The sequence below is a fragment of the Paraburkholderia suaedae genome (assembly GCF_040812055.1).
Classification (GTDB): Bacteria; Pseudomonadota; Gammaproteobacteria; order Burkholderiales; family Burkholderiaceae; genus Paraburkholderia.
Map to the genome: position 1 here is coordinate 457,800 of NZ_JBFOAH010000001.1, position 57,671 is coordinate 515,470.

The 57,671-nt window shown below is 65.6% G+C and carries 46 protein-coding genes and 1 pseudogene (2 of these 47 cut by a window edge); 14 read left to right on the forward strand and 33 right to left on the reverse strand.

Annotated features, from left to right (window positions below):
- On the reverse strand, positions 1 to 710 hold the 5' portion of the coding sequence (locus tag ABQJ48_RS02015; protein WP_367835612.1) for a LysR substrate-binding domain-containing protein. Its footprint begins 172 nt before the window's first position; only the first 710 of its 882 coding nucleotides appear in the window; its start codon is at positions 708 to 710; the stop codon falls past the left edge of the window.
- A gap of 117 nt (positions 711 to 827) precedes the next feature.
- Between ABQJ48_RS02015 and ABQJ48_RS02020 the strand changes: the two genes are divergently transcribed.
- Entirely contained in the window at positions 828 to 2,048 is a 1,221-nt protein-coding gene (locus ABQJ48_RS02020; RefSeq protein WP_367835613.1) for a 2-aminoethylphosphonate--pyruvate transaminase, read from the forward strand.
- Between the two features lie 163 nt (positions 2,049 to 2,211).
- Here ABQJ48_RS02020 and ABQJ48_RS02025 read toward each other — a convergent pair whose 3' ends face one another.
- A complete protein-coding gene (locus ABQJ48_RS02025; RefSeq protein WP_367835614.1) occupies positions 2,212 to 3,108 on the reverse strand; it encodes a LysR family transcriptional regulator in 897 nt (298 codons plus the stop codon).
- 64 nt (positions 3,109 to 3,172) lie between these two features.
- Complete coding sequence (locus ABQJ48_RS02030) at positions 3,173 to 4,405, reverse strand: amidohydrolase family protein (protein ID WP_367835615.1); 1,233 nt, start codon at positions 4,403 to 4,405, stop codon at positions 3,173 to 3,175.
- A 283-nt stretch (positions 4,406 to 4,688) separates the two neighbouring features.
- On the opposite strand from ABQJ48_RS02030, the gene ABQJ48_RS02035 reads away from it, so the two are divergent.
- Together ABQJ48_RS02035 and ABQJ48_RS02040 are read left to right on the forward strand one after the other, a co-directional pair.
- Positions 4,689 to 5,720 (forward strand): diguanylate cyclase, encoded by a 1,032-nt coding sequence (locus ABQJ48_RS02035; RefSeq protein ID WP_367835616.1) that lies wholly within the window; start codon positions 4,689 to 4,691, stop codon positions 5,718 to 5,720.
- A gap of 208 nt (positions 5,721 to 5,928) precedes the next feature.
- Positions 5,929 to 6,258, forward strand: a complete 330-nt coding sequence (locus ABQJ48_RS02040; RefSeq protein ID WP_367835617.1) for a hypothetical protein — start codon at positions 5,929 to 5,931, stop codon at positions 6,256 to 6,258.
- 76 nt (positions 6,259 to 6,334) lie between these two features.
- Here the strand turns inward: ABQJ48_RS02040 and ABQJ48_RS02045 are convergent, their stop codons facing one another.
- The 4 genes from ABQJ48_RS02045 to ABQJ48_RS02060 all read right to left on the reverse strand — a co-directional run bounded on the left by ABQJ48_RS02045 (position 6,335) and on the right by ABQJ48_RS02060 (position 13,298).
- Entirely contained in the window at positions 6,335 to 9,280 is a 2,946-nt protein-coding gene (locus ABQJ48_RS02045; protein WP_367835618.1) for an Hsp70 family protein, read from the reverse strand.
- Complete coding sequence (locus tag ABQJ48_RS02050; protein WP_367835620.1) at positions 9,277 to 11,148, reverse strand: Hsp70 family protein; 1,872 nt, start codon at positions 11,146 to 11,148, stop codon at positions 9,277 to 9,279. Before ABQJ48_RS02050 ends, ABQJ48_RS02045 begins: the two co-directional genes overlap by 4 nt.
- On the reverse strand, positions 11,145 to 11,750 hold the full coding sequence (locus ABQJ48_RS02055) for a DUF2760 domain-containing protein (protein WP_367835621.1): 606 nt from the start codon (positions 11,748 to 11,750) through the stop codon (positions 11,145 to 11,147). The genes ABQJ48_RS02050 and ABQJ48_RS02055 overlap by 4 nt, the downstream gene beginning before the upstream one ends.
- A 279-nt stretch (positions 11,751 to 12,029) precedes the next feature.
- A complete protein-coding gene (locus ABQJ48_RS02060; RefSeq protein WP_367835622.1) occupies positions 12,030 to 13,298 on the reverse strand; it encodes a tyrosine-type recombinase/integrase in 1,269 nt (422 codons plus the stop codon).
- Between the two features lie 99 nt (positions 13,299 to 13,397).
- On the opposite strand from ABQJ48_RS02060, the gene ABQJ48_RS02065 reads away from it, so the two are divergent.
- On the forward strand, positions 13,398 to 14,459 hold the full coding sequence (locus ABQJ48_RS02065) for a DNA-binding protein (RefSeq protein ID WP_367835624.1): 1,062 nt from the start codon (positions 13,398 to 13,400) through the stop codon (positions 14,457 to 14,459).
- Positions 14,460 to 14,661: 202 nt separating this feature from the next.
- On the opposite strand, the pseudogene ABQJ48_RS02070 reads toward ABQJ48_RS02065, so the two are convergent.
- Both ABQJ48_RS02070 and ABQJ48_RS02075 read right to left on the reverse strand, forming a co-directional pair.
- Positions 14,662 to 14,945 (reverse strand): annotated as a pseudogene (locus ABQJ48_RS02070) (DHA2 family efflux MFS transporter permease subunit); the annotation flags it as partial.
- A 269-nt stretch (positions 14,946 to 15,214) separates the two neighbouring features.
- Positions 15,215 to 15,502 carry a hypothetical protein gene (locus ABQJ48_RS02075; protein WP_367835977.1) on the reverse strand — a complete coding sequence of 96 codons (288 nt, stop codon included), beginning with the start codon at positions 15,500 to 15,502 and terminating at the stop codon, positions 15,215 to 15,217.
- Between the two features lie 418 nt (positions 15,503 to 15,920).
- Here ABQJ48_RS02075 and ABQJ48_RS02080 point away from each other — a divergent pair, with 418 nt between their 5' ends.
- A complete protein-coding gene (locus tag ABQJ48_RS02080) occupies positions 15,921 to 17,273 on the forward strand; it encodes an MFS transporter (RefSeq protein WP_367835626.1) in 1,353 nt (450 codons plus the stop codon).
- A gap of 274 nt (positions 17,274 to 17,547) precedes the next feature.
- Here ABQJ48_RS02080 and ABQJ48_RS02085 read toward each other — a convergent pair whose 3' ends face one another.
- Positions 17,548 to 20,079 carry a penicillin-binding protein 1A gene (locus tag ABQJ48_RS02085; protein ID WP_367835627.1) on the reverse strand — a complete coding sequence of 844 codons (2,532 nt, stop codon included), beginning with the start codon at positions 20,077 to 20,079 and terminating at the stop codon, positions 17,548 to 17,550.
- A 198-nt stretch (positions 20,080 to 20,277) separates the two neighbouring features.
- Between ABQJ48_RS02085 and fabV the strand changes: the two genes are divergently transcribed.
- Positions 20,278 to 21,474, forward strand: a complete 1,197-nt coding sequence (fabV, locus tag ABQJ48_RS02090; protein WP_367835628.1) for an enoyl-ACP reductase FabV — start codon at positions 20,278 to 20,280, stop codon at positions 21,472 to 21,474.
- Positions 21,475 to 21,573: 99 nt separating this feature from the next.
- Here the strand turns inward: fabV and ABQJ48_RS02095 are convergent, their stop codons facing one another.
- From ABQJ48_RS02095 to ABQJ48_RS02105, 3 genes are all read right to left on the reverse strand, one after another.
- Positions 21,574 to 21,918, reverse strand: a complete 345-nt coding sequence (locus ABQJ48_RS02095) for a hypothetical protein (protein ID WP_367835629.1) — start codon at positions 21,916 to 21,918, stop codon at positions 21,574 to 21,576.
- A gap of 197 nt (positions 21,919 to 22,115) precedes the next feature.
- Complete coding sequence (locus ABQJ48_RS02100; protein ID WP_367835630.1) at positions 22,116 to 22,739, reverse strand: glutathione S-transferase family protein; 624 nt, start codon at positions 22,737 to 22,739, stop codon at positions 22,116 to 22,118.
- Positions 22,740 to 22,853: 114 nt separating this feature from the next.
- A complete protein-coding gene (locus ABQJ48_RS02105; RefSeq protein ID WP_367835632.1) occupies positions 22,854 to 23,759 on the reverse strand; it encodes a LysR family transcriptional regulator in 906 nt (301 codons plus the stop codon).
- Positions 23,760 to 23,904: 145 nt separating this feature from the next.
- Here ABQJ48_RS02105 and tam point away from each other — a divergent pair, with 145 nt between their 5' ends.
- Together tam and ABQJ48_RS02115 are read left to right on the forward strand one after the other, a co-directional pair.
- Positions 23,905 to 24,681: a trans-aconitate 2-methyltransferase gene (gene tam, locus ABQJ48_RS02110; protein ID WP_367835633.1), complete on the forward strand. Its 777-nt coding sequence runs from the start codon at positions 23,905 to 23,907 to the stop codon at positions 24,679 to 24,681.
- A gap of 172 nt (positions 24,682 to 24,853) precedes the next feature.
- Positions 24,854 to 25,219 (forward strand): hypothetical protein, encoded by a 366-nt coding sequence (locus tag ABQJ48_RS02115; RefSeq protein WP_367835634.1) that lies wholly within the window; start codon positions 24,854 to 24,856, stop codon positions 25,217 to 25,219.
- Between the two features lie 288 nt (positions 25,220 to 25,507).
- On the opposite strand, the gene ABQJ48_RS02120 is transcribed toward ABQJ48_RS02115, so the two are convergent.
- From ABQJ48_RS02120 to ABQJ48_RS02155, 7 genes are all read right to left on the reverse strand, one after another.
- Positions 25,508 to 25,873, reverse strand: coding sequence for an ArsR/SmtB family transcription factor (locus ABQJ48_RS02120; protein WP_367835635.1), 366 nt, complete (start codon positions 25,871 to 25,873; stop codon positions 25,508 to 25,510).
- Entirely contained in the window at positions 25,857 to 26,318 is a 462-nt protein-coding gene (locus tag ABQJ48_RS02125) for an SRPBCC family protein (RefSeq protein ID WP_367835636.1), read from the reverse strand. Before ABQJ48_RS02125 ends, ABQJ48_RS02120 begins: the two co-directional genes overlap by 17 nt.
- Positions 26,319 to 26,614: 296 nt before the next feature.
- Entirely contained in the window at positions 26,615 to 27,982 is a 1,368-nt protein-coding gene (locus ABQJ48_RS02130; protein WP_367835637.1) for an MFS transporter, read from the reverse strand.
- A 192-nt stretch (positions 27,983 to 28,174) separates the two neighbouring features.
- On the reverse strand, positions 28,175 to 32,344 hold the full coding sequence (locus ABQJ48_RS02135) for a bifunctional nitrate reductase/sulfite reductase flavoprotein subunit alpha (RefSeq protein WP_367835638.1): 4,170 nt from the start codon (positions 32,342 to 32,344) through the stop codon (positions 28,175 to 28,177).
- A gap of 44 nt (positions 32,345 to 32,388) precedes the next feature.
- Positions 32,389 to 32,739 carry a nitrite reductase small subunit NirD gene (gene nirD, locus ABQJ48_RS02140; protein WP_367835639.1) on the reverse strand — a complete coding sequence of 117 codons (351 nt, stop codon included), beginning with the start codon at positions 32,737 to 32,739 and terminating at the stop codon, positions 32,389 to 32,391.
- Between the two features lie 65 nt (positions 32,740 to 32,804).
- Entirely contained in the window at positions 32,805 to 35,381 is a 2,577-nt protein-coding gene (nirB, locus tag ABQJ48_RS02145; protein WP_367835640.1) for a nitrite reductase large subunit NirB, read from the reverse strand.
- A 778-nt stretch (positions 35,382 to 36,159) separates the two neighbouring features.
- Positions 36,160 to 37,041, reverse strand: a complete 882-nt coding sequence (locus ABQJ48_RS02155; protein ID WP_367835641.1) for an MOSC domain-containing protein — start codon at positions 37,039 to 37,041, stop codon at positions 36,160 to 36,162.
- 708 nt (positions 37,042 to 37,749) lie between these two features.
- Between ABQJ48_RS02155 and ABQJ48_RS02160 the strand changes: the two genes are divergently transcribed.
- Both ABQJ48_RS02160 and ABQJ48_RS02165 read left to right on the forward strand, forming a co-directional pair.
- Positions 37,750 to 38,154 (forward strand): heme-binding protein, encoded by a 405-nt coding sequence (locus ABQJ48_RS02160; protein WP_367835642.1) that lies wholly within the window; start codon positions 37,750 to 37,752, stop codon positions 38,152 to 38,154.
- Between the two features lie 109 nt (positions 38,155 to 38,263).
- A complete protein-coding gene (locus tag ABQJ48_RS02165; protein ID WP_367835644.1) occupies positions 38,264 to 40,438 on the forward strand; it encodes a malate synthase G in 2,175 nt (724 codons plus the stop codon).
- A gap of 288 nt (positions 40,439 to 40,726) precedes the next feature.
- Here ABQJ48_RS02165 and ABQJ48_RS02170 read toward each other — a convergent pair whose 3' ends face one another.
- On the reverse strand, positions 40,727 to 41,023 hold the full coding sequence (locus tag ABQJ48_RS02170; protein ID WP_367835645.1) for a YciI-like protein: 297 nt from the start codon (positions 41,021 to 41,023) through the stop codon (positions 40,727 to 40,729).
- A 447-nt stretch (positions 41,024 to 41,470) separates the two neighbouring features.
- Between ABQJ48_RS02170 and ABQJ48_RS02175 the strand changes: the two genes are divergently transcribed.
- The 3 genes from ABQJ48_RS02175 to ABQJ48_RS02185 all read left to right on the forward strand — a co-directional run bounded on the left by ABQJ48_RS02175 (position 41,471) and on the right by ABQJ48_RS02185 (position 43,537).
- Positions 41,471 to 41,764 carry a PsiF family protein gene (locus ABQJ48_RS02175; RefSeq protein WP_367835646.1) on the forward strand — a complete coding sequence of 98 codons (294 nt, stop codon included), beginning with the start codon at positions 41,471 to 41,473 and terminating at the stop codon, positions 41,762 to 41,764.
- Between the two features lie 266 nt (positions 41,765 to 42,030).
- On the forward strand, positions 42,031 to 42,483 hold the full coding sequence (locus tag ABQJ48_RS02180) for a hypothetical protein (RefSeq protein WP_367835647.1): 453 nt from the start codon (positions 42,031 to 42,033) through the stop codon (positions 42,481 to 42,483).
- Positions 42,484 to 42,943: 460 nt separating this feature from the next.
- Entirely contained in the window at positions 42,944 to 43,537 is a 594-nt protein-coding gene (locus ABQJ48_RS02185) for a BPSL1445 family SYLF domain-containing lipoprotein (protein WP_367835649.1), read from the forward strand.
- A 382-nt stretch (positions 43,538 to 43,919) separates the two neighbouring features.
- On the opposite strand, the gene ABQJ48_RS02190 is transcribed toward ABQJ48_RS02185, so the two are convergent.
- The 12 genes from ABQJ48_RS02190 to ABQJ48_RS02245 all read right to left on the reverse strand — a co-directional run bounded on the left by ABQJ48_RS02190 (position 43,920) and on the right by ABQJ48_RS02245 (position 56,772).
- Positions 43,920 to 44,990, reverse strand: a complete 1,071-nt coding sequence (locus ABQJ48_RS02190; protein WP_367835650.1) for a glycosyltransferase family 4 protein — start codon at positions 44,988 to 44,990, stop codon at positions 43,920 to 43,922.
- 236 nt (positions 44,991 to 45,226) lie between these two features.
- Positions 45,227 to 46,390 carry an AAA family ATPase gene (locus ABQJ48_RS02195; protein ID WP_367835651.1) on the reverse strand — a complete coding sequence of 388 codons (1,164 nt, stop codon included), beginning with the start codon at positions 46,388 to 46,390 and terminating at the stop codon, positions 45,227 to 45,229.
- Between the two features lie 67 nt (positions 46,391 to 46,457).
- Positions 46,458 to 47,870, reverse strand: coding sequence for an alpha,alpha-trehalose-phosphate synthase (UDP-forming) (gene otsA, locus ABQJ48_RS02200; RefSeq protein ID WP_367835653.1), 1,413 nt, complete (start codon positions 47,868 to 47,870; stop codon positions 46,458 to 46,460).
- Positions 47,871 to 48,170: 300 nt separating this feature from the next.
- The gene (locus ABQJ48_RS02205; protein WP_367835655.1) at positions 48,171 to 49,394 is read right to left on the reverse strand and encodes a mechanosensitive ion channel family protein; all 1,224 of its coding nucleotides are present in this window, start codon (positions 49,392 to 49,394) and stop codon (positions 48,171 to 48,173) included.
- A 388-nt stretch (positions 49,395 to 49,782) separates the two neighbouring features.
- Complete coding sequence (locus ABQJ48_RS02210; protein ID WP_367835657.1) at positions 49,783 to 50,139, reverse strand: Rap1a/Tai family immunity protein; 357 nt, start codon at positions 50,137 to 50,139, stop codon at positions 49,783 to 49,785.
- A gap of 253 nt (positions 50,140 to 50,392) precedes the next feature.
- A complete protein-coding gene (locus ABQJ48_RS02215; RefSeq protein ID WP_367835659.1) occupies positions 50,393 to 51,133 on the reverse strand; it encodes an ankyrin repeat domain-containing protein in 741 nt (246 codons plus the stop codon).
- Between the two features lie 52 nt (positions 51,134 to 51,185).
- Positions 51,186 to 51,977, reverse strand: a complete 792-nt coding sequence (locus tag ABQJ48_RS02220; protein WP_367835661.1) for a TatD family hydrolase — start codon at positions 51,975 to 51,977, stop codon at positions 51,186 to 51,188.
- A gap of 52 nt (positions 51,978 to 52,029) precedes the next feature.
- Complete coding sequence (locus ABQJ48_RS02225; RefSeq protein WP_367835662.1) at positions 52,030 to 52,554, reverse strand: GNAT family N-acetyltransferase; 525 nt, start codon at positions 52,552 to 52,554, stop codon at positions 52,030 to 52,032.
- Between the two features lie 112 nt (positions 52,555 to 52,666).
- Positions 52,667 to 53,701 carry a DNA polymerase III subunit delta' gene (locus ABQJ48_RS02230; RefSeq protein WP_367835663.1) on the reverse strand — a complete coding sequence of 345 codons (1,035 nt, stop codon included), beginning with the start codon at positions 53,699 to 53,701 and terminating at the stop codon, positions 52,667 to 52,669.
- 111 nt (positions 53,702 to 53,812) lie between these two features.
- The gene (tmk, locus tag ABQJ48_RS02235; protein ID WP_367835665.1) at positions 53,813 to 54,433 is read right to left on the reverse strand and encodes a dTMP kinase; all 621 of its coding nucleotides are present in this window, start codon (positions 54,431 to 54,433) and stop codon (positions 53,813 to 53,815) included.
- The gene (gene mltG, locus ABQJ48_RS02240; protein ID WP_367835666.1) at positions 54,433 to 55,443 is read right to left on the reverse strand and encodes an endolytic transglycosylase MltG; all 1,011 of its coding nucleotides are present in this window, start codon (positions 55,441 to 55,443) and stop codon (positions 54,433 to 54,435) included. Before mltG ends, tmk begins: the two co-directional genes overlap by 1 nt.
- Before the next feature lie 468 nt (positions 55,444 to 55,911).
- On the reverse strand, positions 55,912 to 56,772 hold the full coding sequence (locus ABQJ48_RS02245) for a 2OG-Fe(II) oxygenase (RefSeq protein WP_367835667.1): 861 nt from the start codon (positions 56,770 to 56,772) through the stop codon (positions 55,912 to 55,914).
- 387 nt (positions 56,773 to 57,159) lie between these two features.
- Between ABQJ48_RS02245 and ygfZ the strand changes: the two genes are divergently transcribed.
- Positions 57,160 to 57,671: the 5' portion of a CAF17-like 4Fe-4S cluster assembly/insertion protein YgfZ gene (gene ygfZ, locus ABQJ48_RS02250; protein ID WP_367835668.1), read on the forward strand. The gene runs 556 nt beyond the window's last position; 512 of the gene's 1,068 nt are visible here — the first part of the coding sequence; the start codon lies at positions 57,160 to 57,162; its stop codon lies off the right edge, out of view.

Below are 57,671 nucleotides of genomic sequence, written 5' to 3' on the forward strand. Positions count from 1 at the left end.
ATCACGCCCAGCCCCATGCCTTGCGCGACCGCTTCTTCCAGCGCCTCGCGGCCGTCCACGTACATCACCGGCGCCACCCGCAAAGACTCGCGCACCAGTTCGGTTTCGAGCAACTGCTGCGTGACCGATTGCGACTCGCGGAAAATCATCGGCTGCCTGACCAGCTCCGCGTAGCTCAGCTTGCGCTTCTTCGCGACCGGATGGCTGGCGGGCACCATCGCCACTAGCGGGTCGCGCCGCAACACGCGCGACGTCAGGCGGCTGTGCACTTGCGGCGCGGCGGTGATGGCCACGTCGACCGCGCTGGACAGCACGCGCTGCATGCAGTCCGCGGCGTTGGCGATCGACAGCGTCACGACGATGCCCGGATGCAGCTGGCGAAAGGCGCCGATCAGCGCGACCGCCAGATCGGGCGCGTCCGCCGCGAGCGACAGCGAGCCGGTCTGCAAACCGCCCGCCGACTCAAGCAGTTGCCGCGCGTCGCGCTCGCAGCGCAGCATGTGACGCGTCACGCTAAAGAGACGCAAGCCGAGTTCGGTGGCGGTGACGCCGCGCGGCCCCCGTTCGAACAGCTTGACGCCGTAGTCCTGCTCGAGCCGCCGCACATGATCCGACACGGCTGGCTGTGTCAGCGACAGCGCGTGAGCCGCTTTGGAAAAGCCGCCATGTTCCGCGACCGCATGAAACGCCCGCAATTGCGCGTATTGCATCCGTGCCTCGTCGTCGATAAGTTTTAACGATGTCGCCATCGATTATATTGATTTCACCGATGACCGTGCATTCGGTAGTGTGTTACGCATCCACCTAGCGAAACCGGAGCTTCGAACATGGAAAGCGCGCTCGGCAATGCACCGGCAGCGACTTCAATGGCGACCTGCGCCGCGCCGGCCGGCAGGGAGCCGTATCTGCTGACACCGGGGCCGCTCACCACCGCGCTCTCGACCCGGCAGGCGATGCTGCGCGACTGGGGCTCGTGGGATGCCGACTTCCGCGCGATGACCGCGCAATTGCGCGCGCACCTGCTGGAGATCGCCGGCAACACCGCCGGCGACTACGACTGCGTGCCGCTCCAGGGCAGCGGCACGTACTGCGTCGAAGCGATGCTCGGCAGCCTGCTGCCGCGCGACGGCCATGCGCTCGTACTCGCCAACGGTGCGTACGGCAAGCGCATCGCGAGCACGCTCGGCTACCTGGACCGCGCCTGCACGGTGCTCGACAAGGGCGACTATCTGCCGCCGCGCGGCGCCGAAGTCGAACGCATGCTGGACGCCGATCCGGGCATTACGCACGTGGTCGCGGTGCACTGCGAAACCAGCTCGGGAATTCTGAATCCGCTCGAAGAGATCGCCGCCGCCACCGCGAAGCGGGGCCGCAAGCTGCTGATCGATTCGATGAGCGCATTCGGCGCGTTGCCGCTCGATGTGCGCGAGATCGCCTGCGAGGCGTTCGTGTCGTCGGCGAACAAGTGCATCGAGGGCGTGCCCGGCTTCGGCTTCGTGATCGCCCACAAGCGCGCATTGCAGGAAGCGAAGGGCCGCAGCCACTCGCTCGCGCTCGATGTCTACGATCAATGGGATGTAATGAACCGCACCGGGCAGTGGCGCTTCACGCCGCCCACCCACACCGTCGCCGCGTTTCTCGAAGCGCTCCGGTTGCATCGGCTCGAGGGCGGCCAGCCCGCGCGTCTTGCCCGCTACGCGAACAATCGCGACGTGCTGGTGGCGGGCATGCACGAACTCGGCTTCGAGCCGCTGCTCAATGCGCGCTGGCGCTCGCCGATCATCGTGACGTTTTTCGCGCCGGCGCATCCGTCGTTCGAATTCGCGCGCTTCTACGATCTGATGAAGCAGCAGGGCTTCATCATCTATCCGGGCAAGCTGACGGTGGTGGACAGCTTTCGCATCGGCTGCATCGGTCAGGTGGACGAGCACGTGATGCGCCGCGTGGTAGAGGCGTGCGCCAGATCGTTGCAGGCGATGGGCGTCGCGCACGCGGCGCCGCCGGCGGCCGCGCTCGAGGCGCGCAAGGCGTTGGCGCAAGCGGCGTGAGGGAAAAGGAGCGAGGAGTCAGTGCGCGGTTCACGCGCGCACAGTTGCGCATCGGCATTGGATGGAAACAGGCGGCCGTGCAATGCGCGCCGCCAGGAATCGAGACCCGCGGCCGCCCGCCACAGCGCTAGCAACGACGACCACCAACCCGGCAACCGCATGCTCACTTGAAGTACCCGATCGCGAGGTCGATAAATTCCCGCACCTTGCGCGGCACGAATTCGCGGCTCGGATAAACCAGCGAGACCGCGACATCGCCGTTGACCACCGTGCAGTCCTCAAGAATGCGCACCAGCGTGCCGGCCCGCAATTCGTCGGCGACCATCTCGAGCGGCAGCAATGCAATGCCCATCGCTCCGAGCGCCGCCTGTTTCTGCATGATCATGCTGTTCACCGTGAACGACGCATCGAGCGCGACGCTCTCGTTGCCGCCGTCGCGCCGGCTGAAGATCCAGTTTTGCGGACTGGTGTCGAGCGGCGCGGCGATGACGCGGTGCCGGGCGAGATCGGCGGGCGCGCGTGGATGACCGGCCCGCGCCAGATACGCGGCCGCCGCCACCGGTACCGCGTGCGAGTTCAGCAGACGCCGCACCACCAGCGACTCGGAGCGGATCATGTGCTCGGTCACGATGCCGACGTCGAAACCGCCTTCGAGCAGATCGACGCGTTTTTCGGTGAGCGTGACGCGCAGATCGACATGCGGGAACCTGGACTGATAGTCCGCGAAAAGTGGCGTCAGGCGAAACAGCGAGAAACTGCCGAGCGCGACGATGCGCAGATCGCCTGCGACTTCCTTCGAGGTCGTGGCGGCACGCGATTCCACTTCTTCGAGTTCTGACAGCAGGACGCGGCAGCCATCGGCGTAACCGGCGCCGGCTTCGGTCAGCACGACTTTGCGGGTCGTGCGCTGGAACAGCCGAATCCCCAGATGCTGTTCGAGGCTGGCCACATGGCGCGTGACGACCGAAGTCGAGACGCCGAGATGCGCGGCGGCCTGCGCGAAGCTGCCTGCGTCGGCAACTTTGACGAAAGCCTGCATGGCCTGAAAGAGATTGATCATGTGAGTGGGGAAGACGGATTCATTGTGGCGGCGGGGACGAGGTGATTGCGAAAGCGCATGCGCTTCACGAGCCGCATCCATGCAGCGCGAGCGCACCGTCGCGCGCGACGATGCGGCCGTTGGCCATCACCAGTTTGCGCGGCGGCCGCGCGACGATCGCATGCGCCAGGGTATCGGCCTGGACCAGCACCAACTCCGCGCGCGCGCCGGCTTGCAGGCCATATTGCGTGAAGCCGCAACCGCGCGCGGCGATGCGGCTCACGCAGTCGAACGCCAGCGCGAGCTCGTCGTCGCGGCGCAGGCCGTAGCGCATGGCGATCAGCATCGCGCGTTCAAGCATGTCGGGCGAGCCGAAGGGCGTCCACGTATCGCGAATGCCGTCGTTGCCGCCAAACAGCGTGACGCCCCGCTCGACGCAAGTCTTCAGCGGCGGCACGGGCATCGACGGCGGGGCGGTGGTCAGCAGCGCGACGCGCAGATCGGCGAGGCGCGCGAGCAAGGCATCGCGCTCGCGTTCTGCCAGCGCGCCCAGACAGAACGCGTGGCTCACCACCACCTGGCCCTGCATGCCCAGCGCGGCGACGCGCTCGAGCACCAGCCCGAGCGTGAACGCGCCGATTTCGCCGGGCTCGTGCAGATGGATATCGATCGGCTTCTGATGACGCTGCGCAAGACTGAACGTCAGGTTCAGCGACGCGACCGGATCGCCGTCGATCAGCGCAGGGTCGAGCGCCCCGAGCACGTCGGCGCCCGCGTCCAGCGCGCGCTCGAGCAATGCGTCGGTGCCTGGCCGGCCGAGCACCCCCGATTGGGGGAATGCGACGATCTGCATGTCGAGCGCATCGCGCAGCGTGGCGCGTGTGGCCAGCACGCCTTCGAGGTGCCGCAAGCCCGCTTCGGTGTCGATGTCGACGTGAGTCCGCACGCGCGTCGTGCCGGCCGCGAGGAATGCGCGCGCGAGCGCGAGCGACTGCGCGCCCGCATCGTGGCCACTCTGCGCGCGCCAGCGCCGTTCGTTTTCGATCCGGTCGGTCAGCTTCGGTCCGACCTCGTTGCAATACCAGCTCATGCCCCAGAGGGTCTTGTCGAGATGCGTATGACCTTCGACGAAAGCGGGCAGCAGCAGGGCGCCCGCGCCGTCCTCGATCGCGACGCCCGGCTCGCGCGGCAAGTCCGGGCCGATCGCGGCGATCAGGCCACCGGCGACCGATACGTCGACGCGAGCGCCGTCGATGCGGCGGACGTTCGTGATGAGCGTGGCGTTCGTCAGCGGATAAGCGGCGGCGGTCGTGTTCATGGCTCGATGAGGACGCAGGCGTTGGCGCCGCCGCTTGGCGGCGCCGCGAAGTGCGCGTGCAATGGTCGGCTGGATGGCCCGCGCCAGCTGGTTCGACACGAGCCTCCACTGGCACGAGCCAGGCGGCGCGCGGCTGGCGTGTGATTGTACTTCGCGCTGCCGCATGCCGAGCCGCGCGGCCAGGCCCGGCGCGGCGATCCATTCGCGCGAGGAAGCGCTGCCACGCTCAAGTTTCGTGCGTGCGTGCCGTTGACACAAGCTAATCACCTTCTGGAACCGTGCCGTGCAACTCGCTTACAGTAACGATCGTCTGTCCAGCAGCATGGCTGTCGATGCGTGCGCCACGGGCGAAGCCGAGGTCGAATCGTCGGTCATCGAGTGGCTGCTGCATGACGATCAGGTGATGCGCGAGTGCTTCACGCACGCGGCGGAAATCCTCAAGAGCGTGACCGGCGCCGCGATCACCGCGATCGCGCTGCTCGACGAGGAGTACCAGTATTACCGCGCCGAGGTCGGCATGGCGATGCCGCTGGTTACGCGTGCGCGCTCGCTCGCCGACTATGCGGTGCGCGACGCGGAGCTGTTCGTGATCGAGGACGCGCACGACGACAGCCGCTTCGGTGAATGCATGCTGGTGCAACGCTACCCGTTCGTGCGCTTTTATGCGGCGATCGCACTGCGCGCGCCGAACGGCGAGATCGTCGGCGCGTTGTGCGCGATGGACCCGTCGCCCGGCCGGCTCGACGCGGGGCAGCGGGGCGTGTTCCACCATCTGCGCGCGATGATCGAAAACGATCTGAAGATGCGCACGGCCACTGCCATCGATCCGCTCACGCAGTTGTACAACCGCCGCTTCCTGCTCGAAAGCATTGCGCGCCGCTGGAAGGAAGCGCGGGACGGCGACGTGATCGGCTCCGTCGTGGTCGACGTGGACTGGTTCAAGCAGTACAACGATACCTACGGTCATCCGGCGGGCGATAGTTGCCTGCGCCAGGTGGCCGCGGTGATGCAGGCCGCGGCCGATGGCGAGGACATCGTGGTCGGGCGCATGGGCGGCGAGGAATTCGGCTTGCTGGTGTTGCAGTCCGAATACGCTGCGCTCGGGGACACGCTCGAAATGCTGCGGCAGGGCGTCGAGCAACTGGCCATCGAGCATCGTGCTTCACCGCTCGGCGTGGTGACAGTCAGCGTGGGCGCCTCGTTGACACACGTCACCGACCGCTCGCGGCTTGCTCATCGGGATGGCTTTGCGACTGCCGACCATGCGTTGTATCGCTCGAAGCATGGCGGCAGGAATCAGGTGACGATTGCATAGTGGGAGTGACGTGCGTTGCCGCGCATGGCCGCGTTACGGTCGCCGCCACTGGCAGATGTCTGAGAGGTAGACGGTCAGGTATCCTGACGATCGTTCGAGACTCCGATTCAATCCATTCGACCGCACGTCGTCGACATCCGAAGACAAGCGAGTCGACGAGGCGCGTGCTCTCGCATCAACACTGCGCGAACGCCTGGCGGAGCAGGGCATGGCTCGCGGCACGACGCGCACAACAGGACGGCTGAGAACAGCACAAATGCCCAGAGGACCCAAACGCACCCAGCAGGCCGACAAAAATCTCTACAAATCGGTCTATCTTGTCGAACTGGCCAGAGGCAGTTCGCACATTGCCAGCACGCTGAGTCCGCAGACGCAACGCATCGCGATCACGGAGGTAATGGACGAGTTTCGCGCGCGATACGGCGCGGACAAGCTCGTCGTCTTCCGGGAACTGCTGGCGGAGAGCCTGGAGAAACGCAATGAGCCGAGTGCGGCGCAAGCCGTATTGAACTTCGAGCCAGACTGCTTGCGAGCCTGAAACTTGACAGCGCGATACCAGCCGCGGCTTTGAGACGCCCCGCATTGACGCGACACGAAGCGACGCCGCGCAGGCCTCAAGCCGCGATCAGCTTCAGCCCCACGGGCAAGGACTCGCCGAACACGCGGCCCTCGTCCGCGTTGTCGAGCTCCACGCGCTCGCTCACCATCGTGATCCAGGCGCGCGGCGCATTCGCCGCTTCCAGTCGGCGCACGACCGTCTGGCGCAACGCGTCGGGCAGGTCCCGCGAACGGTCGCCGGTCATGCGGGCGATCTGCACGGCGGCAAACGCGGCAGGGTCGACCTTGCGCCAGTCGAGCGCGAGTATCGCGTCGAGCCACTGGGCGGCAATCTCCGGCGGCACGACGCTATGTGCGCTGCCGTAGAACGGCTGCCGCGCGCCGATGCGCCCGATCGCCCACCAGCTTTGATGGTTTTCGGCGGGCTTTTTCAGCCGCGCCAGCACCGACTCGCCCAGTTCGACCTTGCGTTCAACGGGAATCCGTTCGAGCGACGCGCTTAGCCGCACCCTATCGGCGACGCCCGTTCTGGCGATGTCGAACGGCAGCTTGTGACGCGATTGCGCGGCCGTTTGCAGGTACGCCATCGCGTCGAGCACACGCAATTGCGCGCTTTCGTCGAGGCCGCCCGCCGCGCGGCGCCAGAGCGTCCACCATTCGGACCATACCTGGCTTTCGTGGACGTATTGGATGCCGTCGTCGAACAGCGACCATAGCTGTTCGACGCGCCATGCGTCGAGCGGAAAGCCGAAACCGGGCCGCACGCAGTAGCCGGCCAGATTCAGCCAGAGCCGCTCGTGATCCGCCGAGCGCCGGCGCCGGCGCGCACGCTCCCACAGCGCGCCGAACAGTTCGCGCAGCAGCGCGCTGTTCCAGCTCTCGCGCGGCCCGAGCAGGTGTTCGAGTTGCGAGCGCAGCCGTTTGATGTCTTTGGGGCCGACGTTTTGCGAGCGTGAGCCGAAACAGCGGTCGATCTGCTCGATCGCGCCATCGAGCGCCGGGTGTCGCGACGGCGCGGAATCGGTCGGCAGATTCACTTGTGCGCTGTCGCGACGCAGCTGGAATTCGAGCAGCCAGCGTTGCGCCGGATCATCCAGCTGGATGCAATGCACGTCCAGCGTGCCGACTTCGGTCAGCGAACTCGCGATCCGTACGGCGGTTTGCGTTGTGCCGCGTTCGCCGCGCGGCTGCACGACGGTCGCGAGCGGTGGCAGCCGGACGAAGTCGCCGCCCGCCAGATCGGTCAGCTCGCCGGCGCGATACACCGTGTCCGCACTCGAGGAGACCAGATGAAAGCGCACCGGATGTCCGAGCCGCAGCGCAAACGTGCGGTCCGCGATCAGGATCTCGCGGCCTTCCTCGGTGCCGCGCGGCAGCACACAGATGCCGCGCGGTGCGGATTGGGTATCGGGCTTGTTGTCGGCGGCGGTGGTGTCGTCGTCGAGCACGAGGAAATAGCTGCGCGCCGAGCCGCCGCCGATTTTCGGCGCGTTGCCCGCGCGCGCGAGCGAATAGGCCACCGCGCCGCGAGCGACGGCCACATCGGGGTTCTCGTTGTGCAGCACGTTCAGCGGCGCGCCGCGCCACGCGCCGAGCGTGTCCGCGAGACGCCGCGTGAGCGCTTCGGCGCGGAATACGCCGCCGTTGAGCAGCAGGGTGTCGGGCACGGCCAGCAGGTCGTCGTTGCTCACGCTGCTTGCGTCGTGCTCGCCCGACGCTAGAGCGTGGCCAGCAGCAGCACCGCTCGAGGCGCAGGCCTCGCTCTGATCGGCAGCACTTGCCCCTAGCGCCTTGCGCGACTGCGCCGCGAAGCGGCTCAGAAACGCCGCGATATGCCGCGTGACCGCCGCGTCGGGCGCGTAGGGCAGCCCGAATTCGACGATTGCGCCGCGCGCCCGGCCAGGCCGTTCATGCGAGCCTACCGCCGGAAAAAAACCATCGACGATCACCCGCTCGACTTCCTCGCGCGCGAGCTGCACCGTGCGGGCACCGCCGACCAGTTTCGACCCCGCGCCCAGCAAGGTGATCGACGCCGAATCAGGCGCCTGCGCGCCGAGCAGTTGCTCTTTGGCGCTGCGGCAGCGCTCCACCAGTTGCGACAAACTCGCCGCCGACAAACGCGAGCGGCCGTCACCGCCCGGCAGCCGCGCCTCGACCCGATGCGCGAGCGCGAGATCCATGTTGTCGCCGCCGAGCATCAGATGATTGCCCACGCCGATGCGCGTGAGCTGCGGCTCGCCGTCGCGCAGGCTCACTTCGATCAGCGTGAGGTCGGTGGTGCCGCCGCCGACGTCGCAGATCAGCACGAGACGCGTGTGCGCAAGCTCGCTCGCGAGCCGTTCGCGATGATGAAACAGCCAGTCGTAGAACGCGGCCTGCGGCTCTTCGAGCAGCCGCAACGCGGGCAGACCGGCCAGACGCGCCGCTTGCACGGTGAGGGCCCGTGCGCCTTCGTCGAACGACGCGGGCACCGTGAGCACGACGTCCTGCTGTTCCAGTAGCGCGTCGGGAAAGCGCTGATTCCACGCAGCGCGCACGTGGGCCAGGTAGCTCGCGCTCGCTTCGACGGGCGAGACTTTGCGGACCTCGTCGGCGGCGCCCCAGGGCAGAATGGGCGCCATGCGGTCCACCGATGCGTGCGACAGCCAGCTCTTCGCGCTCGTCACCAGCCGCCCCGGCACCTGCGCCCCCAGCAGGCGCGCGAGCCGGCCGATCACGACCGGCTGCGCCGCGTCGTCGTCGGCCGCGTGCGCGCTGCCGGACCAGGGCAACTGCAGATCGCCCGCGCTGAGTTCGCCGGGGGCCGCGTGGTAGCGCACCGACGGCAGCAGCGGCCGCGCGGCGACTTCGCCGGGACTCACCAGCTGCTCGATCTCGAACACGCGGATGGTGTGGGAGCCATCCGGTGAGCCACCCGGTGACCCACCCGCTTGCGCATAGGCGAGCACCGTATTGCTGGTGCCGAGATCGATACCGACGCAGTACCGCTTCATCTCAGTCACGCATTCGCGTTGCCGCGCACGTCGAACTCGACTTCCCAGCGTTCGTCCGAGCCGCGCGGGATGGCTTCCAGTTCGAGCGTGCCCGCCTCGGTGACGCGCGCATGCAGCTTCACCGGCACGACTTCACCGGCGGTACGGCCGGCGGCGGGCAGCGTCGCCTGGATTTCATCGAGCTCCTGCAATTCTTCGGGGCTCCAGTAATCGAGGAGCGTGCCGACCTGGTCCTGGCGACGCACCGACGACCCGAAGAAACGGAAGTGCACCGGCTCGCCGACCACCAGACCGAACTCCTGCGCGGGCAGTTCGGCTTCGCTGCCTTCCTCCATGCCGAACGGCGCGACGCACAGCGCCTGCACCGGCGGTTCGAGCCCCGGCACGGCCGGCATCGCCGATTCGATTGCGATGTAGTACGCACGCGCGGTGCCGCCGCGAATGCGCACGCCACGGCCGCGTCGCACGTAACCGTAGTAGGCCGCGCCACGCGCGACCGCGAGATCGAGGTCCGCGCCTTCGAGCAGCCGGGCCGGCGCCGCGCCTTCCGCCGCGAGCCACTTGTTGAGCGTGGACATGAGGCGCTCGACCAGCAGCGTCGACTTGAACACGCCGCCGTTGAACAGCACGGCGGTGGGATGCAGGAAGCTCGCGCTTCCTGCTGCGGCGTCGCCGCTCGCGCTGCCCTCGACATGGTGCAGACCTTCGAGCTCGGCCAGCGCGCCGACCTGACGGCCGAGGAACGCCGCCAGATGCCGCGTGATACCCGCGTCCTGGGCGTACGGCAAGCCGAGTTGCGTCAGGCCGACACGCGCGCGCGTGAGCGGCCGCGCGGCGCTGTCCACCTGCGGGAAGAAGCCTTCGAGGATCGTTTGAGTCAGCTCCGCGCGCGTGAGCTCCGTGCGGATCGAGCCGCCGATCAGCTTTGAGCCGCGGCTCGGCACGACGAGCGGCGCCGTCTCGATGACGGGGTCGCTCAGCAGCGTTTCCTTGGCCGAGCGGCACGCGTAGGTGAGGGCGCGCAGTTGCCATGCGTCGGCCTGGGTGCCTTGCGCCGCGAGCTTGCGCGCGACGACGTGCGCGAGAGCGAGGTCCATGTTGTCGCCGCCGAGCAGGATGTGTTCGCCCACCGCGACGCGATGCAGTTCGAGGTTGCCTTCACGCTCGATCACCGCGATCAGCGACAGGTCGGTCGTGCCGCCGCCCACGTCGACCACGAGGATGATGTCGCCGACCCTGACCTGCTTGCGCCACTGGCCGCCGCTCGTCTGGATCCAGCTATACAGCGCGGCTTGCGGCTCTTCGAGCAGCGTCATGCGGCCAAGGCCGGCGGCTTCGGCCGCTTCGGCGGTGAGTTCGCGCGCGGCCGGGTCGAACGACGCGGGGATCGTCACCGTGATGTCCTGCTCTCTGAACGGCGCGTCGGGATGCGTGTGGTCCCAGGCTTCACGCAGATGCGTCAGATAGCGCACCGAGCTTTCCAGTGGCGAGACCCGCGCGACTTCGGGTGGCGCGTCGCTGGGCAGGATCGCTGCCCGACGATCGACACCCGGATGACACAACCAGCTCTTCGCGCTGGAGACGAGCCGAATCGGCGTGGCTGCGCCGCGGCTGCGCGCAAACTCGCCGACCGCGAACTCGCGCTGCCCGGTCCACGGCAGGTGCAGGTCGCCCGGCGCCAGCTCGTCGGGGTGCGGCAAGTAGAGGAACGAGGGCAGCAGCTCCAGCTGGTCGATCGCGCCGGGGCCCGTGAGCTGGGCGATCGGCAGCACCTGCAGCACGGTGTTTTCGCCGTCGCTCGCGCTGGCGTCCACGTACGACAGCGCGCAGTGCGTGGTGCCCAGGTCGATACCGATGCAATAGCGTGCGCCGCTCATAGCTCCACCTCGGCCGGGGCGATCACGTTGGCGTTATGGCTGTCCGCGAGCTTGGGCAGACGCACTTCGTCGACCCGCCAGCCGCGATGGCTGATGCTGCCGCTAAACGGCGCGCGGCCGACGACGTTGCCGGTCAGCCGAACCAGACTTGCGTCGAAGCCATCAGGCAGCGTGACGCGGCTGCCTTCGGCTTCGTCGCGCACCGGACGGATCGTGAAGTGCTCGCGCAGCGTGGCGCGGCAGCCCTCGTGCACGAGGCGCGCGGCGGCGCCGATGTCGGCGTCGCTGTAGTTGCGGATGTCTTCCTCGATGAAATCGATGAAGCGCGCGTCGCGTTGCAGCAGGCCGAGCAGTTGCAGCGCGGCGTCGGGGCTGGCCTGTTTCAGCGTGGGGGCGGGAGCAGGGGCGGCCACCGGCGCTGCAGCCGGAGCCGGCGCGGGCGTGTTTGCGCCGGCGGCTGGGGCGCCGGCTGCGCTGTCCGCAGTGCCGTCTTCGCGCAGACGCGACACTTCGGCGGCGAAACGGCCATCGCCGAGAATCCGGAAAAAGGCGGCCACGGCAAGCGAAATCCTGCCGAAGATGGATGGGTTCGAGTCGGTCATGAATGCTCCTGAGGTGCTCTGTTCAAGGACGAGCTGTCCTCGCTGCGGGGCTCGCGCCGGGCCGCGCGGTCATGCCGGGCTGCGCCGGCAGGGCTCGGGCGGATTCGCGAACGCCGGCAACGCGTGATCCGGCGCTCGCGCCGCGCTTGCGGCGCGCAAAACCCGTATTTTGCCTTGTGGCGAGGCCGAAGCGGGCAAAGCCGCGCATTCTAGTGGACCATCGGGCGAAATGGGCGCTGTGTCACGGCCTGGTAAAGCACTTGCGGCGCCTGGCGCTCACTACCCATTGCCCGCCTCGTCGTCCTTGCTTTCGGCCGCACCCCAGTTCATCCGATGGCGTTTAACGGTTTCCGTATGCCGCGCGTCGTCTTCCGTGTGCAGATAAAGGCTCGTGGTGCTCAGCGACACATGCCCGAGATTGTCGCGGATGGTGCGCAAATCGACCCCGCCATCGGCCTGATGGGAACCGGCGGTGTGCCGCAGCCAGTGAGCCGACGCGCGTTCGAGTTCGTCGGCGCGGTCGGCGAACTCAGGGCCTCGCGCGCGCAGCCAGGCAGCGGCGCCGGCGAAGATACCCTTGATCGCATCGTGGATCGCGGAGCGCGACAGGCCGCGGTGTCTCCCCTTGAACGGAATGACGAGCGGCGTCTCTTCGGAACGAGTGGGCAGGGCGGCGAGGCCATTGTGCGTCCGGTAGCGACGCAACTCCTGAACCAGTTCGGTCGACACCGGGACGATCCGTTCCTTGTCGCCCTTGCCCAGCGTCTCCAGCCACCATTGGTCCTGACCATCCGCGCCGAGCCTGCGGAAAAAGCTGCCCATCTGGCCGCCGGCGACTTCTGAAATGCGCATGCCCTGAAGATAGAACAGCGTGGTCAGCCATCGGCAACGGGCGTAGTACGCGCGCTGTGCATCCGTTTCCTGCGGCAGTTGTTCGACGAACTGCTTGACTTCGTCCCACAGCGCGGTGGACAGATAGCGCGTGACTCGCGGCGCGGACCGTTTCGCCCGTTGCCGCAGCAGCGCCATCGGATTGCCGCGCAGATAGCCGGCGTTCACCAGCCACGTGAACATCGCGTTCAGGATGATCAGCGCCTGACGCTGGCTGGCCGGCGACAGCGGCCCATTGAATGGCCGCCAGCGTTCGTCGCCCCGCGCGTATTTGCCGCCGCTACTGGACACCCAGCGGCTGTGCGGCTGCGGATCGGCGAGAAATGACCGGAACACCAGCAGGTCCTCGTGCGTCAGCGACGACAGCGGTTTGCCCAGTTGCACGACGGCCCACAGCAGCAGCCGCTCAGCTTCCTTGCGGTAGTTGTCGAACGTGGTTTTGGTGTCCGCGTAGTTCGAGAGCCACGCCCGCACGGCGTCCAGATCGTTGCGGGCGGCGAGCTGCGAGCTTTCGATCGCGCCGCGGTTGGTGCCGTCGCGCCCGTCGAGGCTTTCCGGGACGGCGAGCGATTCGACCGGCTGTACGGTGGCGAGTTGGGCTTGGGGCAAGGTTCGGGTGCTCCTGATTGCGGCGAAAACATACAGCGTACACGACATTATAGTACTAATGTCGTGTTAGATGCAACGTAGTTCAGGACTTTCTACATTTTACGTTGTATTATCAACACACCATTCGCCAAACAACCGCCCGCTCTCATGACACTCGAAGCCGACCTTGAAGCCGCCCGTGCACATGCGCCGGACACCCAGGCCTTGTACCGCGAGGTTTGCGCGCTGCTGTTCTTCCGTTACGGCGAGACACCGACCGCGAACCGTCTATATCAGCTCGTGCGTAAAGGAAGCATGAGCGCGCCGGCCAAAGCATTACGGGACTTCTGGGCCGAGGTGCGGGAAAAGACCCGCGTCGATGTCGGACATCCGGACTTGCCGCCCGAGGTCGCCACGGCGGCCGGGAACCTCGCGGCACAGCTATGGCGTCTGTCGAACGACGCCGCGAGCGCCGCGCTTGAGGTGTTCAGGCAGGAGGCACAAACCGGGATCGCCGATGCGCGCCGGCAGGCCCAGCAGATGGAGACGCAACGCAACGATGCGTCGTTGCGAGCCGACCAGGCGGCGAGCGCCGCCGCCGCGCTCGGCCAGCAGATCGGCGCACTCGAAGCGCGCCTCGTCGAACTGCAGACCGCCAACGACATGCTGAGCGGTCAACTGACGGCGTCGAAAGACGAGATCGCGGCGGCAGCCGCTGCGCTGGCGCACGCAAGACGCGATTTCACCGATGAGCTGACCAAGCTGCGCCAATCGCACGATCAGAACGAGCAGCGGCTGGCCGCCGCCGAAAAACGGGCACTGCTGGAAATCGACAGCGAACGGGCTGCGGCGAACCGCGCGCGCAAGGAGCTTCAGGCCGCCAATGAACGGATCGCGCTGATCGAGAAAGAACATCGCGCAGAGCGCGACGCGCTTCGCGACGGGCTCGCGACCGCGAAGGCGGAGCTCGCGGCATCGACGGCACGAGGTGCGGCGATCGACGCGCAACTGCGTGAGAAGGACGCGTTGCTCGCCGAGCGGCTTGCGTCCACCGAGCTGCTTCGGCAGCGCCTCGAAACGATGTCACGGCGGCTCGAAGCAGCGCGTGCGGAACCGGCAGCCGGGCGGCCCGCTCGCCGCTCCCGGTCGAAGGCCGCGCCGCGAGGGCGCGCCTCGATCGATCTTGCTGGCGGGCCGTTCGTCAAGCGCTCGGCAAATCGCGAGCGGTAGCGGCTAGCGGTGCAGCGCAGATGTGTTCGGCCTGATGCGCCTCCCACATTGACCGCACCGGCGGATGCACGCCGCAACCGCCCGCCTCCGTTCAATGGCCGCCGGCCCCCGCACCCGCCGCTGCGCGGGCGCGATCGGGCTTGGTCACCCAGATCAGCGGAATGATCGCTATGAAGATCACCGTCGACAGCCAGACAATATCGTTGAGTCCAAGCGCGCCCCCAAGGAAATTTCGTTTTCCGAACAGTCTCAGATCGACGATTGGATTTTTTCGGTCAGCTAGAACGCAAAGCTGATCGCCGCGAACACGCTCAATGCGACGATCACCGGCGACTTGAACCAGTCGAGATCCTTGCGCTTGTCGAGCATGATCTGCAACGTCCCGACCCAGGCGACGAGCGAGAGCAGCCCTACTTTGCCGATCGGCAAACGCCGCGTCGGGGTTTCGCGAGTGCGATAGATCGCCCACGTCACACCGGCGGCGAAATTGCGGCATTCACTCTTTCATCGGGTGGCATATTGCGCGGCTCGTTAGCCACGACAAAGCGGATACCTCTAATAAGCCAGATCGGTCACTTGAGAGCCTTCCATCTGCCTTCAGCCCCAATGACGATCGGAAGGACGGAGGCCGTGAAAATCGCGTACGTCGCCTGGGCGCTCAACGCCAAGCGTGCTGCGTGATCCGCCAACAAGCGATTGCGCGGTAGCGGCCGGTGCCGGGCAGCGAACCTATCCCCGTCCCTGCCCGCCTCAGCCTAGAACCTGGGATGACATTCGAAATTGACCGACGATACATGCTCGGACATCACCTGCACGCCGCTGACGATTTCCGTGGTCACACTGCTTTGCATGCCGCGACGCTCGCAATACTCGCGCGCCTCGTTCACGGCGTGCTCGTGCGCCCGCGCCCACGCCATGCGCCCGCCCGTCGCGCTTGCGGCGACTGTATAGGTACCCGGTTTGTCGGCGGCGACGACGTCGCTCGTCGATGCGCATCCGGGGAGGCTCGCGCCTACGGCGAGCATGCCGACGATGCCGCGCATGCGCGTGGATGACGCGAGTCGACTGACGAACGCGACGGACCCATCGTCGCGTCGGAGCCTTCGTTTCGAACCGTGAATGTCCATGTTGTGACCTGCGTTGTCTGCTTTGCCCAAGCGTCGATTATCCGCAATCGAGCGCAACAGATCAGTCCCTTCGCTCCGAAAACACCGTTGTGCGCATGTGAACAATGTTCCGGGGCGCGGCAACATGCGGTCGATCGGCCAGACCGTGCGCGGCATAGTCCATGCTGCATCAGCGGGTGTCGTACGCGGCCAGCAGTGTCGCTCCCGCATCGAGAGGCGTGCCGCACAGCTTCTCGCAAACGCCTTTCGCAATCGCGCCTGAGCGTCTAGCCTGTAACCACACCGCGCACACGAACCTGAACCTGAACCTGAACCTGAACAGCAGGAGAGATCGATGGAACTCGAGGCACGCACCATAAGAAACGTGACGGTCCGGCTCGTGCCGTTCCTCATTCTTTGCTACTTCATCGCGTATCTGGATCGCGTGAACGTCGGCTTTGCCGCGCTGCAGATGAACAAGGCGCTGGACCTGTCGGCCAGCGCGTTCGGTTTCGGTGCGGGCATTTTCTTCATCGCGTACTTCTTCTTCGAAGTGCCGTCCAATCTGCTGCTCGAACGCTTCGGCGCGCGTCGCTGGATCGCGCGGATCATGTTCACGTGGGGCATTCTCGCAGGCGCCATGGCGTTCATTCCCGACATCTCGCGCTTCACAGGATTCTCCCCGGCGCACGTCTTCTTCGGACTACGCATCCTGCTCGGCGTGGCGGAGGCCGGCTTCTTTCCCGGCATCATCTTCCTGCTCACATTGTGGTTTCCCGCCGCCTATCGCGGACGCGTGGTCGGCTACTTCATGGCGGCGATTCCGCTGTCGACGGTGATCGGCGGCCCGATTTCCGGCGCGCTGCTGTCGCTGGACGGCCGCGGTGGATTGGCCGGCTGGCAATGGGTGTACCTGATCGAGGCGCTGCCGGCCGTGCTGCTGTCGTTCGTGGTGCTGTTCTATCTGACCGACAAGCCCGCCGATGCCACCTGGCTCCCCACCGAGGAGCGCGCCTGGCTGGTCGCGCGGCAAAAGCAGGAGCGCGAGCATCGCGAGTCCGTGCGGACCTTCAGCGTGAAGGAAGCGCTGATCAATCCGCGCGTGCTCGCGATCGCGCTGATCTACTTCGGGGCGAACGCGACCAACTACGGGCTGAGCTTCTTTCTGCCGCAGATCGTCAAGGCGTTCGGGCTCACCAATCTGCAGACGGGGTTCGTGACGTCGCTGCCGTATATCGTTGGCGTGATCAGCATGGTGCTGTGGGGGCGTCACTCGGACCGCAAGCTCGAACGCCGCTGGCACGTGGCGATCGCGCTGCTGGTCGCGGCGGGCGGCATCGCGGCGGCGGCCGGTCTGGACAGTCCGGTGCAGAAGATGATCGCGCTGTCGATCGCCGGCTTCGGCATTTTCGGCTGCCTGCCGGTGATCTGGACCTTGCCGGCTTCTTTCCTGTCGGGCGCAGCCGCTGCGGGCGGCATCGCGGCGATCAACTCGCTGGGCAATCTCGCCGGATTTTTCGGCCCGTTCGCGATGGGGTGGATCAAGGACAGCACGGGCGGCTTCGGCGCCGGCCTGCTGTGCCTGTCGGGCACGGGGCTGATAGGCGTGGCGGCCGCGCTGCTGCTGCATCACGATGCGTCGCTGGAGGCGGCGTCCTCGGGGGCGCCCAATTCGCGGGCGGCGGCGACCAAGGTGGCGCGGTCCTAGCGGCGCAGCGAGCGAGCCGATCAGTCGGCGCGCGAGCCAGAGCGGTTCACCGCGCCGCTCCGCCATCGGCCGAGCTGCCCGCGTCGCGCCGCCATCGGCCGAGCTGCCCGCGTCGCGCCGCCATCGGCCGACCCGCCCGCGCCGCCGCACCGCCATCGGCCGAGCTGCCCCCGTCGGCCGCGCTGCGAGACTGCGCGCACGCAATCACGCAATCACGCAATCACGCGCGCATCGAACCTGAGCCGCGACGCCGCATCCCGCGCACCATCGCTCTTCACCGCGCCGCCGATCCGCCCGCGTCGGCCGCGCTGCCGGCATCAGGCGGCACGACATCGTCCGGCGTGGGCGTCGGCGCGATGGCCGGCTCGCCCCCGCCTTGCGCTTGCCCGTCGACGGTCCCGCCAGCTGCCGTTGCAGCCGGGTGAGGCGCTGGCAGCAGAGGCGGCAGCGCGCGCGGCTGGAGCACCGTTTCCTGCCCGGCCGCCGACGCAGCGACCGCAGCGGCCGCGGCCGACCCCGCCGAGGCCCCGCCCTCGGCGGTCGCGACCGGCGCCACCGGTGCCACCGGCGTGCGGCGCGCAGGAGCGCGTGTCACCACCGGCTTCTCCGGCCTGGCCGGCGCCGCCGCGAAGAGGTGCTGGAACCACTCGCGCAAGCGCGCCCGGCGCTCGGCGAACCAGCCCGGCTCCTGCGTCGTCTCGAACCTGACATGGCTGTCGACCAGCCGCGAGCGCTGCGCGCGCTGGAAGAAATCGCCGACGATCGGCAGCGCGCTATGCGCCCCCTGCCCCCAGTAGTCGCTGCGCAACGTCACGCGACTGTCGTTGAAGCCGACCCACGCGCCCGCCACCAGTTGCGGATGCATCAGGATGAACCAGCCATCCGCGTTGCCCTGGGTGGTGCCCGTTTTGCCGGCGACATCGCCGCGCACGCCAAAGCGGCTGCGAATGCTCGACCCCGTGCCGCGGCTCACGACATCGCGCATCACGTCGATGAGCGTGCGGGCCGTGTCGGCGGGCAGTGCCTGCTGCGCGGGCGCCGGCGCGAACTCGGCCAGCACCTCGCCGTTGCGGTCCTCGATGCGCGTGACCATCACCGGCTCCACATAGCCGCCGAGATTGGCGATCGTGCCATACGCCGACACCATCTCCTTGAGCGTCACCGGGCTCGTGCCGAGCGCGAGCGACGGCACGGGGTCCAGTTCGCTGTCGCGCACGCCCATTGCGCGCGCGAGGCGCGCCACCTTGCTCGGGCCGACCGTCTCCATCACTTGCGCGGTGATGCGGTTGCGCGAATACGCGAGCGCGTCGCGCAGGCTGATCGCGCGCGCGCTCGGCTCGTCCTCGTCGCCCGGACGCCAGACTTCGCCGCCCGCCAGCGGGATTTCGACGGCTTTGTCGACGAAGGTATCGGACGGCTTGGCGCCGGCCTCGAAGGCCGCTGCGTAGACGAACGGTTTGAAGGTCGAGCCCGGCTGACGGCGTGCCTGCTGCACGTGATCGAACGGGTCCTGGCTGAAGTCGCGGCTGCCCACCCACGCCCTGATCTGGCCGTTGCACGGGTCGAGCGCGAGAAAGTCCGCCTGCACGCGCGTTTTCGACTCGCAGACCGCGCGCACCAGATCGCGGTCGGACGCGACGCGCTTGAGCGCATCGTCATCGGTGAGGCCCGTCTGTTTCGCGGCGCGATAGTCCGGTGTCTCGCGCAGGAAGGTCTGCAGCAGATCCTTGTCGGCCGCGCAGCCCGCGCGCGTCCCCCACGCCGAATTCGCGATGGCCTGCAACCGGTTGCCCTGCAGCGTGACCGCCTGAGTCGCCATGGCCTGCAGACGCGAATCGATGGTGGTGCGCACCACCAGGCCGTCCGAGTAGATGTTGTAGTCGTTGCGATCGGCCCAGGCCACCAGCCACTTGCGCAGTTGCTGCGCGAAGTGCGGCGCGGGTCCTGGCGGCTCCGTCTGGCGTTCGAAGTCGATGCGCAGCGCTCGCGCCTTGAGCGTGTCATAAGCGGCGGGCGACAGCTTGCCGTACTTGACCATCTGCGCGAGCACGGTATTGCGGCGCTGCAGTGCGCGCTGCGGATTGAGCACCGGATTGTAGTAGCTGTTGCCCTTGAGCATGCCGGCGAGCGTCGCGGCTTCCAGCACGTTCAGATCGGATGCCGATTTGTCGAAATACGTGCGCGCGGCCATTTCGATGCCATACGCGTTGTAGAGAAACGGCACGGTATTCAGGTAGGTCTCGAGAATCTCGTCCTTGGTGTACAGCGCCTCGATCTTGAAGGCCGTGATCGCTTCCTTGAGTTTGCGCGTGAGCGTCGGCGCGCGGCCGATTTCGTCGGGATAGAGGTTGCGCGCGAGCTGCTGGGTGATGGTCGAGCCGCCCTGCCGGTCGCCCGAGAACGTATGCAGCGCGGCCGATGCCGTGCGCCGCCAGTCGAGGCCGAAATGCTGGTAGAAGCGGTGATCTTCCGTGGCGATGAGCGCGTTCACCACGTTCGGCGAGATGTCCTTGAGCTTGACCCATTCGCGGTTGGACGGCTTGAATTCGGCGAGCAGCTTGCCGTCCGCCGACAGAATGCGCGCGGGCAGCTCGATTTTCGCCTTGCGGATGTCGCCGATGCCGGGCGTGAACGGAATCAGCGCGATCACATACAGGAGCAGCAGCACGGGCAGCGCGGCGCACGCCGATGCCACGCCGCGCCGGGTCGGATGGCGCAGGTGCCAGATGGCTTGCGCCACCAGCGGGTTCACGAAGGTCAGCCCCTTGTCGAGGGCCGTCAGAAACGAGGGGAAAAGGCGCTTCACGCTTGCTACCGTCTACCGAGAAAGGCGCAATCCTACCAAGATGCGCGGCGGCAACCGAATTTCGCGGGGAACGCCTCTAAATCGGCATTAGGCGGCGCGGACCGGCACCCATCCGCCGAATCGGTCAAAGCCGTGCGGGGCGCCCGCGGCGATCGCGCGCCAACTATAATGTCGCAAAATTCCGACAAGAGGTGCTTCATGATCATCAAACCGCGCGTGCGTGGCTTTATCTGCGTTTCCACCCATCCGACCGGCTGCGCAGCCAACGTTAAGGAACAGATCGACTACGTCACTGCACGCGGCGCCATCGCCAATGGTCCGAAGAAAGTGCTGGTGATCGGCGCATCGACCGGCTACGGCCTCGCCGCGCGCATCACCGCCGCGTTCGGCTGCGGCGCGGATACGCTGGGCGTATTCTTCGAGCGCGCCGGCAGCGAAACGAAGTCGGGCACCGCCGGCTGGTACAACAGCGCCGCGTTCGAGCAATTCGCTGCGGACAAGGGCCTGTACGCGACCAGCATCAACGGCGACGCATTCTCCGACGCAGTCAAACAGCGCACCATCGAGATCATCAAGCGCGATCTCGGTCAGGTGGACCTGGTCGTCTACAGCCTCGCCGCGCCCAAGCGCACGCATCCGAAGACCGGCGAAGTGTTCAGCTCGACGCTCAAGCCGGTCGGCCGTGCGATGAATCTGCGCGGCATCGACACGGACAAGGAAGTCATCAAGGAAACGGTCCTCGAACCGGCCACGCAAACCGAGATCGACCACACGGTGGCGGTGATGGGCGGCGAAGACTGGCAGATGTGGATCGACGCGTTGCTCGAAGCGGATGTGCTCGCGGCCGGCGCGAAAACCACCGCGTTCACCTACCTCGGCGAAAAGATCACGCACGACATCTACTGGAACGGCTCGATCGGCGCGGCCAAGAAGGACCTCGATCAGAAAGTGCTGGGCATCCGCGCGAAGCTCGCGGCCAAGGGTGGCGACGCGCGCGTGTCGGTGCTCAAGGCGGTCGTCACGCAGGCCAGCTCGGCGATTCCGATGATGCCGCTGTATCTGTCGCTGCTCTTCAAGGTGATGAAGGAGAAAGGCACGCACGAGGGCTGTATCGAACAGGTCTATGGCCTGTTCAAGGAGAGCCTGTACGGCGCGGCGCCGCATGTCGACGACGAAGGCCGGCTGCGCGCGGACTACAAGGAACTCGACCCCGACGTGCAGCGGCGTGTGCAGGCGCTGTGGAATCAGGTGACCAACGACAATATCTACGAACTCACCGACTTCAAAGGCTACAAGACCGATTTCCTGCGGCTCTTCGGCTTCGAGATGGCGGGCGTGGACTACGACGCGGACGTCAATCCCGACGTGCAGATTCCGAAGCTCGTGCAGGTTTGATCGAGTGCGGCGGCTAGCTCGCCCGCAGCGGGTTGGTCGCGTGATCGCGCCGTTCGTTTCGCGTTGCCCGGCTGGCGCAACGCGAAAGGCTCAGCCTGTTCAGCAGGGAAATGCGCGCTGAAGCGAGCGCAGAATTGCGAGGCCGATCGGAAAATCGTCCGAAATACCTGGGTGCTCGGCGAAAAACGCGTCGAGCAACGGATAGACGTTCTGATTGCCAATGGCCAGTGTTTGCGGCGGGCAGAAGAGCGGCGGACGCTTTTTCGCGACCAGATCGCCGTTCGCCCAGCCGAATGCGTTGATCGTGCCGGTTATGTACGCGGCGTAGACGGAGTTGTTATCCGCATGCGCCCATTGTTTGTATTGCGCGGCTGTCATCTCGGCGCTCGCACTCACCGTGAAAAACGCTGTCAAGAGAGCCAGCGCCAATTTCGATACCCGCATGCCTGAACCTTCAACACAGTCGCAAAGGCGGCCATTGTAGGTGAGTCGCGATGCGGTGAACACAAGCGTTGCGCGCCCGCCGTCGCGTAAGCACGGAGAAAGCATTGGCGCAGCGGTGCCGGCACTGCAAAGCACTTCTGAAGCGACGCACAGTGCCCCGCGCGCCACGCGCTCGCCGATGCCGCGCGGCGCGCCGCTCACGGCGTGCCGTTGCGGCAATACTCGCGATACCCTTCACGCTCGCCAAGCCGTGCCATGTACTGCGCAAGCGCCGGAAATTCGGCGTGCTCCAGCGGCGTTTCAAGCCAGCGATTAACGGACAGTGCGATCGGAATGTCCGCGAGCGAAAACGCCTGCCCCGCGATGAACGCGCCGGTTTGCGCCAGCTGCCCTTCGACGATCGCCATATGCCTCGTCCAGTTCGCGCACGACAGCTCGATCTGCTGCCGGTCCCGATGAGCCGGCGAGTGCCGCACCAGCGCGAGAAACGCGTAATTCCACGAGCGATTCAGCTCGCTCGCCTGCCAGTCGATCCATTGATCGCAACGCGCGCGCTCGCACGGGTCCGTCGGGTAAAGCGCGTCGCCGTGATAGCGGCCTGCCAGGTAGCGGATGATCGAATTGGACTCCCACAGCACGAAGTCGCCGTCGCGGATAACCGGCACCATCGCGTTCGGATTGAGCGCGCGAAATTCGGCGGTGTCGGTTGGCCGGAATCCGGAGCCCCAGTCCTCCTGCTCGAAGGACAGCCCGAGTTCCGCGCAGGTCCACAGCACCTTGCGCACGTTGATGGATGGAGTCTTGCCGAGTATCTGGAGCATGGTCGTGGTGTCTGGAGTGGTTGCGATGGCCGGTAAACCGGACGACGACAACTGGCGCATACATAAAAAGGCGCGTCACGCGGCGCGGCATGCTCACGAGCGCGCATGCCTCGCTCATTCGTCGGCCGGCTCGAGCGTTGCCTGCTCGCGGATCATGTCGTACAGCGCCTGCGCGGCCGGCGAGAACTGCGCGCTCTTGCGCGCGAGCAGAACGAGCGTGCGCGATACGACCGGCTGCGTCAATTCGATGGCGCGAACCATCGGATACGCGCCCTTCTGCAGCGCGAGCGCCGGCACCACCGCCGCGCCGACGCCTTGTGCGACCAACCCCACCGCGGTCGAACTGCGCTGCACTTCGTAGAACGAGCGCAGCGCCACTCCGCTCGTCTTGAGCGCGACGTCGAGCAGCGCGCGGTTGCCGCTCACCTCGCCGGCAAAGATCAGCGGATAGGCTTGCAGTTGCCGCCACGCGATCCGCCGGCGCTTGGCCAGTGCATGATCGCGACCGCAGATCAGCACGTAACGGTCGGCCGTCAGCGGCACGCTGGCCAGATCCGGGTGTGGGTCGCGCGCGATGTTGATGCCGAATTCGACCTCCCGGCGCAGCACGGTTTGCTCCACTGCGCCAGACGCGTGATCGAGAATCTTGATGCGGTTGTGCGGATAGCGCGCCGCATACGCCTGAAGAATGCGCGGCAAATACTGCACGCCGACGGTCGGCACACAGGCAATCGACACGTCCCCGCGCCGGGCCTCGCCCGTTTCGCGGATTTCGACCAACGCGTCCGCAAGTTCGCCGAGCAGGCGCCGCGCCTGCGGTAGAAAACTGCGGCCGATCACGGTCAGCGCCATCGAACGCGTGGTTCGTTCTATCAGCGTGACGCCGAGATACGTTTCGAGCTTGCGCAGCCGCCGGGTGATCGCCGTTTGCGTGACATGCAGCGAATCTGCCGCGCCCTGGAAGCTGCCACGATCCGCGATCGCCACGAATGCCTGCACGCCGAGGGTGTCGATTTTCATTAGAAAAATAAACGAATGGGGATCATCAATTCATTTTACTGCGCGGGCGGCGGCGCAGAAAATGCAAACCCTGGATCGGTTCAGCGGCCGCCGACGCGGACGGCCACCGCCGGTTCGGCTCTTCAGAAAACAAAGGAGCAGTGAGATGACAGCGACGACGGATTGGCAGGCGAAGCAGTACATGCTGTTCGAAAACGAGCGCACACGCCCGGTGCGCGACCTGTTGGCGGCGGTGCCGGCAACGGACGTGCGCATGGCCGTAGACCTGGGCTGCGGACCCGGCAACTCCACCGAAGTGCTAGCGGCACACGCGCCGGGCGCCGCGATCAGCGGGCTCGACAGTTCCAGCGACATGATCGCTGCCGCCCGCAAGCGGCTGCCGCACTTGCAGTTCGACACCGGCGACGTGACGACATGGGACGCCGCCGGACCGTACGACCTGATTCTCGCCAACGCGGTGCTGCAATGGGTGCCCGATCATGAGCGCCTGCTTCCGTCTCTCGTCACGCGACTCGCGCCGGGCGGCAGCCTCGCCGTGCAGATGCCCGACAATCTCGACGAACCCGCGCACCGTCTGCTGCGCGAAGTGGCGGCGCAAGGCCCGTGGGCGCGCCGGCTCGAAGGCGCGGAGCGGACCGTGCGCCACGGCGCGCGCTGGTATTACGGCTTGCTTCACCCGCTGTGCGCGCGGGTCGACGTGTGGCGCACCGTCTACCACCACCCGCTCGCGGGCGGCGCCGACGCGGTGCTTGAGTGGTTCAAGGGCAGCGCGCTGCGGCCGTTTCTCGCGAAGCTCGACGCGGCCGAACAAGCGGCGTTTCTGCAGCGGTACCGCGACGAGATCGCCGCCGCGTATCCCGCGTTCGACGATGGCACGGTGCTGCTGCCGTTTCCGCGGCTTTTTATCGTCGCGACGCGCTAGGCGCGCTGGCGCAGCGAGGCACTGCCCGGCTCTCCCGCAATGCTTGTGTGGCAACGGTGCGCCAGGGTACGCAGGGAATTGCCGTGCTTGAATTTTGCGTGATATTGTTGCTGAAAGCGGAGGATGGCGGCCCGCCGTCCTCACCGGGCAATTTACAGCAGCGAGCGTCGCCATGAGTGATGTACGCCAACATCTGAGCCCACGCGACCGTTTGGAGCTGTTGTGCTGGCTCACATGCGGAAGCCTGGGTGCTTATTACCTGAACGAGGACTGGCCCGACGCGGCGTTTCACGTGCAGGCCGCCCACAAGTGGCTCGACCACCATGCGCGCGAAGCCGACTGGCTGTGCATCGCGAAACTGTCGGCCACGGCGGTCGAAATCGCGCAGCGACACGCCCGCTTCGTCGATGCCGACTGGGCGCGCGACGCGGTCGAAGAAATACTCGACACCGATGAACTCGATCCGCAAGCGCGACTGCTCAAGCAGGTGCTCGCGGACTGCCAGAACGCACTGGCGGACCGGCGCCTCGCGGATTGAAGCCAGCCAAAAAGATCTAGCGCTTGCGGCGCGCTCTGAAATTGCGCTGTAACCCGACGCGCTGTAGCTCGACGATCACCGAGAACTGCTTGTCCGAGCGGGAATTGACGAGATTTGGAATCTGCGCGAGATTCGCGGTCGCCTAATGATGCTTGGACGCTCAGCTGCGCACGACGCGGCCGGCGTTTTTTCAGGCGCCGCCCTCGCCGTCTCGACTGACCTTAGTGCCCACCTCGGCGCCCACCTCCGGCAAGCCCGCCATGGAAGCGAGCGCGCGTCACGCGCCACTCACTGCTCCACCATCGCCTTTAGCCGCGATAACGCCTGATCCCACTGCTGCGAAATTGCATCGAGCGCACGGCGCGCTTGTTCCACGTGAGCCGGTTCGAACGCCCACAAGCGCTCACGCCCGGCCTTCACGTCGCGCACGAGCCCCGCGTTGGCGAGCACCTGCAGATGCTGCGTGACCGACTGCCGGGTCATCGCCGTACCCGCGGTCAATTGCGCGATCGACATCGCGCTGCCCGCGCACAACACGGCGATCAGCCGCAAGCGCGTCTCATCGCCGAGCGCCGCGAACACCGGTGCGCACTGTCGCAGCACTGACGCCTTCACAACCGCCCTGGCCGACGCTGTTTTAGCCCTTGCCGACATGCTTTTCGATATTGACGAGCTGATGCTCCCATCCGCCAGTGTTCATCCGGAACGCTTCGTTGCGGCGCGCGGCGGGAATCTGGTCGAAACCCGATTCGACGACACGCAGCAAGGTGCCTGCGTCCACCTCGGTCAGTTCGAACTCGACCAGCGTGGTCGGCTCCGACGAATAGTCTACCGACGCATCGATCGCGGCCGGATGCCAGCGCCACGACAAATGATGCTCCGGCTCGACGCGCTCGATCAGCAGGTCGATCACCAGATGCTCATAGCCTGGATAGGTCAGATGCCCCTGCACGGGTTTGCCGGCGATGAACTGCTTGCCGGCCAGATTCATGCCGAACCACCTGCCGAATGCCTCGGCGCTGGACAACGCGCGCCAGACCCGCGAGCGCGGCGACTTCAGCCGAATCTGCTTTTCAATGCGATCGGTCGATGTGTTCATATGCAGCCTCCTGACTGCATATTACAAAGGCCCGCGGCAACATGCAATCATCTGCCTGCATTTTCTAAACACGGCTTTCCGTAGAATCTGTCACGATTCGTCGCGCTCTTTTTGCGGGTGACGAACCGTGCGTTGCGCGGGCTCACTCACGCGAGCATCGCGCCTCGCGGCGGCGTGGACCCTCGTCCACGCGCGGCCGCCGCGCCCGCGTCCGCGGGCGCGCTCGATCGCCGGTCCGCGTCCGTCGTGAGACCACGCACTTTCAGGTGCCGCTGTGTCGCGCCGCTCGCGTGACATCACTCGGTCGCATGCGCGTGCATCACACCGGCTCGCATCGACCACGCCATCCACGGACGGCGCAGCGCGACGATCGCGACGAATGCGCAGGCGGCCAGCGCGCCGAACGTCGCAAAGCCCATCTGATAGCTGCCCGTGCTTTCCTTCGCGATGCCCATCACGACCGGCAAATAGAAACCACCGATGCCGCCCGCCGCGCCGACGATGCCCGACATCAAACCCGTGCGGCCCGCCCAGCGATGCGGCACCAGCTGGAAAGTCGCGCCATTGCCGAGACCGAACGCTACGTACAGGCACAACAGCAACGCAATGCCGCCCACGATGGAAGGCATTGCGGCCGCAAACACAAAGTCGCACAGCGAGATGATGGCGAGCAGCACGGTCAGGGCGCGCACGCCGGACACCCTGTCGGCGATCAGGCCGCCGAGCGGGCGCACCATCGCGCCGGTGGCGGCGAGCAGCGCCATGAAGAGGCCCGCGTCGATCTTCGACAACTGGTAGAGATTGGTGAGCAGCAGCGAAACATACGACGACATGCCGACAAAGCCGCCGAACGTGATGCTGTACACCAGCATGATGACCCACGTGTCGCGCTCGCCGAGCACGGAGCGATAGCGCCTGGGCAGCACCGCGATGGCCAGCAGCGCGCCCACCACCGGCAACAGCAGCACGCCGGTCTTGCCCGCGCCGAACAGACCCGCTTCGACCAGCAGCACGAGCACGATCAAACCGGCCAGCGTCACCGCGAAGCTGCCGAATGCGCGCAGCACGCTGCCTGACTTCACACCCGCGTCGTTGGCCCAGAAATACAGCGTGAGGGCGGCAATTGCGAGTAGCGGCAGTGCACCGCCGGCGGCCATTTGCCAACCGTAGTGCGTCGCGAGTTGCGGGAACAGGAAGCCGTCGAGCACCGCGCCGATATTGCCCGCAGCGGCCAGTCCCAGCACGAGGCCCTGCACCTTCGGCGGGTAGTTGCTGCCCGCCATCGGCAGCGCCACCGCGAAGCTCGCCCCGCCCACGCCGAGGAACACGCCGAGCACCAGCAGCATTTCGTACGAGGGCACCGATTGCAACAGCGGCAACACGATGGTCGGCACCGCCGACAGCAACACGCCCAGCAACGCGATGCGCTTGCCATGCGCCGACTGATACAGATTGCCGAGGGTCACGCGCAGAATCGCCGCGGACAGCACCGGTACTGCGACCAGCAGACCTTGTTGCGCGGGCGTCATCGCAATGCTCTTGCTGATGAACGGCGCGAGTGGCCCATACAGCACCCAGACGGTGAAGCCGGTGTCGAAATAGAGGAAACACGCCACCAGCGCGCGCCAGTCTCCGCTCTTAAGGGAGCTCATCACGTTTTTCATCAGATATCCTCACAAAACTGATTTTCGATCATCCAGCGTTGGCATGCGCCATCCGCTAACGAGTCACGATGTTGAAAGCCGACTTCAATATGCAACGTCCATGCCATCGGCTGCGTTAATCAAACCTTCACTGCCTGCTCTTTGAATGCTGTCTGTCGCGCTTGCGCCCATTGTGTCCACAAGCCGCGCCGGTCAATAGACGTCGCGCGCATAGCGCTTTTCGCGCGACAGACGGCTCACGTATTCGGCGGCCTTTTCATCGCTCATGCCGCCGTGGGTGGCGATCACATCCTTGAGCGCGGTGTCGACATCGCGCGCCATCCGGTTCGCGTCGCCGCACACGTAGAAATGCGCACCGTCTTCGAGCCATGACCACAGTTGCGCACCGTGTTCGCGCATGCGGTCCTGCACATAGATCTTGTCGGCCTGGTCACGCGAGAACGCAACGTCGAGCCGGGTGAGCAAGCCGCTGTCGCGCATCGCTTCGAGTTCGTCGCGGTAGTAGAAATCGGTGGCCGCATGTTGTTCGCCGAAGAACAGCCAGTTGCGTCCGCGCTCGCCGCGTGCCCCACGTTCGTGCAGAAAGCCGCGAAACGGGGCGATGCCGGTGCCGGGGCCGACCATGATCATCGGCGTGTCGGCATGGTGAGGAGGACGAAAGTGTGCGGACTTCTGTACGAACACGGGCACGTCGGCCTCGTTCGCGCGATCCGCGAGAAACGTCGACGACACACCCTTGCGGTGACGTCGGCCGTTGTTGTAACGCACCGCCGACACCGTCAGATGCACTTCGCCCGGATGCGCTTTCGGGCTCGACGCGATCGAGTACAGACGCGGTTGCAAACGCTTGAGAAAGCCCGTCAATTCGGTGGCCGTGAGTCGCACCGGAAATTCGTGCAGCACGTCCGCAAGCTGCTGGCCCCACAGCCATTGCTTCAGGTCGCCCTTGCGCTCGGGCGTGAGCAGCTCGCGCAGCATGCCGTTGCGGCTGCGTGCGGCGATGAAGGCGAGCGCGTCCGCGCCCGGCCGCGCGATCTCGTAGTGTCGGGTCAGCGCATCGGCAAGCCGCATGTCGCCCGCGCCCGCCACGTGCACCGGCGCGTCCGCGGTGAGGCCGCTCAGGTCGATCAGTTCGTCGACCAGTTCGGGGCAGTTGCTCGGCCATACGCCGAGCGCGTCGCCCACTTCGTATTCGAGGCCCGAGTCGCCGGTGTTCAACGAGAAGTAACGCGTGTCTTTCGTCGTGCCCTGGCGGTTCAACCGCAGATTGCTAACGAGCCGCGACGCGGCCGGGCGCGCTCGGGTCGGCACTGCGCCCGGCACCACCGCGTTGACCATGCCGCCCGGCGGCACCGCGTGCAGCGCCGCATCTTCTTCGTTGATGCGCACGATCACGCGTTCGAGCCATGCGTCGGCGCTCTGCTGATACTCGACATCGCAATCGACGCGATCCATCAGACGCAGTGCGCCTTGCGCGGCCAGACGTTCGTCGAGGCGGCGGCCGTGGCCGCAGAACTGATCGTAGTTGCGGTCGCCCAGCGCAAGCACCGCGAAGCGCACGCCGTCCAGACGCGGCGCATCGTCGGCGCGCAATTGCGTCCAGAAGCTCTGCGCGTTGTCGGGCGCATCGCCATCGCCGAACGTGCTCGTCATCAGCAACACGTATTGCGCTTTGGCAAGCGAGGAGACCTGATAGTCCTCCATGCACGACGTGCGGATTTCGAAGCGCGACTCCATCAGCCGGGTGGCGTAACGCTCGGTGAGCGATTCGGTGTTGCCGGTTTGCGAGGCCCACAGCAGCGTCACCTTCGGACGCACGCGCACGATGCGCACGCCGGACGCGCTGTCGACCTGCGCAGCCGGAACTGCCGCAGCGGCAGGCACTGTCGCGCCCGCCGTGCTGCGGCTATAAAGTCCGGCGAGCAGACCGTCCACGTGCAAACGGCTCGCCGTATCGAACGGTGCGCTGCGCGGCAGGATCGGCACGCTGTCGATCCCCTGCCCTTCGGCCGAACGCAGGCCGCTCACGAAGCCGGCCAGATAGGCGCGCTCGGCATCCGTGAGTGACGGCGCGGGCGTACGCGGCAGTTGCAACAGGCTGGTGAGTGCTTCGATACGCGGCATGTGCTGATCCTTCAGGCTTGGGGTGACGGCAAGCTCGTCTGCCGGCACTTCGTCACGATCTGGCAGAACCGGCACGAGCGCGTCGAGCGTGACGGGACTCAGCGCGACCGCGCAGAATTTCAGTTCGGGCTGCTGAGAAACCGCATCGATGGCATCGCTCGTTACCGCGTTGATGCACAGGTCATCGCCGAACACATCGTTCCAATGCATCGGCGTAAAGCAGTTGCCGGCGCTCACCCGCTCGGTAACGATAGCCGGCAGCACCGCGCGGCCACGGCGCGAGCGGATCTCGACCGGGTCTTTCGGGTTGATGCCGAGCGCGGCGGCATCTTCGGGATGAATCTCGACGAATGGTCCGGGATTCAGCTTGTTGAGCATCGCGACTTTTCCGGTCTTGGTCATCGTGTGCCATTGATGCTGCAAGCGGCCGGTGTTGAGCACGATCGGGAATTCGCGATCGGGCAATTCCGCCGGGGCCGCGTAAGCTCGCGCGAAAAACATCGCCTTGCCACTCGCGGTCGCAAACGCGAGGCGCGGTCGGCTGCCGTCGGGCAACTCTCGTAGCGTCTGACTCACGCCATCGTTCAGATAGCGAATTGGATTGCGATCGGCTGAATCGGCTGCCGGCAGCGGCCATTGCAGCGGTGTCTCCTTCAGCCGTCGATGGCTCGCGCCGCGCAGGTCGTAGCCGGTTTTCGGATTCGACGCGCGGGTGAGTTCGGCGAACACTTCCTCGGCGCTGGCATAGCTGAATGCGTGGGCAAAGCCCATTTCGCACGCGATGCGCGCGATGATCTGCCAGTCCGGCAACGCGGCGCCCGGCGGCTCGATGCCCTTTTGCATCAGCGTGAGATTGCGCTCGGAGTTGATCATCACGCCTTCGGCTTCGGCCCACAGCGCGCCGGGCAGCAGCACGTCGGCGTAGCGGTTGGTCTCGGTGTCGAGGAACGCGTCCTGCGCGATCACGAGTTGCGCCGCGCGCAAACCGGCGATTGCATTCTGACGGTTGGCGACGCTCGCCACCGGGTTCGTGCAGATGATCCAGCACGCCTTGATCTCACCCGCGGCCATGCGCGAGAACATGTCGATCGTGCCGTTGCCGACTTTCGTCGAAAGCGTGCCCGGCGCGATGCCCCACAGGTCTTCGATAAACGCGCGGTCCGCGTCGACCTGCACCGAACGCTGGCCCGGCAAGCCCGGCCCCATGTAGCCCATTTCGCGGCCGCCCATCGCATTCGGCTGGCCGGTCAGCGAAAACGGCCCGCTGCCGCGCTGGCAGATCTTGCCGGTCGCCAGATGCAGATTGCAGATGGCGTTGGTGTGCCACGTGCCGTGCGTGCTTTGATTCAGGCCCATGGTCCAGCAACTCATCCACTCTTTCGCGGTGCCGATCATCTGCGCCGCGCGGCGGATGTCGTCGGCGGCGAGCCCGGTGATTTCGGCAACGCGCTCTGGCGTATAGTCGGCGAGAAACGCGGGCATCGCGTCCCAGCCTTCGGTGGCCTCGGCGATAAAAGCGGCGTCCGTGTGGCCGTTTTCGCGCAGCAGATGCAGCAGGCCATTGAGCAGCGCGAGATCGGTGCCCGGCCTGATCTGCATGAAGAGGTCCGCCTTTTCGGCGCTCGCGTTGCGGCGCGGATCGACGACGATCAGTTTCGCGCCGGCCTTCACGCGGTCCATCATCCGCAGGAACAGAATCGGATGGCAGTCGGCCATGTTCGCGCCGATCACGAAGAACAGGTCCGCATGGTCGATGTCGTCGTACGATCCCGGCGGCCCGTCCGCGCCCAGCGAGAGCTTGTAGCCGCTACCCGCGCTCGCCATGCACAGACGCGAATTCGACTCGATGTTGTTGGTGCCGACGAAGCCCTTGGCGAGCTTGTTGACGAGGTACTGCGCCTCGATCGACATCTGGCCGGACACATAGAACGACAACGCGTCCGGTCCATGTTCGTCGAGCAGGCCGCGCAGGCGCGCGGCGGTGGTGCTGAGCGCCTGCGCCATCGGCAGCGGCACCGGGTCTTCGTCGCGTGCATGCCGCACGAACGCGCTCTCCAGACGGCCCGACTTGCGCAATGCCACATGGGCGGACTGCCCCTTCGTGCACAGCCGTCCGAAGTTAGCCGGATGCTCCTTGTCGCCGGCGATCTTCACGACCTGGCCGTCCTCGACGTGCAGCACCATCCCGCAGCCGACGCCACAGTAGGGGCACACCGTTTTTACGCTAGTGGAGGACATGAGGGGCGTCGTCTTGCAAAAGAAGTTGTCAGGAATTCGACGGCTCAGAGCGCGACCCACACGTGGCCGTCTTCGACGCGCGTCTCGAACGCTCCCACCGAATACGCCGGGGTCTCCAGACATTCGCCGGTGCGCAGATCGAAGTGATGCTTGTAGATGGGCGACGCCACCACGACGCGGTCGCCGAGGCTGCCGATCAGTCCGCGCGAGAGCACGGCCGCCTGCGAGCCCGGATCGAAGTTTTCGATCGCGTACACGATGTTGTCGCGGCCGTTGTCCACATGGAAAACCGCTACCTGTTCGCCGTTGACGAGTGCGCACACGCCCGTGTTCGGCACGATGTCGTCGAGCGGGCAGATGGCCGTCCAGGGGCGCGGCGGGCGATCGTTGTTCATGGCAGTAGTCCTCGCAAGGTGAGCAATGAATGGGCAAGCAGTGATGCAACCGTATGACGGAAAACTCAGGCCGTCTCGACGACGACAGGGATCGCCGCGAGCCTCGACTGCCGCTCGGCGGGCGTCGCGGGCCGGATCTGTCCGCGTTCCTCGACGAAGCGAACGTTGCTGTCGGGCTCGCCGCTGTTGACGAAATGACGGAAGCGCTTGCGCGTTTCGGGATCGGTGACGGCCTTTTTCCACTCGCACTCGTAGGTCTCGATCACGAGCTGCATTTCCGCTTCCAGTTCGGCGGCTACGTTCAGGTGATCGTTGACGACCACGTCGATCAGATAGTCCAGCCCGCCTTCCAGGTTCTCGCGCCATACGCTGGTGCGTTGCAGACGGTCGGCGGTGCGCACGTAGAACATCAGGAAGCGGTCGATGTAGCGGATCAGCGTGTCTTTATCGAGGTCCGACGCGAGCAGTTCAGCGTGACGCGGCTTCATTCCGCCGTTGCCGCACACGTAGAGATTCCAGCCCTTGTCGGTGGCGATCACGCCCACGTCCTTGCCTTGGGCTTCCGCGCATTCGCGTGTGCAGCCCGACACGCCGAACTTGATCTTGTGCGGCGTGCGCAAGCCCTTGTAGCGGTTCTCGAGTTCGACCGCGAGACCCACCGAATCGCCGACGCCATAGCGGCACCACGTCGAGCCGACACACGACTTCACTGTGCGCAGCGACTTGCCGTATGCGTGCCCCGATTCGAAGCCGGCCTCGATCAGTTCTTCCCAGATGAGCGGCAGCTGTTCGACGCGCGCGCCGAACAGATCGACGCGCTGACCGCCGGTGATCTTCGTATAGAGGCCGTATTTCTTCGCGATCTGGCCGACCGCGATCAGACCGTCGGGCGTCACTTCGCCGCCCGCCATGCGCGGCACGACCGAATACGTGCCGTCGCGCTGAATGTTGGCGAGGTAGTAGTCGTTGGTGTCCTGCAGCGACGCATGCTCTTTCTTCAGCACGAACTCGTTCCAGCGCGAGGCAAGAATGCTCGCCACGGCCGGCTTGCAGATCTCGCAGCCCAGTCCGTGGCCGTGCTTTGCGAGCAGTTCGCCGAAGCTGCGCACGCCTTCGACGCGCACGATGTGGTACAGCTCCTGGCGCGAATACGCGAAGTGCTCGCAGAGGTGGTTGTTGACCGCAAGTCCCTGCTTCTTCATCTCGGCCTTCATCACCTGGGTGACGAGCGGCACGCACCCGCCGCAGGAAGTGCCGGCGCCCGTTGCGCATTTGAGTGCGCCGATGTCGGTGGCGCCCGCGCATACCGCCGCGCAAAGTTCGCCCTTCGACACGTTGTTGCACGAGCAGATCTGCGCGGCGGCCGGCAGCGCCTGAACGCCGAGCGCGGGTTTCGCATTGCCCTCCGCTTGCGGCAGGATCAGGAATTCCGGCGCTTGCGGCAGTTCGATGCGGTTAAGCATCATCTGCAGCAGCGTGCCGTATTCGCCCGCGTCGCCGACCATTACGCCGCCCAGCAGATACTTGCCGCACTCGGACACCACCAGTTTCTTGTAGACCTGCTTGCGTTCGTCGCTGAACTGGTACGCGCGGCTGCCCGGCGTGTTGCCATGCGCGTCGCCGATGCTCGCCACGTCGACGCCCATCAGCTTGAGCTTCGTGCTCATGTCGGCGCCGCTGAATTCGGCAACGGCTTCGGCAACCGGTTGTGCTGCCGGCTTGGCTCGATGCGCGAGCAGTTGCTTCGCGACCGTGCGCGCCATGTCGTAACCCGGCGCGACCAGCCCGAACAGTTGGCCGTTCCACAGCGCGCATTCGCCGATCGCGTAGATGTGCGGATCGCTGGTGCGGCACGCGTTGTCGATCACGATGCCGCCGCGCGCGCCGAGCGTCAGACCGCATTCGCGCGCGAGATCGTCGCGCGCACGGATGCCGGCGGAGAACACGATCATGTCGGTGTCGAGGTGGCTGCCGTCCGCGAACTGCATGCGATGCGTGCCCGCTTCGCCGTCCACGATCGCCGTCGTGCTCTTCTGCGTATGCACCGTCACGCCGAGTGCTTCGATCTTCGTGCGCAACATGCGGCCACCGCCGTCGTCCACCTGCACGGCCATCAGGCGCGGCGCGAATTCCACCACGTGCGTTTCCAGGCCCAGGTCGCGCAACGCCTTCGCGCATTCGAGACCGAGCAGCCCGCCGCCCACCACCGTGCCCGTTTTCGAACGTGCGCCGCATTCCCGCATCGCTTCGAGGTCGTCGATGGTTCGGTACACGAAGCAATCGGCGCGCTCGCGGCCCGGCACGGGCGGCACGAACGGATAGGAGCCGGTGGCGAACACCAGCTTGTCGTACGGCAGCGTTTCGCCGCTCGACACCGTCACGGTACGCGCGTCGCGGTCGACCGCGACAGCCTTCGCGTTCAGCTTGAGCTGCACGTTCTGACGCTCGAAGAAGCCCGGTGCGACGAGCGACAGGTCGTCCGCCGTCTTGCCCGCGAAGAATTCGGACAGGTGCACGCGATCGTAGGCCGGCCGCGATTCCTCGCACAGCACCGTGATGTCCATGCCGTGCTCGGCGTCTTGGGCGAGGGTCTCGACCAGTTTGTGGCCGACCATGCCGTGACCGATAACGATGATTTTCATGAGCGCGGTGTCCTCGATGTGCTTGGGCTTCGAGCGTCGCCGTATGTCTTCTGGCATCGGGCGAAGCGTTGGCGAAAATAAAAACGGCGTCCCGCGAACCCAGTCGATGACTGAATCCGGGGGACGCCGTTGTCCTGACCTGGATGCTGCGGCGAGCGCCCGATGTTGCGCTCGCGGCGGATCGTCGTTGATCCGATGGCAAGGCATAAAGCAAAGCCTGTGCCATGCTTCGGGAAATGTGCGCCCGGGGCGCTTGCTCGGGGCTTTCGGGGCGATCGCCGACGGCGGCGGCGGGGCCGGCGCGCGTCGCGTTTTGATGCGGCGAGGCACATCGATGGTGCGACGCAGCACCTTGCGCGTGCGGGACACAGGCACGCGCAAGGTGCGCTGCGCGCCTTCGACCGGCTTGCCGCCGACACCGCCGACGCGGGCTTCGACAGTCCCGCGGTGATCCTGGTGGGCAGCGCCATTGGCGAGAGTGTCGAGCGCAGATGGGGCGAGCATGGCGATCCGCGCGAAGCGAGCGCTGTGTGGCAAGCGGACGATGCCCTCGAGCGCGAATCGATCGGGTGTGCTGCGTAACGCGGTTGGCGCGCTCGCGCTTAACGCCGACAAGCATCATGTTTTGATATGTACGCGGTGCGGCCCATCGGGCTGCCCGCTACGCCCACACGCCACTGATTCCGTCTGGAAAACGATCAGCCGGTCGGGTTGCCGTCGGCAAGTCACGCGGGAGATGGGGGATACGCGCGCATTTCGCAGACCGCCCGCTCCCGCATCAATCGCCGAAACCCAGCTCCGCGTGAACCGCCTGCCCCACTCGCAGCCATGCCCCCGCGCCGCTTGCGACCAGCGCATTGATGCCAAACGCGAGCGCGCCATTGAGTTGCGGCTTCGCCCGGTAAGCACGCATCGTATCGGTCGGTTCGTTCGGCCATTCGGGATTCGGCGCACCCTTCGCCTGATCGATGGTCGGCATCGGACAACGCGCGCATAGCTTGACGAGCCGCAGTTGCACGCACGATTGCTGCTGCGTGCCGCCGTCGATGCTCAACGTTTCTACATAGTCCTCTTCATACGCATCGAGCCCGCTCAGCAGGACATTCGGACGAAACCGGTCGATCGGAATCGACGGCGCACCTTTGCTGTTCAGGCGCGCGTTGAGATCGTCGAGCGAAGACTGGCCGGCCACCAGCAGCGGGAAGCCATCGGCGAACAACGTGGTGGCGCCGCCGGTGCTGCCGGTGTAGTTCGGATCGACGATCCGCGTCTGCTCCGGATCGAAGCGCAGGAGCCGCGCCGGAATGCCGAGAAACGTCGAGAGCCAGGCGGCGGTTGGTTCGCCCGTGTCGATGCCGTAGGCCGCGTCGCGCCATACCGAGGTCTGGACCTTGCGCGCGCCGTCGAGTCGGCCCGCGTCGAGCGGCGTGCGCAACTCGCTCATGCCGGGCGCGCGCAGCACCAGATCTTGCGCGCCAAGCTCGACCTTGATCAGCGCCATGCGCGGATAAGCGCGCTGCGTGAACATTGCGCCGTCGGGACCGGTGATCATCCAGCTGCGATCGTATTCGAGGCCGGTTGCCAGAAGCCGCGCTTCGCGCAGCGCGATGCCCGCACAGGATTTGATCGGATAGACGAACAGTTCGCTGATGATAGGCATGGCGGTGTGAACGCGTGGTTGAGCGTTGGATGTTGGGCGTGAGGCTCGATTGTAAGTCGCTTGAGCGGCGGGTCCGACGCCTCGCGGCGCAACGTCTGCTGCGCGAGGTTTTGCACCGACGATCCCGCATCCCGCGGGGTTCGACGCGCGGCTCACGACCGGCGGCGCGCTGCGGCCGTTTCTTCCGGCCGCGCTTGGACGTAAAATCCCAAGCGGGGCGCCCGCCCAAAAGCGCGGCCGGCGCCGCGGCATCCGCGCACAATGCCGATGCTGCAAGGCCGCGTGCAACCCGCGCTGTCGCCGAACTCCGACGCGGCCGCTGTGCGCCTGCTCGACCGGCTCGGCGTCGGCATCGCCAATGCCACGCAGGCCGGCTGCGGCGGCGCATCGCCTTTGACTGCTCATGCATGCTGCAGCATGCACGCAAAGCCAGGCGGCGCGGTCGAATCGAGCCTGCAGCGGCTCGGCTTCGATCCGACGCATGTACCTGTGCTGGCTCGGCGCGCACGTATTCGATCACCCCGCCCGAGCCTGCGCAAAGGTTGCGCCGCGACCGGCTCGATGCACTTGAGAGCGGCAAGCCGGAGTCGATCGTCACGGCCAACATCGGCTGGCAGACGCATCTGGAGAGCGCCGGCCGTACGCCGGTGCGTCATTGGATAGAACGTGTAGAAGCATCCTTACCATAACCGAGACAGGACCTTGACCATGCTGAGCAAACCCGTGTTGACCGTTGCCGAAACGACCCGCATCCTCGAAGCCGCCCAGGCGGAGGCCGGCAAGCACCAGTGGGCGGTCGCGATCGCCGTGACCGACGACGGCGGCCACCCGCTTGGCATGCTGCGCCTTGACGGCAGTGCACCGGCCAGCGCCTATATCGCGACCGAAAAGGCGCGCACCGCGGCGCTCGGCCGCCGCGAGACCAAGGTCTACGAAGACATGATCAACAACGGCCGCACGGCGTTCCTGAGCGCACCGCTGCAAGGCACGCTGGAAGGCGGGGTGCCGGTGATCGTCGAGGGCCACGTGGTCGGCGCCGTCGGCGTGTCGGGCGTGAAGTCGGATCAGGACGCGCAGATCGCCAGGGCCGGCATCGCGGCGCTGGCCGTGTAAAGACCGGCTGCCGTTCGCAACGGCGCCCCCCGATCAATTGAAGTAACCCGTTGCAACCCCGCGGACCGATGCCCCCTCATCGGTCCCATTCAGACAGATGGAGCAGTCGATGACTCAGATGAACACGCGCGGCGGACTGCAGGTCGCCGCCAACCTCGACCGGTTCGTCGAAACCGAAGCCCTGCCCGGCACCGGAATCGACAGCGCCGCATTCTGGTCGGGTTTCGACGCCCTCGTGCACGACCTGGCGCCTAAAAATCGCGTGCTGCTCGCCGAGCGCGATCGGCTGCAAAGCGAACTCGACAATTGGCATCGCGCCAACCCGGGGCCGGTCCGCGACCTGGGCGCGTACCGGGCGTTTCTCGAAGGCATCGGCTATATCGTGCCGGCGCCGGCCCATGTCAAAGCCACGACCGACCACGTGGACACCGAAATCGCCGAGCAGGCCGGCCCGCAGCTTGTCGTGCCGCTGTCCAATCAGCGCTATGCGCTGAACGCGGCGAACGCGCGCTGGGGCAGCCTGTACGACGCGCTATATGGCACGGATGCGATCCCCGAAACCAACGGCGCACAGAGGCAGAAGGCGTTCAACCCGGTGCGCGGTGCGGCGGTGATTGCTTACGCGCGCAAGTTTCTCGATCAGGCCGCACCGCTCGCGAACGGCTCGCACGCCGATGCGACGCGCTACAGCGTGGCCGGCGGCAAGCTGGTCGTCGCGCTGAAGAACGGCACGAGCGAGCTGCAAACGCCCGCGCAATTCATCGGCTATCAGGGCGACGCGAGTGCGCCGTCCGCGGTGCTGCTCAAACACAACGGCCTGCACGTCGAGATCCAGATCGACGCGAACGATCCGATCGGCAAGACGGATGCCGCGCATGTGAAGGACGTGGTGGTGGAAGCGGCGGTGAGCACGATCATCGATTGCGAAGACTCGGTCGCCGCCGTGGATGCCGACGACAAGGTGCAGCTCTATCGCAACTGGCTCGGCCTGATGAACGGCGATCTGACCGAAGAGGTCACGAAAAACGGCAAGACCTTCACGCGCCGGCTGAACCAGGACCGCGTGTACGTCGCTGCGAACGGCACCGCGCCGGTCGTGCTGCACGGCCGCTCGCTGCTGTTCATTCGCAACGTCGGCCATCTGATGACCAACCCGGCAGTGTTGACGCGCGACGGCGACGAGATCCCCGAAGGCATTCTCGACGCGGTGATCACCACGCTGTGCGCACTGCCCGACCGCAGGAACCAGTTGAATTCGCGCACCGGCTCGATCTACATCGTCAAGCCGAAGATGCACGGCCCGGCCGAAGTTGCATTCGCGAGCGAACTGTTCGCGCGCGTGGAAGACCTGCTCGAGCTGCCGCGCAACACGATCAAGATGGGCATCATGGACGAGGAGCGCCGCACCAGCGTGAACCTGCTCGCCTGTATCGCCGAAGCGTCGGAGCGGGTCGCGTTCATCAATACGGGCTTTCTCGACCGCACCGGCGACGAGATGCACTCGGCGATGGAAGCGGGCCCGATGATGCGCAAGGGCGACATGAAGTCGAGCACATGGATCGCCGCCTATGAGCGCAGCAACGTGCTGGTCGGCTTGAGCGCGGGCTTGCGCGGGCGCTCGCAGATCGGCAAGGGCATGTGGGCGATGCCCGACCTGATGCACGCCATGCTCGAACAGAAGATCGCGCATCCGAAGGCCGGCGCCAACACCGCATGGGTGCCCTCGCCGACCGCCGCGACGCTGCACGCGCTGCACTATCACCAGGTCGACGTGCAGGCGGTCCAGCAGGAACTGGAGCGCACCGACTATGCGAAGGTGCGCGACGAACTGCTCGACGGTCTGCTGACGATTCCGGTCGTCGAATCGGCGAAGTGGAGCGCCGACGAGATCCGCAGCGAGGTCGACAACAACGCGCAAGGCATTCTCGGCTACGTGGTGCGCTGGATCGACCAGGGCGTGGGCTGCTCGAAGGTGCCGGACATTCACGACGTCGGCCTGATGGAAGACCGCGCGACGCTGCGCATTTCGAGCCAGCACATCGCCAACTGGCTGTATCACGGCGTCGTGACGCGCGAACTCGTCGAAGAGACGTTCGAGCGGATGGCGAAGGTAGTCGACGCACAGAACGCCGGTGACCCGAACTACACGCCGATGGCGCCGGGCTTCGATACGATCGCGTTCAAGGCCGCGCAAGCGCTGGTGTTCGAAGGACGCCGGCAGCCGAGCGGCTACACGGAACCGTTGCTGCACAAGTTCCGGCTCGAAGTAAAGCGGCAGGCTTGACGCTGTTTTGGCAGGGCCGCTTCGCGTGTCATTCGTGACTTGCGCAGCGGTCAAAAAAACGGACGCCGCGTGAGCGAGGCGTCCGTTTTTATTTCTGCGCTATTGGCGCCGCACTTTGCGTGTCTGTTTCATTGCACATTTGCCGCCCCAATCTCGATCAACGGCAACCGAGGCGCAACCAGAATGGCGTGTCGACACCCAGAGGAGCGGCAGGCAAATCGCGCCCCCAGTGTGGCACAGCGCACGCGCGCTGCATGCGCTTTTCGACGCGGTTCGCGGCGCTTACCCTTAGCGAACCGGTCTCGCCGCGCGCTCGCCGACAACCGTGGTCCATTGCCGCACGCGCCAACGAGCCACCAGCCCGGCAAGCACGTATGGATCCGCTCTGGCAAAGGCTTGCGCGGCATCGGGAGAATCACCCTCGAAGAGTAGAACAGCGCTGTCGGCAGGCTCGGCCAGTGCGCCGGCGAGCAGCAACTCGCCTCGCTCGGCCGCGGCCCACGCGAGCTTCAGGTGTGCATCGCGATACTGCGGACGCCGTTCCAGATAGTCGGGCACGAGCTCGTACATCAACAGATAGTGCATGGTGAGCCTCCTATGGCTTGCGTTAGAGACGGGGCAGCAGACAAGGACATCCGCCCCGATTGAAGTCAATTTCATTACTCTGAACCGCTCTTGAATTCTTATCGGTTATTTATTCGTTTTATTCCAAGCAATGCGCGTTGCGTTCAGATTTATTTTCATGACTCGATAAGAATCGCTTGGCGCTGCATCGAAATGGCGGCGAATAAACGATCTGTATTGCCTAACAAATTTCGACGCTGCCGCCATTCGCCTTCTTCAACCGACGCCTGCGTCGCTCGCTCCGTCACATAGGGAAAACGAGCGGGGCCGCCTGTCAACCGACCGGTGTTTCTATACGTTCTCGGACACAGCATTTGCCATAATCGATCTGCAAACGGGCCCTGGATGCCGTCGACGCCCGCGCGCATGAGCGACCAAAAAACGTTTCCACCACTGATGGAGTGTCACATGAAAATCCAATCCGCAGTCGCTACGCTGGTGCTCGGCGCTGTGCTCGTTTCGCCGGTGTTCGCCGCGAACAGCCAGCAGACAAAGATGGCCGACTGCAACAAGCAGGCCGGCGACAAGAAAGGCGATGAGCGCAAGGCGTTCATGAAGACGTGCCTGTCCGCGAAGCCGGCCGCCGCGCCCATGACGCAGCAGGAGAAGATGAAGGTGTGCAACACGCAAGCCGCCGACAAGAAAGGCGACGATCGCAAGGCGTTCATGAAGACCTGCCTGTCGTCGGCGCCCGCCCAGTGAATGCGCGCAAGGTGCTGGGCTCGCGCGTCGTGTGACGAACACGGCGCATGAGCGCACATCGCTCGGACAGGACCACGCCGTCTGCTGGCGTGGCCCTGTCCGATCTGCTTCGTCGTCCCCTTTTCGCAACCAGCCGTTCGCGGTCCTCTCGCCGCAGTCCGCCGTTTTCTTCTATGATGGCTGCGGAGACGGCCCACCCTCATATACAACATTAGACGGGCCGCCATCTTGTCGTTGGTGCTGCTGAGCATCGATTGGAGGCAAGGATGGTATCGAAGCATAAAAACCGCTGGTTAAGGCGGTGGCTGGTCGTCATCGTGTTCTGGGCCGTGCCCGTGGCGATCGTGGCTGTCAACGAGATCCGCGAGGAGATGGCCTACAACGCCGTCGACCTCGACCGCGCGTTGACCACCTGGAATTTCACCGACGCCCAACGCGCCGCCGGTGCCCCCGCGCGCTGCCACGGCAAGCCCGACGAGGCGCAAGCCGCCGGCTGTCCGGCCGACGTGCTGGCCGCGAATGCGCCGCGCCAACAGGAGGCGCGCAATGAATACGGCGTGCGCCGCACCACGCTGATGGCTTATCTATGGCACGCGTTCGTCGGCTATTGGGTGGTGCCGGCGGCCGGCCTGTTTCTGCTCGGCGTGCTGATGGGCATGGTGCGCCGCGCGCTGCGGCGCCCGCCGCAGGTCAAGAGCCCGGCAAATCATCACGGATGACAGCAGCGCCGCGCTCTCGACGCTCGCCGTCACGCGCCGCGCTCGCCGGTCACGGCGTCTCCATCCATCAACGCGCTCGGCCACGATACCCAGTCGACGACGCGTCCGAGCGCGGCATCCGGGCAACACTTTCAGTTCGATTTCATCGCTGCGCAAGGTGCCGCAAATCGGTAAAAACGCGCCTTGCGCACGACCCGAGGGCCGCGCGCTGGCAGCCGCTTCGCTGCCAGGCAGAATTCGCCACAACGCCCCATGAACGCGCGGTTCGAGCCCGCTTGCGCCCCTTCCGGGAGGCGGTAAAATTTACAGCCAGAACCCTTACGATTAGCCGCAAAGCCCCGCTGCACAAGGCTTCTCGGGAAACGGCGACACGCCCCTTTTATGCTTGCGTGTGATATAACTCAAAGGCACCGCGGCGAAATCGCCCCCGGTTGCGCCCGGAACCATACGGAGAAAAACGATGCAAAGACGAAACTTCATGTTGAAGACGACCGCTGCGCTCGCTTTCGGAGGCCTTGCACTCGCTGGCTGCACCACTACGCCGCCGGGCAGCAACAACGCGACGCCCAGCACGGATGCATCCAAACGCCATTCGATCGACGCCGCAGTCGACGGCACGTTGTCGCGGCTTTACACAACCGTGAGCGGTTCGCGCGAACTGGTCTCCAAGGCGCGCGGCGTGCTCGTGTTTCCGTCGGTCATCCAGGCCGGCCTCGTGGTCGGCGGCCAGTACGGGGAAGGCGCGTTGCGCGTCGGTGGCACTTCGGTCGGCTACTACAGCACCGCTTCGGGCTCGTTCGGTCTGCAGGCGGGCGCGCAGTCGAAGGCCATCATCTTCCTGTTCATGACGCAGGACTCGCTGGACAAATTCCGCAATGCGGACGGCTGGTCGGTCGGCGGCGATGCCTCCGTCGCCCTCGTGAAGATCGGCGCGAACGGCGCAATCGACACGACGACGGCCACCGCGCCGGTGCAGGTGTTCGTGCTGACCAACGCCGGCCTGATGGGCGACCTGTCGCTGCAAGGCACAAAGGTGTCGCGACTGAAGATTTGAGCGGTTTATCTGCTCGATGGTCTGCGGGGTATGCGTCTGACCGCCCGGTTTCCTAACCAACGGACCGTGGCCGCGTCAGACGCGCGCCTCGGCAGGCCACGGTCGTTTCAGTGGAATGGCATCCGCGCCTGCATCGTAGCGGGCGCGCGGCGCACGTTTGTTCGAGCCGCCGGTCGCACTGCGGCGAGCCGCCTTCACCGCCCGTCCCCGGTCCTCTCGGGCTTTGCCCCTCCGATCGGGCGGCAGCGCATTCCATCTCCAATATCAAGCGACGATAAAAAACGGCGGTGCGCACTGCACACCGCCGTTCTCTCACCATGCCGCGCTTTCCAGCACGCTGCGTGCGTCAGCATGTTCACCGCACACGCACCGTCACGCAGTCTCAACTCCCCGCCGACGTATCGATCACCGTGAAGCGCGAGCGCTTTTGCGCCCGAATCACCGACTGATACACGTCCACATACTGCTGCGCCATGCGGTGCGACGTGAAGCGCTCCTCGAAGCGCTGCCGCACGCCCGCGCGCGGCATCTTGTGCAGCCGGTTGACGGCCGCCACCGCGCCGATCTCGTCCTCGACGATAAACCCTGTCACGCCGTCTTCCAGCACTTCCGGCACCGAGCCGCGATTGAACGCGATCACGGGCGTCCCGCAGGCCATCGCTTCGATCATCACCAGACCGAACGGCTCAGGCCAGTCGATCGGGAACAGCAGTGCGTGCGCGCCGGACAGGAATTCGGCTTTCTGGTTATCCGCGATCTCGCCAATGAACTCGACGTGCGGCAGATCCAGCAACGGCCGGATGTCGCGCTCGAAATACTCGCGGTCGGCGGCGTCCACCTTTGCGGCGATGCGAATCTGCATGCCGCAGCGCCCGGCGATCCGGATCGCCGTATCGACGCGTTTTTCCGGCGAGATGCGGCCGAGAAACGCGAGGTACTTCTGCTCGACCGCTTGCGGCGTGTACAGCTGTTCGGGCAAGCCGTGATAGACGGTGGCGAGCCAGCGCGCCTGCGGCAGCGGATGACGCTGCGCGTTCGAAATCGAGATCACCGGGGCCGTGTTGAAGGTATCGAAGACCGGCTGCTGCTCGGGCAGGTCGAGCCGACCGTGCATCGTCGTGATGAACGGCGTCGGCTGGCGCTTGAAGACCGAGAACGAGTAGTAGTCGAGGTGAAAGTGCAGCACGTCGAAGTCTTCGGCCTGGCGGCGCACCAGTTCCATCATCAGCATGTGCGGCGCGATGCGGTCGCGAATGCCGGGATCCAGGCGCAACGCGCGCGGCCAGACCGGCTCGAGCTTCGCGCCGGTGACGGAATCGCCGCTTGCGAACAGCGTCACGTCATGGCCAAGCTCGACCAGCGCCTCGGTGATATACGACACGACGCGCTCCGTGCCGCCATACAGCTGGGGCGGCACTGATTCGGTCAAGGGGGCGATTTGCGCAATTTTCATATTGTGTGTCTCCATGAGCTGACGGCTTGCGCATTGTGACGCTGCGAGTCAGCGATGCCGGGTATGGCAGCGCAGTGACCCTCCAATCAATGCTGCGGGGCGCCGCTCGCGCGCGATGCACCCCGGCATCGGAGCATTATTCCCTGGCGGACCGCAAAAAGCCCCGTCATCTTGCATTTGCTGTGCGCTGTTACAGTCGACTTACATCGGCCGTCGCCCGCGCCCTGCGGCGGGAGCTACCGCGACGGCCATTTCCACGCGGGGGTGTCGCGGTCGTCGGCGTCGGCGATGCGGGTGGCGCCGAGGTGCTTCTCCAGCACGATGGACTGGCTCGCCTCCTCCCGTTCGAGCGCGGCGATCAGCCGGGACGCATGCGACACCACCAATACCTGTGACTGCGTGCACGCCCGCGCGATCAGCCGCGCGAGCGCCGGCAGCAGGTCGGGATGCAAGCTGGTCTCGGGTTCGTTGAGCACCAGCAGCGCGGGCGGACGCGGCGTCAACAACGCGGCGACCAGCAGCAGATAGCGCAAGGTGCCGTCCGACAGTTCCGCGCCCTTGAGCGGCCGCAGCAGCCCGTGCTGGCGCATCTCGACTTCGAAACGGCCGTCGTGGGCCGTGACATCCAGCTGCGAGCCGGGAAACGCATCGTCGATCGCGCTGTCGAGCGCGGCCGGGTCGCCGATCTCGCGGATGGTCTGCAACGCCGCGGCGAGGTCCGCGCCGTCGTCGCAGAGCACAGGCGTATGCGTGCCGATCTGCGGCAGCCGGGCGGGCGCTTGCGCGTCGGTGCGCAGATGATCGTAGAAGCGCCACGAACGGATCTGTTCGCGCACCGTGGTCATTTCGGGCGCGCTGCGCGGGTCGGAGAACTCCGTCATCATGCTGTCGAAGCTCGCAACCGGTTGCGGTACGGTCTGCCAGTCGCCCTGTTCGTCACGGGTGCGCAAGGCGACGCCATGACGGTCGACCAGCAAGGCGGAAGGCCGCAGCACCGCTCCGCTCCAGATGCACTCGCGCTTGATGACCGGGTCGCGCACGAATTTGCTCTCCATCGGCGGCGGCAAGCCGAGGTCGATCGCATAACCGAATTCATCGCCGGAAAAGCCGAGCCTCAGGCTCACCGGCTCAGTGCGCCGCGTGCCCTGCACCGGCGCGTCACCCGCCAGCATCGCGCGCGAAAAGCGCTCGGGACCCGCCCACAGTGTGGAGGGCAAGCCGCCTTCGCGCGCGAGCGACGTAATCACCCCGCCGCGCGCCGTTTCGGCCAGCAGGCGCAGCGAGCGATACACGCTCGACTTGCCGCTGCCGTTCGCGCCGGTGATCAAATTCAGGCGCCCGAGCGGTACGATCAACTCGCGCAGCGACCGGTATCCCGCGACCGCCAAAGTCCTCAGCATGCGGCGGCCCACCGGCCACACGCGAGCGGCGGCTCGTGCGCCATCTGCATTGCATGCCCGCGTGCCTTCATTTGTGGCCGCCCCCTGCGCCCGGCTGCTGCACCGGCATGCTGCGCAAATCGTTGAGAAAGGTGTCGCGCCACACGCCGAGATCGTTTTTGCGCAATACCGCCATGTTGATCTCATGACGCCGCTGACGCGCGTCGAGCGGCATCTGCAGCGCGCGTTGCAGCGCTTCGCACATGCCGATCGCATCATGCGGATTGACCAGCAGCGCGCCGGACAACTCGGCTGCCGCGCCCGCGAAGATGGACAGCACCAGCACGCCCGGATCGTCGGGATTCTGCGCGGCGACGTATTCCTTCGCGACGAGGTTCATGCCGTCGTGCAACGGCGTGACGAAGCCGATCTGCGATTCGCGAAACAGCGACATCAGCTTCCAGCGGTCGTACTGCTGGTTCAGATAGCGGATCGGCGTGTAGTCGAGACCGGAATAGCGGCCATTGATTCGTCCTGCTTCGTATTCCAGGTCCTGGCGGATCTTCTGGTACGTGGCGACGTCTGAACGGGTGGGCGGCGCGATCTGCACCAGCGTGACGTTGCCGCGCCATTCGGGCGAGCGCTCCAGCAGGTGTTCGAACGCGCGGAAACGCTCGACCAGCCCTTTCGAATAATCGAGCCGATCGACGCTCATGATCAGCTTGCGCCCTTCCAGGCTCTGCTTGAGATCCAGCACATGCTGCCGGCTTTCGTAGCGCTTGGCCTGCTCGGCGATCTCGTCAGGGAACACGCCGATCCGGTAGACCCCGGTGCGCAGCTTGCGCCCGAACGCTTCGACAACCCCGTCGCCGCGCACCGCGCCGCGCGCGTGGCGGGTCACGTAGTCGTGGAACGCCTGTTCGTCGGTGGCGGTCTGGAAGCCCAGCAGGTCGTAGCACGACAGCGACTTCACCAGTTCTTCGTGCGGCGGAATGTTGAGCAGGATTTGCGGCGCGGGAAACGGGATGTGCAGGAAAAAGCCAATGCGATTCGTGATGCCCTCGTTGCGCAGGGCCTCGGCGAACGGGATCAAATGGTAATCGTGAATCCAGATGACGTCGTCGGGTTCGAGCAGTTTGATCAGCTTGTGCGCGAGCCATGCATTGACACGCCGGTAGCCCGCGTATTCCTCGCGCTCGTAGCGGGCCAGGTCGTTGCGATAGTGGAACACCGGCCAGAGCGTCGCGTTCGAGAAGCCTCGATAGTACTGGTCGTAGTCCTTGCGCGTGAGGCCGACGGTCGCGAAGGTCACCGCGCCGTCCTGCTCGAGCGTCGGTCCGGCGTTGGCGACGGTCTCGCTGACCACGTCGCCGCTCCAGCCGAACCACACGCCTCCCGCATCCTTGAGCGCGCCGAACACGCCGACCGCGAGGCCGCCCGCCGACCCTTTGGTTTCCGTCGGCGTTGCGACGCGATTCGACACGACGATCAGTCGGCCCATGTTGGATATCCTCCTTGGTTCACACGGCGCGGGCCAGTCGGCTGCGGCAATACGTGTTGCGAACTTGTCGCGAATGCTACGCAATGCCGACGCACGATGATGCGGAGTTCGTGCCGCGCCAGGTTGGTAAATGAGTGGACGCTTCGACCGCCCGAAGCCACGATCGGTTCGAGGCATGGTTTCGCGCGACGTCGATCGCCCGCCGCAGCCGCGCGGGTTCGAACGGTGACGTGCTCACGCACCGATCTGCGAGAGCACGCTGTAAGGCGCACGCCCTCACGGCAGTATGCACTGCGCCCCCTACACCCGCTCCTTCGCTTTGCGCGAGACTTCCACCGCATCCATCCGAGCGATCCGGCTCGCCACCGGGTCTGCCTCCGTATGCGCGGCGGTGCTGCCGGCGGGGGCCTGCGTGCTGCGCGGCACCCAGTCGAGCGGTTGGCCCAGGCCGGTTTCCAGTTCCGCGGATACTTCGGCCCGCGTGCGTGGCAAATACTGGGGATAGTGCTGGTGGATGAAACCCAGCAGACCTTCGCGCACGCGGCACCGCAGGTCCCAGTTCAGGCCGGAGTCCGGCGAACTCACCAGCGCACGCAATTGCATCGAACGCTCGGTACCGTCGGTGACCTGCAGCACTTGCACGCGGCGGTCCCACTCGGGCGCGCTTTCGACGATGCGTGCGAGCTCTTCGCGCAGCGGCGCGAGCGGCATCCGGTAATCGACGAACAGAAACACCGTGCCGATGATCTGCGAACTGCTGCGCGTCCAGTTGGTGAACGGATTCTCGATGAACCATTGCAGCGGCACGATCATCCGGCGCTGGTCCCACAGACGCACCGACACGTACGTGCCGGTGATTTCCTCGATACGCCCCCACTCTCCCTGGATCACGACGACATCGTCGAGGCGGATGGGCTGGGATAGCGCGATCTGCAAACCGGCGATCAGATTGCCGAGGACCGGCCGCGCCGCGATACCGGCGACCAGACCGGCCACGCCTGCCGACGCCAGCAGGCTTGCGCCGACTTGCCGCACGTTCGGAAAGGTCATCAGCGCGCCGCCCGTGCCGACGATGACGATCAGGATCATCACCGAGCGCGCCAGCACCCGCGCCTGGGTGTGGATGCGGCGCGCCTGCAGGTTGTCGGCGCTATCGAGCGGATGGGCGCGGATGATCGCCTCGCCGATGGCCGCCGCCGAGCGCACCGACAGCCACGTGAGCGCGGCGATCAGCGCAATGGCGGTGACGTCGCGGATCGGCTCGATGTAGTTGAGCGTGCCGGGTGCCTCGGACCACACGCATTGCAGCACCAGGATGACGAGGACGAACAGCGAAGGTTTGTCGATGTAGCGCAGCACCACGCTGGTGAGCGGGTGCGGCCGCGCAATGCGCCTCACGATACGCGCGCCCAGCCGGTGAACGCCGAGGGCCACCGCCATCAGCACGACCGATACGACCAGAGCGCCGAACCACGTGTGCAGCGGCGCCTCGGCCGCAAAGCTGAACTTGTCGGGAGTAGGCATGACGGGGATTGGCCTCCTGGCTCGAGGGTAGACAGAACCGCCGCGCCCGTCATGCGGGCGCAGGGCGCGGGATGACGGTCGGCGCGGTGTCGTGCCGGCCCGCAGTGACGACGCGATAGCCGCCGACGCACAGCCCCGATACTACCGGCATCGTGGCGTTGACCTTGTCGAAGCCGGGACCCCAGCCGGCCCAGGCTCCCCGCCGTACGGAAGCAGCCTGAATTTCACCCGTTCGAAGCGTGTGTCGCGGGGTCGCTTTTCGACTCGCGGCAGTGCGCGCTGCGTGGAACGAGCAGTGGCAGACGCAAGGCGCGCTGGCAAGCACGCCGCGCAGCGTCCGCAGTGCGCTATGGGATCAATCGAATCGTCTGCGAGATCGGCTCCCGGCTCAAGTTCCGCTCCTGCACGGAAACGCTTTGCCGAGCCCTAGCGAGATCGCCGTGCTGGCGTTGTAGCCCGCCACGATCGGATTTTCCGCGATGTATTTGCGCACCGCGTCGGTCAGCTGCAGCGACCGCGCGTCGGCCGGCAGGCAGAAGTACTGGCCGACCCGCGGCCCGGTCGTGCCGCCGATCGCGTCGATGGTGTTGAAGATGCCGTCAGCGGCGCCTTCGATATAGGCCGCGCACGCACTTCGCGATGCCACATCCGTCTTGGTGCACAGCTTGTTGAGGTCGCCTCCGGTAAACGCAACTGCCGAGAGCGGTACGGCAAACGCGCTGGCGAAAATCAAAGCCCGCAGCATGGTGTTCCTTTCCAGGGTCGTTTATCACGCGGTCTTACGCCGCGTCCACAGGACGCGCCGCGCGGCGCGCCAAGTCGTCATTCTGCACTGTTTTACTTCGCGGCAGCAGCCGGGCTACTGGAATGCCGATGTCCCGGGCGAAGCATTGGGCCGATGCGCGGGCCAACCCTCAGGCCCGAGCTCAGGCAACGCATGGCGAACCGGCGCCGACGGCCAGGCCCCCTCTGCGCCTCGCCAGGTGCCGGCTAGCGGTTCATTTCTGTTGCATCTGCTGCAGGCGCGCGCTCAGGCCTTCCACCACGTCCGGCTCTTTGTACGTTTTCGCGAAATCGAGCGCCGTCATGCCGATCTGGTTCTTCATCGTCAGATCCGCGCCATTGTCGAGCAGCAGCTTGACTGTCGAAACATGGCCGCCGCGCGCGGCCATCATCAGCGGCGTGGTGCCGTTCGGCGAACCGGCGTCGACGTAGGCCGAACGGTCGAGCAGCACCTTGACGATGTCGTCGTGCCCGTTCGCGGCCGCGTAGTGCAGCGGCGCCCAGCCCTTCTTGTTGACCTCGGCGTCCTTTGCGAGCAGCAGGTTGACGAAGGTCAGGTCGCCGCCCAGGGCGGCCATCATCAGCGCGTTTTCGCCGGCCTTGTCCTCGATCTCGATGTTCGTCTTCGGATTGGCGAGCAGCGCCGCACCCACCTTGTCCGACTTCTCGCGCGCGGCGAGCACCAGCAGTGGCATGCCCTGGTCATCGACGCTGTTGGGGTCCATGCCCTTGGCGAGCAGCTTGTTCACGCCGTCGACGTCGTCGAACTTGACCGACTTGATCAGCGAATCGATTGGCGCGGCTTGTACCGGCGCGGCGCTCAGCGCCGTCAACGCCCCACATGCGACGGCGGCCGCGAACGCGATGCGCCTTGCCCCGCGCCGCGCCGAGGCGAGCGCCGCGCGCATCGCGCAAGTGGGTTCAAGTGCAGTGGTCGACATCGAAATGATTTTCATAAGATACGTTAGGAAAATTCCCTATCCTGTTGATGTTGCAGCGTTTTTCGACTCAGTCAGCGCTGGGCGCCGGGATCCCGAAAAGGCGGAAGAAGTTGTGCGTCGTGGCGGCCGCCAGCGCCTCCTCTGGCATCTCGCGTTGTTGCGCAATGAAGCGTCCGACATAACTGACGTATGCAGGTTCATTGGGCTTGCCGCGGTACGGCACTGGCGCGAGGTACGGCGAATCGGTTTCGATCAGCAGCCGCTCCAGCGGCACGCGGCGCGCGACGTCCTGTACGTCGGTCGCGCTTTTGAACGTAACGATGCCCGACAGCGAGATGTAAAAATTCTGCGCCAGCGCCTGCTCGGCGACCGACCACGGCTCCGTGAAGCAGTGCATCACGCCGCCCGGCTCGCTCGCGCGCTCCTCGGCCATGATGCGCAGCGTATCTTCCGCCGACGCCCGCGTGTGGACGATCAGCGGCTTGCCGCTCGCATGCGCGGCGCGGATGTGCGTGCGAAAGCGCTCGCGCTGCCATTCCATGTCGGCGATCGTGCGTCCTTCCAGACGGTAATAGTCGAGGCCCGTCTCGCCGATCGCCACCACCTTCGGATGTTCGGCCAGTTCGATCAGCTCGGCTACGCTCGGCTCGCGCATGTCCTCGTGATCGGGGTGCACCCCGACAGACGCATAGACGTTGTCGTACCGGCTCGCGATCTCCAGCACGGACGGCAGCGTCTCCAGATCGACCGAGACGCACAGCGCATGGGTGACCAAATGGCTGCGCATGTTCTCGAGCACTTGCGGCAAGCGCTCGGCGAGTCCTTCGAAGTTGATGTGACAGTGCGAGTCGACAAACATGATGACGTCCTGCGAAAAATAGCTTGCGGCGAATGGCTGTGGACCGGGACGATCAGGCGGCGGGCTGGTCGGTAGCGAGGCGCTTGCCGAGAATCACCAGATCGCGCTCCACGCCGTCGAGCACGGCCACGCGCGGCAGCGTGCCCCACGCGTCGAAGCCGAAACCGCGAAAGAGGCGCAGGCTCGCCTCGTTGTGGCCGAACACGAAACCGAGCACGGTGTCGATGCCGAGCGCCGGCGCCGCCGCGAGCGAGGCCGCCAGCATCTGCTTGCCGAGCCCCTGGCCGCGCGCGCTTTCGTCGAGGTAGATGCTGACTTCGGCGGTGCGCTGATAGGCGGGTCGGCCGTAGAAATCCGAGAAGCTCAGCCACGCGATCACGCGGCCGGGCTGCTGCGGATCCTCCACCACCCACAGCGGACGCTTTTGCGGTCCATGCGCGTGAAACCATCCATGCCGGCTTTCGACGCTGACCGGTTCGAGGTCGGCGGTGACTTGCCGCGACGGCACGGTCGAGTTGTAGATGGCCACGATCGCGGGCAGATCGTCGAGCGTAGCATCGCGGTAGGCAAGGCTCATAGTGCTTTTATTTTGAGATTAAACACGGATTGCGGGACGAATGGCCGGGCGGCGGGGTCAACGCCCTTGCCCGCTGCGGCGGCGCGGCGGCTTGCAGCGGCCGCGGACGAGCTCACGCAAACAGCTCGCGGTAGCCGATAAACAGTTCCTCGAAGACGAGGCGCGCATTCAACGGATGGTTTTCGACCGCGCGCTGGCGGGTCACGGTGCGCATGAAGCGCGCAATCGCGCTGGCGTGCGCTTGCGACGCGCAGCGCGCCAACGCCGCCGAAGCCTGCGGAAAATAACGGGGCGCGCCGGCGGTGCGCTGCGCCAGCAGATCGTACATCCAGCGTTGCAGCCAGCCTAGCACCAGCGGCACGGGGAGTTTCTGCAGCGCCTCGCCGCAGGCGAACGCGTCGCACTCCGGCCCGGCGGCCAGTTGCCTGAGCGTCCAGTCGCGCAGCGTGCGGTTCTCGTCGCTGGCGAGCGCGAGCGCCGCGAGCGGCGCGCCGCCCGCTTCGGCGAGGAGCGCGGGGGCCTCGGCGACGCCCTGCTGCGTCAGCCACTTCGTCGCCACCTGCGGCGCGGGCACGTTCAGCGGCCATTGACGGCAGCGGCTGACAATGGTGGGCAACAGGCGGTCGATGCGCGCCGACACCATCAGGAACACGACGCCCGCGGGCGGCTCTTCCAGTGTCTTGAGCAGCGCATTGGCTGCCGCGATGTTCAGCGCTTCCGCTGGATACAGCACGACCACCCGCGCGCCGCCCCGATGCGACCCCACGCCAACGAAGTCGAGCAGGCCGCGAATCTGCTCGATCTTGATTTCCTTGCTGGGCGCGCGCGTCTTCTTGCCTTCGTCGGTGTCGGCCTTCTCGGCCTTGTCTTCGGCTGCGGCGCCCACGCCGGCTTCGGCGGCGAGCGCCTCGGGCACGACGATCCGGTAGTCCGGATGATTGCCTTGCGCGAACCAGTTGCAGGCCACGCATGCGCCGCACGGTTCGCCGTTGGCTTGCTGCGCCTCGCACAGCAGTCCTTGCGCGAGATGCTGCGCAAAGCGCAGCTTGCCGATGCCCGCCTGCCCATGCAGCAGCAATGCGTGCGGCCAGTGGCCACGCAGGTGCTGCAGGCGGTCCCAGTCATCGGTTTGCCACGGATAGATCATCGTATATCTTTAGAATCAAGCGGTTGAAAGCGTTATGTGAAGCGTTGCATCAAGTCGGAGCGGAACTTCTCTTGTCGCCGTGATATAAACACACAATATATGTGTTAAATATCAAAGCACTGCGATCAACTCTTCAAGCTGTTTCTGGATTCGCCCGATGCTCTGCGAAGAATCGATGATAGCGAACCGGTACGGCGCCTCTGCCGCGCGGCGCAGATATTCGGTGCGGGTGCGAGCGAAGAACGCCGCCGATTCGCTCTCGAAACGGTCCGGATCGCGCGCCGCGCTGCGCCGGTCGTTGGCAAGCTCGGGCGGCAAATCGAACAGCACCGTCAGGTCCGGCTGGAAGCCGCCCTGCACCCAGCGCTCCAGCGTTTCGAGCTTGTCGCGCGGCAGGCCCCGGCCGCCGCCCTGATACGCGAAAGTCGCGTCGGTGAAACGGTCCGAAAGCACCCAGTCGCCGCGCGTGAGCGCCGGCTCGATGACTTCGGCCAGATGCTGGCGCCGCAGCGCGAACATCAGCAGCGCCTCGGTTTCGAGGTCCATCTTCTGGTGCAGGACGATCTCGCGGACCTGCTCGCCGAGCGGCGTGCCGCCCGGCTCGCGGGTCATGACGACCGAGCGGCCGGTGCTGCCGAGCTTCGCCTGGAGCCGTTCGCGAAACCAGTCGAGATGGGTCGTCTTGCCGGCGCCGTCGATGCCCTCAAACGTGATGAATTTGCCGCGCGCCATCATTGCCCTCGAATGTATTTGTCCACGGCCCTGTTGTGATCGCCGAGGGTGTCAGAAAAGATGCTGCTGCCGTCGCCGCGCGACACGAAGTACAGCGCGGAGCTTTGCGCCGGATTCAGCGCCGCCTGCAACGACGCGACCCCGGGCAACGAAATGGGCGTGGGCGGCAGGCCCATCCGGGTGTAGGTATTGTAGGGAGTGTCGGTCTGCAGGTCCTTCTTCCTGATGTGGCCGGTGTAGCTCTCACCCATGCCGTAGATCACGCTCGGGTCGGTTTGCAGCGGCATGCCCGCGCGCAGCCGGTTCGCGAACACCGCCGCTACCATCGGCCGGTCCGACGTCTTGCCGGTTTCCTTTTCGATGATCGAGGCCATGGTCAATGCCTCGTAGGGCGTCGTGTACGGCAGGTTCGGCGCCCGCGCGAGCCACGCCTCGTCGAGCCGCACACGCATTAGCCGGTAAGCGCGGCGGTAAATGTCGAGATCGCTGGTGTTCTTGTCGAACAGATAGGTGTCCGGAAAAAACAGCCCCTCGCCATTGCCGATCGACGCCTCGGGCGCGCCCACGGCGCTCATCAGCTGCGCGTCGCTCATGCCGAGCGTGTCATGTCTGAGCGCCGGATTGGCGTCCAGCTCGGCACGCATGCGCTTGAAAGTCCACCCTTCGATGATCGTCGCCACGTACTCGTTGACGTCGCCGCGGGCGATTTTTTGCAGTACCTCATAGGGCGTCACGCCGGTCTTGAACTCGTAGTTGCCGGATTTGAGCTCGGTTTGCAAACCCAGCAGGCGCGTCATCGCGATGAACAACTCGGGCTCGAGCGGCACGCCGCCGCGATTGAGCTGCAGTGCGACGCTGCGCAGGCTGCTGTGCGGCTTGACGGTGACGTCGAGTTGAGCCGGGGTCAACTCGAGCGGCCGGGTGGCCCAGTAGTACCCGCCGGCAAGCGCGGCTGCGGCCAGCACGACGACAAGCGCGCCGGCGGTGAAACATTTCTTCAGCAAGGACACGACGAGGAACGTTTTAGGTTTTAAACCGCAAGCGGTTGATTCAGAAGGAAAGTGTCTCGCGCCGGTCAGCTTCGGGACTTTGCCAGTTGGCAGCCTTTTCGGCCCTTTTCGACCCGTATTGTATAGATGCGCGAAGGATCTGGCACACCTGCGCCGCCTTATCGACGCTGCTCATGGGCGCGCTACGGCACCAACAACCGTGGGTCCGTGCATGGACAGACTGGATAGGCCTTGGCACCTGCACGTCAGCAGGGCTTCACACCAAGCCAAAGAGTGGCATTTTTGCCCGCGCGGTCTGCGTCGATAACGATCGTCGAACGGGCTGCCGGCTATTGGCGGTTATCGCGACGGGTAGCTTGTGATTCCGTTCAGTGCGGCGCCCCGCTGTTCAGCCACGGTGGCGGATTTCGATCTTGTTCAACTTCGAGCGGTATCGCCCCCCCCCCCGGCTTGTGCATGCCGGCAGGCCTAGACATTGTCACGCACTTTTCTCAATCGACGCACGAGGTTGCTGATCTGGCGGTTCACCAGCGGGGGAATCAGATCCTGTCTCAATTCGCGAAGTCGAACGGTCCAATCCTGTTGGTCGCCACTGCCAGGACGGACTTTGAACTGCGTCGTATGCGACCTCTTCGAGCCATCCCAGGTAGATGTGTAGTAGTACAGAGCGACCGACTTGCGGGAGATTTTATCCGGATGACAAACCGGCTGTGGGTTGCCGTGCATGCTTTTCGATGTCGTGTTGAAGACGACACATCTGTTGAAGTCAGGAACGATCGAGTGATACTTTCTGGTCATTTCGCTATCCCACAATTCGAGCTGGCCGCCGTACTCGTCCTTCCAGTCTTTGTTCAGGTAGATGAGCATGTTGATACGCCTCTCCAGGTTCAGAGGCGTGTGGTGGTTGAAGTCGGCATGCATAGACAGATGGCCGCCCTGACTGATCTCGTGGAGGCCGCCACCGAGAAAATAGGGGTCCGGGATCAGTCCCTTGATGCCCGTCATATTCTCGACGACCTGCACGAAAGGGCGCGAATTGAACGCGTAGAAAATAGCGCGCAGATCGGGGTTGAGGGTGTCGGGATGATAGCTGGTCTTGTACCGCTCCTGCGCGCGGTCATAACTCATATTCAGGTCGTTCCCGCCCGCGCTGGATCCAAAGCTATCGAGAATCCGATTGGCCAGTTCGTCTGGCAAAAAATTGTCGATGACGATATGCGGGAAGGGACTCGCGCCTACATAGGCAGCCTGAAGTTCCTTTCCCTTGTCGCGCGCACTTTCGGGGCTGATGAACGCCGTTTTCGCATCCATGCCATCGAGATATGTCATTCGAGCGGCTCCTTGGAGGCTTGAGAAAACGTGCAGTCGTAACAGACGGGGCGAGACCGTTGCGTCTGTTCGATAGCACAGCGCTTCGGGCTTTTGTAGTACGCCCGCCACTGCGTCGCAAGACGAAATCCTGTTGGGTACGGACTTATGCGATGAATACCCCGAGATCTGATGGCCGGCCCTGCCATCGAGAACGGAAAGTTCGTATTTGCGCCGGTGCTCCGGTGCCACAAAGGGCACGTCCAGACCAGAACCCGCGCACCCCGCTGCCGCACGAACTGCGCGCAGGCCTCATGCAAGTAGGGACATGGACGACGTAGCCGGGTGGGACTGCATATAATGACTGTTTGCCTCAGCCAAAGTCAGAATTGACTGTTCTCCGAATCCATGAACACACCGCTCGCTACCGCTTCAGGCAATACGTCAGGCGCACCCTCCGTGGCACATCCGGCAGCCGCGCTCGCCGTGCTGCCGCGCCCGTCGGCCGATGAATTCGATGCCGTGCTTCAGCACGGCGCGTACATGCCGCTCACGCAATTCGGCGTGATCGATGCGATCGGCGACGAGGCAGCGAGCTTCCTGCACGGCCAACTGACCAACGACACCCAGCATCTGGACGCCGCCCACGCGCGTCTGGCCGGCTACTGCTCGGCGAAAGGCCGTCTGCTCGCGTCGGTGCTGACATGGCGCAGCGGCGACACGATTCGCCTGCTGCTGTCGAAAGACCTGCAGGCGGCGGTGCAGAAGCGGCTGTCCATGTTCATCCTGCGCGCCAAGGCCAAGCTGGTCGACGCAAGCGGCGAGCTTGCCGTAGTGGGTCTTGCCGGCGACGTGCGTCGCGCGCTGTCCGGGGTGTTCGACGCGCTGCCCGACGGCGTGCACGTGCAGGTGGACGGCAC

Coding starts and splice junctions, on each gene's coding strand:
- ABQJ48_RS02020 (WP_367835613.1), top strand. CDS start 828: ATGGAAAGCGCGCTCGGCAATGCACCGGCAGCGACTTCAATGGCGACC.
- ABQJ48_RS02025 (WP_367835614.1), bottom strand. CDS start 3,108: ATGATCAATCTCTTTCAGGCCATGCAGGCTTTCGTCAAAGTTGCCGAC.
- ABQJ48_RS02030 (WP_367835615.1), bottom strand. CDS start 4,405: ATGAACACGACCGCCGCCGCTTATCCGCTGACGAACGCCACGCTCATC.
- ABQJ48_RS02040 (WP_367835617.1), top strand. CDS start 5,929: ATGGCTCGCGGCACGACGCGCACAACAGGACGGCTGAGAACAGCACAA.
- ABQJ48_RS02050 (WP_367835620.1), bottom strand. CDS start 11,148: ATGAGCGGCGCACGCTATTGCATCGGTATCGACCTGGGCACCACGCAC.
- ABQJ48_RS02055 (WP_367835621.1), bottom strand. CDS start 11,750: ATGACCGACTCGAACCCATCCATCTTCGGCAGGATTTCGCTTGCCGTG.
- ABQJ48_RS02060 (WP_367835622.1), bottom strand. CDS start 13,298: ATGTCGTGTACGCTGTATGTTTTCGCCGCAATCAGGAGCACCCGAACC.
- ABQJ48_RS02065 (WP_367835624.1), top strand. CDS start 13,398: ATGACACTCGAAGCCGACCTTGAAGCCGCCCGTGCACATGCGCCGGAC.
- ABQJ48_RS02075 (WP_367835977.1), bottom strand. CDS start 15,502: ATGCGCGGCATCGTCGGCATGCTCGCCGTAGGCGCGAGCCTCCCCGGA.
- ABQJ48_RS02080 (WP_367835626.1), top strand. CDS start 15,921: ATGGAACTCGAGGCACGCACCATAAGAAACGTGACGGTCCGGCTCGTG.
- fabV (WP_367835628.1), top strand. CDS start 20,278: ATGATCATCAAACCGCGCGTGCGTGGCTTTATCTGCGTTTCCACCCAT.
- ABQJ48_RS02095 (WP_367835629.1), bottom strand. CDS start 21,918: ATGCGGGTATCGAAATTGGCGCTGGCTCTCTTGACAGCGTTTTTCACG.
- ABQJ48_RS02100 (WP_367835630.1), bottom strand. CDS start 22,739: ATGCTCCAGATACTCGGCAAGACTCCATCCATCAACGTGCGCAAGGTG.
- ABQJ48_RS02105 (WP_367835632.1), bottom strand. CDS start 23,759: ATGAAAATCGACACCCTCGGCGTGCAGGCATTCGTGGCGATCGCGGAT.
- tam (WP_367835633.1), top strand. CDS start 23,905: ATGACAGCGACGACGGATTGGCAGGCGAAGCAGTACATGCTGTTCGAA.
- ABQJ48_RS02115 (WP_367835634.1), top strand. CDS start 24,854: ATGAGTGATGTACGCCAACATCTGAGCCCACGCGACCGTTTGGAGCTG.
- ABQJ48_RS02120 (WP_367835635.1), bottom strand. CDS start 25,873: ATGTCGGCAAGGGCTAAAACAGCGTCGGCCAGGGCGGTTGTGAAGGCG.
- ABQJ48_RS02125 (WP_367835636.1), bottom strand. CDS start 26,318: ATGAACACATCGACCGATCGCATTGAAAAGCAGATTCGGCTGAAGTCG.
- ABQJ48_RS02130 (WP_367835637.1), bottom strand. CDS start 27,982: ATGAAAAACGTGATGAGCTCCCTTAAGAGCGGAGACTGGCGCGCGCTG.
- ABQJ48_RS02135 (WP_367835638.1), bottom strand. CDS start 32,344: ATGTCCTCCACTAGCGTAAAAACGGTGTGCCCCTACTGTGGCGTCGGC.
- nirD (WP_367835639.1), bottom strand. CDS start 32,739: ATGAACAACGATCGCCCGCCGCGCCCCTGGACGGCCATCTGCCCGCTC.
- nirB (WP_367835640.1), bottom strand. CDS start 35,381: ATGAAAATCATCGTTATCGGTCACGGCATGGTCGGCCACAAACTGGTC.
- ABQJ48_RS02155 (WP_367835641.1), bottom strand. CDS start 37,041: ATGCCTATCATCAGCGAACTGTTCGTCTATCCGATCAAATCCTGTGCG.
- ABQJ48_RS02160 (WP_367835642.1), top strand. CDS start 37,750: ATGCTGAGCAAACCCGTGTTGACCGTTGCCGAAACGACCCGCATCCTC.
- ABQJ48_RS02165 (WP_367835644.1), top strand. CDS start 38,264: ATGACTCAGATGAACACGCGCGGCGGACTGCAGGTCGCCGCCAACCTC.
- ABQJ48_RS02170 (WP_367835645.1), bottom strand. CDS start 41,023: ATGCACTATCTGTTGATGTACGAGCTCGTGCCCGACTATCTGGAACGG.
- ABQJ48_RS02175 (WP_367835646.1), top strand. CDS start 41,471: ATGAAAATCCAATCCGCAGTCGCTACGCTGGTGCTCGGCGCTGTGCTC.
- ABQJ48_RS02180 (WP_367835647.1), top strand. CDS start 42,031: ATGGTATCGAAGCATAAAAACCGCTGGTTAAGGCGGTGGCTGGTCGTC.
- ABQJ48_RS02185 (WP_367835649.1), top strand. CDS start 42,944: ATGCAAAGACGAAACTTCATGTTGAAGACGACCGCTGCGCTCGCTTTC.
- ABQJ48_RS02190 (WP_367835650.1), bottom strand. CDS start 44,990: ATGAAAATTGCGCAAATCGCCCCCTTGACCGAATCAGTGCCGCCCCAG.
- ABQJ48_RS02195 (WP_367835651.1), bottom strand. CDS start 46,390: ATGCTGAGGACTTTGGCGGTCGCGGGATACCGGTCGCTGCGCGAGTTG.
- otsA (WP_367835653.1), bottom strand. CDS start 47,870: ATGGGCCGACTGATCGTCGTGTCGAATCGCGTCGCAACGCCGACGGAA.
- ABQJ48_RS02205 (WP_367835655.1), bottom strand. CDS start 49,394: ATGCCTACTCCCGACAAGTTCAGCTTTGCGGCCGAGGCGCCGCTGCAC.
- ABQJ48_RS02210 (WP_367835657.1), bottom strand. CDS start 50,139: ATGCTGCGGGCTTTGATTTTCGCCAGCGCGTTTGCCGTACCGCTCTCG.
- ABQJ48_RS02215 (WP_367835659.1), bottom strand. CDS start 51,133: ATGAAAATCATTTCGATGTCGACCACTGCACTTGAACCCACTTGCGCG.
- ABQJ48_RS02220 (WP_367835661.1), bottom strand. CDS start 51,977: ATGTTTGTCGACTCGCACTGTCACATCAACTTCGAAGGACTCGCCGAG.
- ABQJ48_RS02225 (WP_367835662.1), bottom strand. CDS start 52,554: ATGAGCCTTGCCTACCGCGATGCTACGCTCGACGATCTGCCCGCGATC.
- ABQJ48_RS02230 (WP_367835663.1), bottom strand. CDS start 53,701: ATGATCTATCCGTGGCAAACCGATGACTGGGACCGCCTGCAGCACCTG.
- tmk (WP_367835665.1), bottom strand. CDS start 54,433: ATGGCGCGCGGCAAATTCATCACGTTTGAGGGCATCGACGGCGCCGGC.
- ABQJ48_RS02245 (WP_367835667.1), bottom strand. CDS start 56,772: ATGACATATCTCGATGGCATGGATGCGAAAACGGCGTTCATCAGCCCC.